This window comes from Massilia eburnea (assembly GCF_009720745.1).
GTDB lineage: Bacteria > Pseudomonadota > Gammaproteobacteria > Burkholderiales > Burkholderiaceae_D > Rugamonas > Rugamonas eburnea.
Genome location: NZ_WNKX01000018.1, coordinates 1 through 55,434 on the forward strand (window position 1 = coordinate 1; position 55,434 = coordinate 55,434).

General features: G+C 61.5%; 58 protein-coding genes (1 of these 58 only partly in view). 22 read left to right on the forward strand and 36 right to left on the reverse strand.

Annotated elements, in window-relative coordinates:
• From GM658_RS20410 to rpsP, 10 genes are all read right to left on the reverse strand, one after another.
• The coding region (locus GM658_RS20410; RefSeq protein ID WP_155455910.1) for a helix-turn-helix domain-containing protein at positions 1-517 on the reverse strand (517 nt) is incomplete at its 3' end.
• Between the two features lie 73 nt (positions 518-590).
• Complete coding sequence (locus GM658_RS20415; protein ID WP_170298898.1) at positions 591-1,145, reverse strand: GNAT family N-acetyltransferase; 555 nt, start codon at positions 1,143-1,145, stop codon at positions 591-593.
• 36 nt (positions 1,146-1,181) lie between these two features.
• Complete coding sequence (locus tag GM658_RS20420; protein WP_155455912.1) at positions 1,182-3,875, reverse strand: M16 family metallopeptidase; 2,694 nt, start codon at positions 3,873-3,875, stop codon at positions 1,182-1,184.
• A 40-nt stretch (positions 3,876-3,915) separates the two neighbouring features.
• Complete coding sequence (locus GM658_RS20425) at positions 3,916-4,221, reverse strand: DUF3579 domain-containing protein (RefSeq protein WP_155455913.1); 306 nt, start codon at positions 4,219-4,221, stop codon at positions 3,916-3,918.
• Between the two features lie 82 nt (positions 4,222-4,303).
• The gene (locus GM658_RS20430; protein ID WP_155455914.1) at positions 4,304-5,263 is read right to left on the reverse strand and encodes a CobD/CbiB family protein; all 960 of its coding nucleotides are present in this window, start codon (positions 5,261-5,263) and stop codon (positions 4,304-4,306) included.
• Positions 5,264-5,307: 44 nt separating this feature from the next.
• Positions 5,308-5,970 (reverse strand): CoA pyrophosphatase, encoded by a 663-nt coding sequence (locus GM658_RS20435; RefSeq protein ID WP_155455915.1) that lies wholly within the window; start codon positions 5,968-5,970, stop codon positions 5,308-5,310.
• 74 nt (positions 5,971-6,044) lie between these two features.
• Positions 6,045-6,422, reverse strand: coding sequence for a 50S ribosomal protein L19 (rplS, locus tag GM658_RS20440; protein ID WP_155455916.1), 378 nt, complete (start codon positions 6,420-6,422; stop codon positions 6,045-6,047).
• A 103-nt stretch (positions 6,423-6,525) separates the two neighbouring features.
• Positions 6,526-7,272, reverse strand: a complete 747-nt coding sequence (gene trmD / locus GM658_RS20445) for a tRNA (guanosine(37)-N1)-methyltransferase TrmD (RefSeq protein ID WP_155455917.1) — start codon at positions 7,270-7,272, stop codon at positions 6,526-6,528.
• A 14-nt stretch (positions 7,273-7,286) separates the two neighbouring features.
• Positions 7,287-7,829 (reverse strand): ribosome maturation factor RimM, encoded by a 543-nt coding sequence (gene rimM / locus GM658_RS20450; RefSeq protein WP_155455918.1) that lies wholly within the window; start codon positions 7,827-7,829, stop codon positions 7,287-7,289.
• Positions 7,830-7,844: 15 nt separating this feature from the next.
• On the reverse strand, positions 7,845-8,090 hold the full coding sequence (gene rpsP / locus GM658_RS20455) for a 30S ribosomal protein S16 (protein WP_057261569.1): 246 nt from the start codon (positions 8,088-8,090) through the stop codon (positions 7,845-7,847).
• A gap of 186 nt (positions 8,091-8,276) precedes the next feature.
• Here rpsP and GM658_RS20460 point away from each other — a divergent pair, with 186 nt between their 5' ends.
• Positions 8,277-8,693, forward strand: coding sequence for an NINE protein (locus GM658_RS20460; RefSeq protein ID WP_155455919.1), 417 nt, complete (start codon positions 8,277-8,279; stop codon positions 8,691-8,693).
• Here GM658_RS20460 and GM658_RS20465 read toward each other — a convergent pair.
• Genes GM658_RS20465 through GM658_RS20475 form a run of 3 tightly spaced genes read right to left on the reverse strand, consistent with a single transcriptional unit; the run spans position 8,690 to position 11,797 of the window.
• Positions 8,690-10,483, reverse strand: a complete 1,794-nt coding sequence (locus GM658_RS20465) for an ArnT family glycosyltransferase (protein ID WP_155455920.1) — start codon at positions 10,481-10,483, stop codon at positions 8,690-8,692. The genes GM658_RS20460 and GM658_RS20465 overlap by 4 nt on opposite strands.
• Positions 10,480-10,857, reverse strand: a complete 378-nt coding sequence (locus GM658_RS20470; protein ID WP_155455921.1) for a GtrA family protein — start codon at positions 10,855-10,857, stop codon at positions 10,480-10,482. Before GM658_RS20470 ends, GM658_RS20465 begins: the two co-directional genes overlap by 4 nt.
• Positions 10,858-10,861: 4 nt before the next feature.
• On the reverse strand, positions 10,862-11,797 hold the full coding sequence (locus tag GM658_RS20475) for a glycosyltransferase (RefSeq protein ID WP_155455922.1): 936 nt from the start codon (positions 11,795-11,797) through the stop codon (positions 10,862-10,864).
• A 152-nt stretch (positions 11,798-11,949) separates the two neighbouring features.
• Here GM658_RS20475 and GM658_RS20480 point away from each other — a divergent pair, with 152 nt between their 5' ends.
• Positions 11,950-12,363: a glycine zipper 2TM domain-containing protein gene (locus GM658_RS20480; RefSeq protein ID WP_229416991.1), complete on the forward strand. Its 414-nt coding sequence runs from the start codon at positions 11,950-11,952 to the stop codon at positions 12,361-12,363.
• On the opposite strand, the gene GM658_RS20485 is transcribed toward GM658_RS20480, so the two are convergent.
• On the reverse strand, positions 12,360-12,983 hold the full coding sequence (locus GM658_RS20485; RefSeq protein ID WP_155455924.1) for a LysE family translocator: 624 nt from the start codon (positions 12,981-12,983) through the stop codon (positions 12,360-12,362). The two genes, GM658_RS20480 and GM658_RS20485, sit on opposite strands and share 4 nt — an antisense overlap.
• 61 nt (positions 12,984-13,044) lie before the next feature.
• On the opposite strand from GM658_RS20485, the gene GM658_RS20490 reads away from it, so the two are divergent.
• On the forward strand, positions 13,045-14,034 hold the full coding sequence (locus GM658_RS20490) for a proline dehydrogenase family protein (RefSeq protein ID WP_371865195.1): 990 nt from the start codon (positions 13,045-13,047) through the stop codon (positions 14,032-14,034).
• Complete coding sequence (locus GM658_RS20495) at positions 14,031-14,954, forward strand: polysaccharide deacetylase family protein (RefSeq protein WP_155455925.1); 924 nt, start codon at positions 14,031-14,033, stop codon at positions 14,952-14,954. The genes GM658_RS20490 and GM658_RS20495 overlap by 4 nt, the downstream gene beginning before the upstream one ends.
• 129 nt (positions 14,955-15,083) lie before the next feature.
• Here GM658_RS20495 and GM658_RS20500 read toward each other — a convergent pair whose 3' ends face one another.
• The 6 genes from GM658_RS20500 to ugpQ form a co-directional block, all read right to left on the reverse strand.
• On the reverse strand, positions 15,084-16,874 hold the full coding sequence (locus GM658_RS20500) for an acyl-CoA dehydrogenase (protein WP_155455926.1): 1,791 nt from the start codon (positions 16,872-16,874) through the stop codon (positions 15,084-15,086).
• A gap of 74 nt (positions 16,875-16,948) precedes the next feature.
• Positions 16,949-17,878, reverse strand: a complete 930-nt coding sequence (locus GM658_RS20505) for an electron transfer flavoprotein subunit alpha/FixB family protein (RefSeq protein ID WP_155455927.1) — start codon at positions 17,876-17,878, stop codon at positions 16,949-16,951.
• 27 nt (positions 17,879-17,905) lie between these two features.
• A complete protein-coding gene (locus GM658_RS20510; RefSeq protein ID WP_155455928.1) occupies positions 17,906-18,655 on the reverse strand; it encodes an electron transfer flavoprotein subunit beta/FixA family protein in 750 nt (249 codons plus the stop codon).
• Positions 18,656-18,803: 148 nt separating this feature from the next.
• On the reverse strand, positions 18,804-19,031 hold the full coding sequence (locus GM658_RS20515; RefSeq protein WP_055936746.1) for a sulfurtransferase TusA family protein: 228 nt from the start codon (positions 19,029-19,031) through the stop codon (positions 18,804-18,806).
• Positions 19,032-19,219: 188 nt separating this feature from the next.
• Complete coding sequence (gene alaS, locus GM658_RS20520) at positions 19,220-21,832, reverse strand: alanine--tRNA ligase (RefSeq protein WP_155455929.1); 2,613 nt, start codon at positions 21,830-21,832, stop codon at positions 19,220-19,222.
• Positions 21,833-21,920: 88 nt separating this feature from the next.
• Positions 21,921-22,673, reverse strand: coding sequence for a glycerophosphodiester phosphodiesterase (gene ugpQ, locus GM658_RS20525; protein WP_155455930.1), 753 nt, complete (start codon positions 22,671-22,673; stop codon positions 21,921-21,923).
• A gap of 69 nt (positions 22,674-22,742) precedes the next feature.
• Here ugpQ and GM658_RS20530 point away from each other — a divergent pair, with 69 nt between their 5' ends.
• On the forward strand, positions 22,743-23,969 hold the full coding sequence (locus tag GM658_RS20530) for a CaiB/BaiF CoA transferase family protein (RefSeq protein WP_155455931.1): 1,227 nt from the start codon (positions 22,743-22,745) through the stop codon (positions 23,967-23,969).
• Positions 23,970-24,105: 136 nt separating this feature from the next.
• On the opposite strand, the gene GM658_RS20535 is transcribed toward GM658_RS20530, so the two are convergent.
• Together GM658_RS20535 and GM658_RS20540 are read right to left on the reverse strand one after the other, a co-directional pair.
• Entirely contained in the window at positions 24,106-24,435 is a 330-nt protein-coding gene (locus GM658_RS20535; protein WP_155455932.1) for a hypothetical protein, read from the reverse strand.
• Positions 24,436-24,508: 73 nt separating this feature from the next.
• Entirely contained in the window at positions 24,509-25,708 is a 1,200-nt protein-coding gene (locus tag GM658_RS20540) for an MFS transporter (RefSeq protein WP_155455933.1), read from the reverse strand.
• Between the two features lie 76 nt (positions 25,709-25,784).
• Between GM658_RS20540 and GM658_RS20545 the strand changes: the two genes are divergently transcribed.
• Positions 25,785-26,675: a LysR family transcriptional regulator gene (locus GM658_RS20545; protein ID WP_155455934.1), complete on the forward strand. Its 891-nt coding sequence runs from the start codon at positions 25,785-25,787 to the stop codon at positions 26,673-26,675.
• 82 nt (positions 26,676-26,757) lie between these two features.
• Here GM658_RS20545 and GM658_RS20550 read toward each other — a convergent pair whose 3' ends face one another.
• From GM658_RS20550 to GM658_RS20565, 4 genes are read right to left on the reverse strand one after another with little or no spacing between them, the layout of a single operon-like run.
• Complete coding sequence (locus tag GM658_RS20550) at positions 26,758-27,630, reverse strand: hypothetical protein (RefSeq protein WP_155455935.1); 873 nt, start codon at positions 27,628-27,630, stop codon at positions 26,758-26,760.
• Positions 27,630-28,406, reverse strand: coding sequence for a hypothetical protein (locus tag GM658_RS20555; protein WP_155455936.1), 777 nt, complete (start codon positions 28,404-28,406; stop codon positions 27,630-27,632). The genes GM658_RS20550 and GM658_RS20555 overlap by 1 nt, the downstream gene beginning before the upstream one ends.
• A gap of 2 nt (positions 28,407-28,408) precedes the next feature.
• A complete protein-coding gene (locus tag GM658_RS20560; RefSeq protein ID WP_155455937.1) occupies positions 28,409-28,909 on the reverse strand; it encodes a hypothetical protein in 501 nt (166 codons plus the stop codon).
• A 21-nt stretch (positions 28,910-28,930) separates the two neighbouring features.
• Positions 28,931-29,224: a DnaJ domain-containing protein gene (locus tag GM658_RS20565; protein ID WP_055936718.1), complete on the reverse strand. Its 294-nt coding sequence runs from the start codon at positions 29,222-29,224 to the stop codon at positions 28,931-28,933.
• 179 nt (positions 29,225-29,403) lie between these two features.
• Between GM658_RS20565 and GM658_RS20570 the strand changes: the two genes are divergently transcribed.
• From GM658_RS20570 to GM658_RS29385, 3 genes are all read left to right on the forward strand, one after another.
• The gene (locus GM658_RS20570) at positions 29,404-31,155 is read left to right on the forward strand and encodes a glutamine--tRNA ligase/YqeY domain fusion protein (RefSeq protein ID WP_155455938.1); all 1,752 of its coding nucleotides are present in this window, start codon (positions 29,404-29,406) and stop codon (positions 31,153-31,155) included.
• Between the two features lie 121 nt (positions 31,156-31,276).
• Complete coding sequence (locus GM658_RS20575) at positions 31,277-33,061, forward strand: CHASE domain-containing protein (protein ID WP_155455939.1); 1,785 nt, start codon at positions 31,277-31,279, stop codon at positions 33,059-33,061.
• A gap of 335 nt (positions 33,062-33,396) precedes the next feature.
• Positions 33,397-34,545 (forward strand): glycine-rich domain-containing protein, encoded by a 1,149-nt coding sequence (locus GM658_RS29385; RefSeq protein WP_229416992.1) that lies wholly within the window; start codon positions 33,397-33,399, stop codon positions 34,543-34,545.
• A gap of 76 nt (positions 34,546-34,621) precedes the next feature.
• On the opposite strand, the gene GM658_RS20585 is transcribed toward GM658_RS29385, so the two are convergent.
• A complete protein-coding gene (locus GM658_RS20585) occupies positions 34,622-34,864 on the reverse strand; it encodes a hypothetical protein (RefSeq protein WP_028100598.1) in 243 nt (80 codons plus the stop codon).
• A 493-nt stretch (positions 34,865-35,357) separates the two neighbouring features.
• The gene (locus GM658_RS20590) at positions 35,358-36,242 is read right to left on the reverse strand and encodes an SDR family oxidoreductase (RefSeq protein WP_155455940.1); all 885 of its coding nucleotides are present in this window, start codon (positions 36,240-36,242) and stop codon (positions 35,358-35,360) included.
• 12 nt (positions 36,243-36,254) lie between these two features.
• On the opposite strand from GM658_RS20590, the gene GM658_RS20595 reads away from it, so the two are divergent.
• Genes GM658_RS20595 through GM658_RS20610 form a run of 4 tightly spaced genes read left to right on the forward strand, consistent with a single transcriptional unit; the run spans position 36,255 to position 39,630 of the window.
• Positions 36,255-37,280, forward strand: coding sequence for a CDP-6-deoxy-delta-3,4-glucoseen reductase (locus GM658_RS20595; protein ID WP_155455941.1), 1,026 nt, complete (start codon positions 36,255-36,257; stop codon positions 37,278-37,280).
• 58 nt (positions 37,281-37,338) lie between these two features.
• The gene (locus tag GM658_RS20600) at positions 37,339-38,559 is read left to right on the forward strand and encodes an MFS transporter (protein ID WP_155455942.1); all 1,221 of its coding nucleotides are present in this window, start codon (positions 37,339-37,341) and stop codon (positions 38,557-38,559) included.
• 15 nt (positions 38,560-38,574) lie between these two features.
• On the forward strand, positions 38,575-39,219 hold the full coding sequence (locus GM658_RS20605) for a DUF1345 domain-containing protein (protein ID WP_155455943.1): 645 nt from the start codon (positions 38,575-38,577) through the stop codon (positions 39,217-39,219).
• 54 nt (positions 39,220-39,273) lie between these two features.
• On the forward strand, positions 39,274-39,630 hold the full coding sequence (locus GM658_RS20610; RefSeq protein WP_155455944.1) for an HPF/RaiA family ribosome-associated protein: 357 nt from the start codon (positions 39,274-39,276) through the stop codon (positions 39,628-39,630).
• A gap of 3 nt (positions 39,631-39,633) precedes the next feature.
• Here the strand turns inward: GM658_RS20610 and GM658_RS20615 are convergent, their stop codons facing one another.
• Positions 39,634-40,407, reverse strand: a complete 774-nt coding sequence (locus GM658_RS20615; RefSeq protein WP_155455945.1) for a helical backbone metal receptor — start codon at positions 40,405-40,407, stop codon at positions 39,634-39,636.
• 66 nt (positions 40,408-40,473) lie between these two features.
• Here GM658_RS20615 and GM658_RS20620 point away from each other — a divergent pair, with 66 nt between their 5' ends.
• Positions 40,474-41,448 carry a GGDEF domain-containing protein gene (locus GM658_RS20620; RefSeq protein WP_155455946.1) on the forward strand — a complete coding sequence of 325 codons (975 nt, stop codon included), beginning with the start codon at positions 40,474-40,476 and terminating at the stop codon, positions 41,446-41,448.
• 57 nt (positions 41,449-41,505) lie between these two features.
• Here GM658_RS20620 and GM658_RS20625 read toward each other — a convergent pair whose 3' ends face one another.
• Positions 41,506-42,069, reverse strand: coding sequence for a DUF5610 domain-containing protein (locus tag GM658_RS20625; protein WP_371865197.1), 564 nt, complete (start codon positions 42,067-42,069; stop codon positions 41,506-41,508).
• A 50-nt stretch (positions 42,070-42,119) separates the two neighbouring features.
• On the opposite strand from GM658_RS20625, the gene sbcB reads away from it, so the two are divergent.
• Positions 42,120-43,565, forward strand: a complete 1,446-nt coding sequence (gene sbcB, locus GM658_RS20630; protein WP_155455947.1) for an exodeoxyribonuclease I — start codon at positions 42,120-42,122, stop codon at positions 43,563-43,565.
• 115 nt (positions 43,566-43,680) lie between these two features.
• Here the strand turns inward: sbcB and pyrF are convergent, their stop codons facing one another.
• On the reverse strand, positions 43,681-44,502 hold the full coding sequence (gene pyrF, locus GM658_RS20635) for an orotidine-5'-phosphate decarboxylase (protein ID WP_170298899.1): 822 nt from the start codon (positions 44,500-44,502) through the stop codon (positions 43,681-43,683).
• A gap of 114 nt (positions 44,503-44,616) precedes the next feature.
• Here pyrF and GM658_RS20640 point away from each other — a divergent pair, with 114 nt between their 5' ends.
• The 7 genes from GM658_RS20640 (at position 44,617) to GM658_RS20675 (ending at position 50,814) form a co-directional block, all read left to right on the forward strand.
• Positions 44,617-45,207, forward strand: a complete 591-nt coding sequence (locus GM658_RS20640) for a LemA family protein (RefSeq protein WP_155455948.1) — start codon at positions 44,617-44,619, stop codon at positions 45,205-45,207.
• A gap of 9 nt (positions 45,208-45,216) precedes the next feature.
• A complete protein-coding gene (locus GM658_RS29805) occupies positions 45,217-46,476 on the forward strand; it encodes a TPM domain-containing protein (RefSeq protein WP_371865198.1) in 1,260 nt (419 codons plus the stop codon).
• Positions 46,476-47,000, forward strand: a complete 525-nt coding sequence (locus tag GM658_RS20655; protein WP_155455949.1) for a TPM domain-containing protein — start codon at positions 46,476-46,478, stop codon at positions 46,998-47,000. Before GM658_RS29805 ends, GM658_RS20655 begins: the two co-directional genes overlap by 1 nt.
• 32 nt (positions 47,001-47,032) lie before the next feature.
• Positions 47,033-47,797: an SDR family NAD(P)-dependent oxidoreductase gene (locus tag GM658_RS20660; RefSeq protein ID WP_155455950.1), complete on the forward strand. Its 765-nt coding sequence runs from the start codon at positions 47,033-47,035 to the stop codon at positions 47,795-47,797.
• Between the two features lie 179 nt (positions 47,798-47,976).
• Entirely contained in the window at positions 47,977-49,860 is a 1,884-nt protein-coding gene (locus GM658_RS20665) for a methyl-accepting chemotaxis protein (protein WP_170298900.1), read from the forward strand.
• 143 nt (positions 49,861-50,003) lie between these two features.
• The gene (locus GM658_RS20670) at positions 50,004-50,402 is read left to right on the forward strand and encodes a VanZ family protein (RefSeq protein WP_155455952.1); all 399 of its coding nucleotides are present in this window, start codon (positions 50,004-50,006) and stop codon (positions 50,400-50,402) included.
• Positions 50,403-50,478: 76 nt separating this feature from the next.
• Complete coding sequence (locus GM658_RS20675) at positions 50,479-50,814, forward strand: hypothetical protein (RefSeq protein WP_155455953.1); 336 nt, start codon at positions 50,479-50,481, stop codon at positions 50,812-50,814.
• On the opposite strand, the gene GM658_RS20680 is transcribed toward GM658_RS20675, so the two are convergent.
• The 5 genes from GM658_RS20680 to GM658_RS20700 all read right to left on the reverse strand — a co-directional run.
• Positions 50,811-51,752 (reverse strand): TraB/GumN family protein, encoded by a 942-nt coding sequence (locus GM658_RS20680; protein ID WP_229416993.1) that lies wholly within the window; start codon positions 51,750-51,752, stop codon positions 50,811-50,813. The genes GM658_RS20675 and GM658_RS20680 overlap by 4 nt on opposite strands.
• A 141-nt stretch (positions 51,753-51,893) precedes the next feature.
• Complete coding sequence (locus GM658_RS20685; protein WP_155455954.1) at positions 51,894-53,390, reverse strand: dipeptidase; 1,497 nt, start codon at positions 53,388-53,390, stop codon at positions 51,894-51,896.
• 5 nt (positions 53,391-53,395) lie between these two features.
• Complete coding sequence (locus GM658_RS20690) at positions 53,396-54,070, reverse strand: substrate-binding periplasmic protein (protein ID WP_170298901.1); 675 nt, start codon at positions 54,068-54,070, stop codon at positions 53,396-53,398.
• Positions 54,071-54,131: 61 nt separating this feature from the next.
• Positions 54,132-54,845 carry a substrate-binding periplasmic protein gene (locus GM658_RS20695; protein WP_155455956.1) on the reverse strand — a complete coding sequence of 238 codons (714 nt, stop codon included), beginning with the start codon at positions 54,843-54,845 and terminating at the stop codon, positions 54,132-54,134.
• Positions 54,846-54,917: 72 nt separating this feature from the next.
• Positions 54,918-55,434: the final stretch of an RNA-guided endonuclease InsQ/TnpB family protein gene (locus GM658_RS20700; protein WP_155455957.1), read on the reverse strand. 530 nt of this gene lie beyond the right edge of the window; only the last 517 of its 1,047 coding nucleotides appear in the window; its start codon lies beyond the right edge, outside the window; it ends in the stop codon at positions 54,918-54,920.

Here is a 55,434-nt window from a genome sequence, read left to right on the forward strand (position 1 = left end):
TGGTCTCGTGTGACACTTGCTGGTCCTTGACGCCTGGATAGGTGTGCTTGAGCCACCCAGCAATCTGTTCAGGTGCCCATTCCAATCGCAGCTTGTCCGCCACGATACTGGCCAGCGCTGGGTTCTCTACCAGTTTACAGCGCTTAGGGCGGCGGGCCCGATCCCATGCATGCTTGTCGGCTTGAGTGGCCCGATAGGATGTCCGGCCACCGTTACGTTTGATTTCTCGGCTGATCGTTGACGGAGCTCGGCCGAGAGAAACTGCGATCGCGCGAAGCGATGCCCCGGCGACCAAAGAGCGCGAGATTTCTTCGCGCTCAGATATGGTGAGCGCCAGCCTTGAACGACAGCGCGGCGCTGGACTTATCCCACCAGTCCGAATGAGGATTCCTTGAATCGCCCCGTGACTTCGACCGAACAGTTGAGCAATATGCTGTAGGGACTCGCCTTTTCGCCAACGCTCCCACATCAGTGCCTTTTGCTCATCCGTATAATAGATTCGTGGCTTGCGTTTCATAGCAACACTCCTCCTGCCTTAGCAGTTTAGTGTGTTGCGTCGACCGGTTGAATCCGCAGCCGAAAGAAGCCATTTATCTACACTCACAGATGTAACTATTGACTGCTTTGCCGTAGAGCTCTGTCTCCATTTCGTAGCTCATGCCAACGCGCTCGGCAACGCGACGAGATGATTCATTTCGAGGAGGGATGAATGCACGAACTTTCGGTTCGCGCCGAACGTCGAACGCATAATTCAATACTGCTGCTGCCGCCTCGCTTGCAATTCCCCTCCCCCAGGAGGCGCGATATGTATTCCATCCCAACTCCATCACGGTTGATTGCTCACGAAAGAAGGCGCCAACATTACCGACGAGCTGACCAGTCTGCTTCTCCTCCAGAGCCCACCAACCAGCTCCTTGCAGGAGCCATAATCCTGCATGGGAGCTGAAGATTCGCCACGCTGTTTGACGGTCAGCTGGGCCCAAATGAGCTGAGCTTTCGGGATTCGCCAAATGATCCGCAAATAAGTCGAAGTCGTCGCGCCGATATTCTCGAAGCGTAAGTCGTTCTGTCTGAAGGCGCGGTACGGAAATGGAGAACGCAGAATTCATCAGCAGTTTATCCTTTGGATTATTAGTGGTGATCATCCGTCCGGTGTCGGCCATTTTCGTAACGCCGACACCTTAGCGCTTTGCCTTGGAAGCATCACTGGCAATCACTACCGACAGCTTGGCCGGATCGATGTGCTTGCGGAATGCAGCACTCACCTGCTCCGGCGTGAGCGCCATCAGCTTTACCTCATACTCTTTGCTCCACATGAAGGTTCGGTCCAGGTAGCGGAAGTGCGACCAGGCGCCGGCGACCACGTCGTCCTTGGAGCGGTTCTGCACGCGTTGCTGCATCAGGCCCGATTTCGCGCCCGCCACCTCGGCAGCGGTAAAGCCATTCTTCACGGCGCGCTCCAGCTCCTGGCGCACAGCCGCTTCGAGTTTTACCATATTCTGCGGAGCCGCGATGGCCTCGATGGTGAAGCCGCCCGCATCATCGCGATCGCCGGCATCGAGCGACGAACCGCCGCCGTATGACAAGCCATCCTTCTGGCGGATGCGATCCATCAGGCGCGATTTCAGGCCGCCGTTACCGAAGATGTAGTTAGCCAGTTCCAGCGCCGGATAATCGGCATCGTCGGTACGCAACGGCATCGCGATACGCGCGGCGAACATGCCGTTTTCCTTGTCCGGCGTGTCCAGGGTAATGCGTGTGGCGGCTTTTTCAGCATGCTTGTCCAGGATCGGCGCATACGCAGCCTTGCTGTGCCAGCCAGCGAGCTCCTCGCCAACCACCTTCACCAGCTCCGCCTTGTCGAAGTCTCCGACCACCGACAGCTCGCCATGGCCGGCGCCGTAGAACTCGGCGTGATAGGCCTTCACATCTTCCAGCTTCATCGCCTTGATTGCGTCGATCTGTTCATCGAGCGTCATCACGCTGCGCGGATCACCCTTCGGCCAATGATTGAAGTATTCGGCCAAAGCGCGTCCCGCCATCGCCTGCGGGTCGTTACGCGCGGCTTCCAGGCCAACAATCCACTGCTGGCGCATCTGCTCGAACTCCGCTTGCGGGAACGATGCATCCTTCAGCACATGCGCCACCAGGCGAACTGCATCGGGCAAATACTCGCGCGTGGTCTCGAAGTGATACAGGCTGCCCGACATCTTCAGCTTCGACATGGCATCGGCAAGTTGGGCGCGCGAATATTTGCTGGTGCCGCGCGCCAGCATCTGGTCGGCGGCTGCGGCCAGCATCTGCTTGCCGAACTCATTTTTCTCCTCGCCCCAGTGCAGGCGCATGTCCAGCGCCACCGTCTCGCCGCGGTTCTTCTTCGGCAGCAGCGCCAGTTTCAGGCCGCCGACTTCCTTCAGCTCCGTGCGCGCCATGATGTTGTCCTGGCTCGGATCGAAGTTCTCCGATGTCAGCACATTGGCCTTGCCCTTGTAGTCTTTCAGCAGTTCGGCCGCCGTCGGCGCCGTGCCGATTTCGGCACGCTGCGGCGCATCGTCCGGAATAAAGGTGCCAACAGTGCGGTTGTCGCGCTTCATATAGCGCCCCCCCGCTTCGGCCACCTGTTTGGAAGTGATCGCGGCCAGGCCGTCGCGGCCCTGGAACAGCAGCCGCCAGTCGCCCAGCGCAATATCTTCGCTCAGCGCCACGCCCACTTGCTGCGGATTGTTCAGCGACTTCTCGATCGCGTTGCTGTAATCGCGGCGCGTACGCTCCATCTCTTCGTCCGTCGGCGGCGTTTTGGCAAAATTCTCCACCGCCGCGATCAATTCGTCGCGCACCGGTTCCACCGGCTGTCCCATCTTCACCACTGCGCCAAACACCTGCAGGCTTGGCGCGATGCCCGGCTGGCTGACGGAAAACACCTGCGCGGCCTTGCCGGTTTCGACCAGCTGCTTGTGCAAGCGGCCATTCGGCGTGTCGGTCAGCACCTGGCCCATGAAGGCCAGCGGGTCCGCGTCCGGGTGCAGGGCCGATGGAACCTTATACCCTACCAGCACGATCTGTACGTCGCCCTTGCGGCGCACGGCATACTGGCGCTCGCCATCCTGGGTTGGCTCCACGGTCCAGAATTGCGGCAGCTTGCGTTTCGGTTTTGGAATGGCGCCGAAAGACTTGCTGATCCAGGCCAGGGTTTGCGACGGGTCGAACTTGCCCGCCACCAGCAGCACGGCGTTATCCGGCTGGTAGTAGGTGTGGTAGAAGGCTTGCAGGTTCTCGATCTTGACGTTTTCGATGTCGCTGCGGTTGCCGATGGTGGAACGGCCGTAGCTGTGCCAGTCGTAGGCAATGCTCTCCATGCGCTTGAACAGCACTTCGAACGGGCTGTTTTCTCCGCTCTCGTACTCGTTGCGCACCACGGTCATTTCCGAGTCCAGGTCCTTCTTCGCGATGAAGGACCTGGTCATGCGGTCGGCCTCCATGTCCAGCGCCCACTTCAGGTTTTCCGGGCTGGCCTGGAACACCTCGTAGTAATTGGTGCGGTCCATCGCCGTGGTGCCGTTGAATTCCATGCCGCGCTCGGAGAACTGCTGCGTGATATTGCGATGGTTCGGAGCGCCCTTGAACATCATGTGTTCCAGCAGGTGCGCCATGCCGGTCTCACCGTAATTCTCATGGCGCGAGCCGACCAGGTAGGTGACGTTGACCGTCACCGTCGGTTTCGACGCATCGGGGAACAAGAGGACCTTGAGCCCATTGGGCAGGCGGTATTCGGTGATGCCTTCGACCGAAGGACCTTTGGCGACACCGGCGGGAAGGGTTTGCGCGAACGCAGGAGAGATTGCCAGCAGCAGCGCTGCGGCGTAGCGGATTTGCATAGTGTTCTGCTCTTGTTGGCAAAACCCTATGCTACGCCAATCAGGACTTTTCGTCAGGTAGCAGACAGGCCTCGACAACCTGCAGCTTGTTATCCTTCGCGAATTCCTTAACGAAGTTATAAGCCATCGGCTGGATTTCGCGCAGGCCTTCGTTGACCACGACGGCCTTGACGCCATTGACGACGGTGGGGGTGACATAGGGCGAGAACTGCAAGTGGGCGTGGCGGCCACCGGAGCCTTCCGGGCGGAAGCACGCGAGCACACCGGCCAGTCGTTCCGCCCAGTCGCTTGGACGGAATTGTTTGCCGTCGGTCGTAAGCCCAAGAATGAAGAACTCGCTGGCCATATACCTGATACCCGGTTGCTGTGAGGAACCCCAGTATTATATCTTATAGAAGACTTGAACGGGGTCCCGGGATCAGGTCATTTTAGCCGAGCCACACCGCTCCGGACAGCAACAGCAGCAACATCATCCACAGCAGCAACGCCCGCCATACCAGGCCGACCGTGCTTTGCAGGGCGCGCACGCCCGGCTCGTCGCCCGGCAGCTGGTCCACTTCCATATCGCTGATATCGACGGTGGCCGCGTCCGAAGGGATGATCTTCGCCGCATTCTCATTCGGGGTTCCCAGGCGCACGCCCATGGCGCCGCCGCCGGCCGACAGGATGATGCCGATCGCCTCATCCTTCCAGCGGTGGGCGAAGTTACGCCAGGCGTAGATCGCGTCCTCGAAGTTGCCGACCACGGCGAAGGCCACGGCGGTCAAGCGCGCGGGAATCCAGTCGATCCAGTAGAAAGCCTTGGCGGCGAATTCGCCGAACGCTTCCTGGCGCATGTGTTCCGGCTCGTTCCAGGCACGGGCCAGGTATTCGGATACGCGGTACAGGATGGCGCCGCAAGGGCCCAGCGGCATCAGGAACCAGAAGAACACGCCGAACACATTGCGGTGGGTGGTAACCAGCGCCTTCTCCACGGCGATACGGGAAATCTCGGTGACTTCCATGCCCACAGTGTCGATCTTGCACCATTCCGCGAGCAGCGCGCGGGCCTGGCTTTCGTCGCCGGCGTTGAGCGCCAGCTGGATCGAGGTGAAGAAATGGCTGTAGTGGCGGAAGCCCAGCGTCAGGTAGACGATCAGCACGTTCCAGGCAAAGTGCGCCAGCAAGAAGTTATAGCGGTACAGCAGCCAGGACACCAGGCCGGCCGGCAGCGTCAGCGCGCCGACCAGCAGGAACCAACCCATGCGTCCATGGCTCGCGTGCCCGGCGTTGAACCACTGCTCCATGCGCACCGCCAGGCGCTTGAACTCCGCCCAGATCGGATTGTCGGCGCGCAGGGGCTTCAGTTGCTCAAACAGCAAGGCGACGAGAATGGAGAGAAAAGTCATCTAAATCCTTTGATTAGCAGTACCACAATGCCCGCTACGATAGCTTATGCGCGCAAGAAATGAAACAGGTTGCGCAGCATCCCAGCCGTTGCACCCCAGATAAAATAGTTTTGATATGGCATTGCGTAGAAAGTGCGCCGGCCATTCGGCAATTCGGCCGCCAGGCGCTGGTGATTGGCGCCATCCATCAGGAATTGGAACGGCACTTCGAAGATTTCCGCCACCTCGCCCGGATCGCCCTTCAATTCGAACGGCGGCGTGACCAGGCCCACCACCGGCGTGACCGCATAGCCGGTTCCGGTGTAATACAGGGGCAGCGTGCCGATCACGTCGATGTGGCGGCGATCGAGGCCGATCTCCTCCTCCGTTTCCCGCAGCGCGGTGTCGACGGCATCGGCATCGGTCGGCTCGGCGCGGCCGCCGGGGAAAGCCACCTGCCCCGCGTGATCGTTCAAATGCGCGGTGCGCATGGTCAGCAGCAGGTAGATGCCATCTTCGCGCAGTACCAGCGGCACCAGCACGGAAGCCGGCGTCGGTTCACCGCGGTGCAAGCCAAGCGGCGGTTCGGATGGTTCGGGCGTCCATTCGGGCGGTTCGGCGAAGCGCTGGCGCAGCCAGTCCGGCGCAAGGTGTTCCAGCAGCACCGCAGCTTCGCCGGCGATCGCCTCGATCGGAAGCTGGGTCGGGTCAAAAGGAGTTTTCGGCATAGGCGGCATTGTACCAAGCCGAAAAAAAAGGACGCCCGAAGGCGTCCTTTCCGAATCCAATACCGGGGTATGGATTACTCGGCAGCTGCAACCTTGCGGTTTGGCAGCTTTTCCTTGATACGTGCGGATTTGCCCGAACGCTCACGCAGGTAGTACAGCTTAGCGCGGCGAACGTCACCACGACGCTTCACTTCGATCGAAGCGATCAGTGGGGAGTACAGCTGGAAGGTACGCTCAACGCCTTCGCCGGACGAGATCTTACGAACGATGAAGTTCGAGTTCAGGCCACGGTTACGGCGAGCGATCACAACGCCTTCGTAAGCCTGGGCGCGCTTACGGGTGCCTTCGACTACGTTCACGTTGACGACCACGGTGTCACCAGGGGCGAACTCAGGGATGTTCTTGCCCAGGCGAGCGATTTCTTCTTGTTCCAGTTGCTGGATCAGGTTCATTTTAAAACTCCTATTACCATCTTGCCGGCGCCAAAAAGATGCCCGGTAGAGGATGGGGTTGAAACACGGCAGGCGACATGCCTGCCACGGTACTACAACGGGTTTACAAACCCGCCAAAAACTTTTCGTCCTTCTTCGAAAGCAGGCCGGCTTCGCGGGCCTTCACCAGCAGGTCGGGACGCTTGCGCGCCGTCGCTTCCAGCATGCGCTCACGGCGCCACTTCTCGATCTCGGCGTGGTTGCCGCCCAAAAGCACGGGTGGCACAGCCTCGCCTTCATAAATCTCTGGCCGCGTATAGTGCGGCGAATCCAGCAAGCCGTTGACGAAAGAGTCTTCGACCGCCGAAGCATCGGTATTCAGCACGCCTGGCAGCTGGCGCACCACGGCATCCATCAAGGCCATGGCAGGCAGCTCGCCGCCGGACAGCACAAAATCGCCGAGGCTGATTTCTTCATCGACGCAGCGGTCCAGCAAACGCTGGTCCACCGCTTCGTAACGGCCGCACAGGATCACGAGGCCGGGTTCCTGCTTCAGCTGCATCACGCGTTCGTGCGTCAGCTGCTTGCCTTGCGGCGACATGTACACCACGCGCGGCGCCGGCAGGCCGGAAACCACCTGGCGCTGTTTCGCGGCCGCGATGGTCTGTTCCAGCGGTTTGGCCAGCATCACCATTCCCGGGCCGCCGCCGTAGGGGCGGTCATCCACGGTGCGGTGGTTGTCGGTGGTGAAATCGCGCGGATTCCACAGCGACAGGCCCCAGCGCTTCTGCTCGAACGCGCGGCGGGTAACGCCGGACTGCGTCAAGGCAGCGAACATCTCAGGGAACAGGGTAATGACGTCGAATTGCATTGTGCGGTTCCGGATCAGTAATCCAGGCCCCAGTCCACGATGATCTGCTTCGCGTCCTTGTCCACCTTGATGACAAACTGGCTTACAAACGGAATCAGGCGCTCCTGCGCCTTTCCATCAGCCTCGTATTCGACGCGCAGGATGGACTGGGGTCCATTGCTCATCATGTCCGCGACTGTTCCAAGGCTTTCGCCCTGCTGGTTCTCAACTGCCAGGCCGAGCAAGTCGCCCCAGTAGTATTCATCTTCTTCCAGCTGCGGGAAGTCGGCGCGCGCCACGAATACGGATGCGCCTTTCAGCGCCTCTGCTTCGTTGCGGTCCGTCATGCCGACGATGGTAGTGACGACGTCGCCACCATGCAGCTTAGCCCGCTTGACTTCGACGTCACGCAGGCTTGGCTTATCGAGCCACCAGGTGGTGGCATGCAGCAGCGCATCTGCTTCGGTGGAGAAGGGCCGGACACGGACCCCGCCGGTGATGCCGTAGGCACCAGAAACAAAGCCAACCTGAACCAGGTCAGCCGGGGCTTGCGCCCCAGATGCGGTCTTGCTGCTCAAAACTTGAAGCTACTATTAAGCAGCCTTCTGGCCAGCAACCAGCTTGGCAACAGCTGGGGACAGCTGAGCGCCAACGCCTTGCCAGTAAGCAAGACGGTCAGCAGCAACGCGGAAGGTTTCTGCTTGGCCGGTAGCCATTGGGTTGAAGAAGCCGATACGCTCTACGAAACGGCCGTCACGACGATTGCGGGAATCGGTTGCAACGATGTTGTAGAAAGGACGCTTCTTGGCGCCACCACGAGCTAAACGAATAACGACCATAATATTTCCAAAAAAGAGTGCTGAGTCGGATAAAGCCGCAAATTATAGCGCGCTTTCAATCCGACCTGCAAGATTAATCAAATTGGTGGGGACTTGGACAATCCGAAATTATCCCCTGAACTAGCCTCGTCGGCAACAGCTTTGTTGTGCCATACTGCCGGTTTTTCGGACTTTTCGGCTGCAATCATGTCTGTTTTACACAAGAACAAAAGTTTCGCCGCCCTGCTCGCCGTCGTGACCGGAGGCATTGGCCTGCACCGCTTCTATCTGCGCGGCCTGGCCGACAAATGGGGCTGGCTGCATGCCGCCAGCCTGCTGGGTGTCGCAGCCGTGTTCGCCGTCTGGCCGAAAGCCGATCCCTACTTCCTGCTGCTGCCTTTGATCCTGTCGATCCTGGTCGGCACGCTTGAAGCCTTGGTGCTGGGGCTGATGCCGGACGAAAAGTGGGACGCCCGCTTCAACGCCGGCAGCGGCAAGCAGTCGCACTCAAGCTGGCCGCTCGCTTTCGTCCTGGTCGCCGGGCTGATGTTTGGCGCTTTCGGCCTGATCGCCACCATCGCCCGCCTGTTCGACCTGCTCTACACCGGCGGCATCTACGGTTAATTGGGCTGCGCGGCGGCCGGCGCAGTGTCCGCAACCTGGTACAGCGACACTGGGCCGTCACGGTGTACCAGCGTAAAGAATTGCGCGAATCCCGGCTTGGTCTCGATTCCCGGCCAACGCACGGTATGGATCAACAGGCTGGTGTAACCCAAGTGACGCAAGGCCTTGGCCAAATCAGCCGGAGCCAGGCCGGCGAGATCCCGATAGCGGCCTGGGCCAAAATGGTCCCCACCGGTCCCTGGTGGAGAGTAATACAGTGCGTCCTCCAGGCCAAACTGATAGGTGCGGCCCATCGGGTGGTCGCGTAGATAGGCCAGCATCGCATAACCAGTAATTTTCCGCTGCAACACCGCCTCGCGGGCATCCACAGTGGGCGCCACCAGTTTCCAGTTCTTGTATTCCTTTGTCAGCGCAAACGGCACGACCACCAGCAACAGCAAGGAAACACAGCTCACCGCCGCTTTCTTTTCCAAGCCATCTCCCTGGCCGCGGGCAAACCTGCTGCATGCAGTCACGAAAGCCCAGTGCCAGACCGCCGCCGCCAACAGCGCCAGTACCGGATAAAACGGCATGAGGTAGCGCGGGTAACGCGAGGTCAGCAACCAGACCGCAAGCCCCGCGCCAGCAAGAATCATCGCCGCTCGGGCGCCCGGAAGGCGGCGCACCTTGGCGATAAATGGCGCCAGCAATGCTGGCCAGATAATCCAGTGCGGCGCACCGGCGTGAAGCTTGAGGTCCGCCATCTGCCATTGGTAATCCGCCAGGTTCCAATCTGTGAACCCAAACAGCTTGCCCCCGATCGGATTAAACGGATCCCCTGTCAGCATATAGTTCCTGACGTACCAGAACGCGCAAGGCAGCAGCAGTCCGACGATCGCAATGAGCCAGTCACGCGGAGCGCGCGTCCTGGCCAGCAAGGCGATCGCTAGCAGCGGCAGCAACTGGAGAGCCTGGTATTTGGCGCCCACGGCCACGCCGAGCAGGAAAGCCGACACGGCCAGCAATACAAGCCGTTCAGGCTGCTGTTGCCACAGGTAGAAAGCGAGGCAGCCGGCGAAAATAAAGAGCATAACGCTCACATCGACCATCGCAAGGTCGAATTCGTCCCGCATCAACACCATGAAAACGACGGCAGCGATAAAGGCCAAACTCTTGCCGAAATAGCGCTTGCCGGCGTGATAAACCAGGAAGGCAGTCAGCCAGGCCGCCAAGGCATTGAGCAGATGCGGCATCACGTCGTCGTACGTCAGCAGGGCCGCACTGAACAGCAGGTCCACATTGTAGGGGAACCAGGGGTAGCGCAGCCACTCATTGACGCTCAGTCGGCCATTCAGCGCCCATTGTTTGGCGTGCGGCAGGTGGTACATCACTTCATCCCAGGCCAGCGGCGGGCACAGCGGGGCGATCAGGGTCGGCAGAATCATGAACGCAATCAACAGCAAAGCGCCGCGCTCAGCCCAGTTTGCCGAACGCCAGCGTTGAGCCATGGTCGGCTCGCCCCGCGCCGGCAGCGCGCGCCACTCAAGCGCCCCAAGGCAGAGGCCAAACACCAAAGCAAGCAACAATGGCAGGAATCGGAATTGTCCGGCAATTGCCAGCCATTGAATAGCGCAGACGTACGCGCCCATGCCGAGTGCCGTGGCAATGCCGTGCCACAACGGCTTCTCTTCAGGGCCAGGCGCGGACGGCGCCAGGCGCCGCAACACGGTTTGGCCAACACCCCAGCAGGCACACAGGAAAACCAATAAGGCGAGGTAATGCGAAAGGGCGTAGATGATCTTATTAATCATGATTTGCGGAAGACGAAATATTTCGCCGAGATGAAATTGAAGGCCATGCCAGCCAGCGAACCTGCCGCCACACCTATGGCAGGCGCCCAATCAGTTTCGGGCAAGACCTGCAACAGCCCCATATAAGCGCCGAGGTTGATCACCCCTCCGCCCATCGTGACCGTCAAGTAGCGCCACCATTCGCGCCAGGCCGAAGGCGTGGCCTGGAATGTAAATCGCCGGTTCAGGCGCCAGGTGACCCAGACTGCGGACAGGAAGGACAGGAGTCGTCCAAAGTAGTATCCGGAACCGAGTGCCATCGCCAGGTAAAGGACCCCCATGTCGGCCGCCAGGCCAACTAGTCCGCTAATGCCAAAGCGTACGAACTGGCGCATGCCTCTAGCTGTTATGCGCGGGAAAAGCCAGGTAAGCAAAGCGCTTCTGTTCGATGCGCGCTTTGGTGACCGCATCCACAATAATGCCGCAGGCCAGCAGCACTACACCTAACAGCATGATGGCCGAGCACAGCACGGCAGTAGGCTGGCGCGGCACCAGCCCGGTTTCCAGATAGACGCTCAACAGGGGAACGGCCAAACCAACCGACAACAGGAAGCAAGCCAGGAAACCGATGCCGAAAAAGGCCATCGGCCGTTCCGACTTGAAAAGGCGCAAGATGGTCATCAGAATGCGCCATCCGTCGCGGTAAGTATTCAGTTTGCTGAATGAACCTTCCGGCCGCGCCTTGTACACGGTTTCCACTTCCGCCACCGGCATGCGCAGTTCCAGCGCATGCACGGTCAGCTCGGTCTCGATTTCGAAACCCGTGGAGTGGGCGGCAAACGATTTGACGTAGCGGCGGGAAAACACACGATAGCCGGACAGGATGTCGGTGAATGTGCGTCCGAACAGCATCGATACACAGCCCGTCAGCAGGTTATTGCCAAAGCGGTGGCCGAGGCGGTAGGCAGCCTGCTCTTCGGTAACGCGGTTGCCAACGACCATGTCCAGGCCTTCGTCGAACAGCTTGGCGACCAATTGCGGCGCGACCGCGGCGTCATAAGTATCGTCGCCGTCGACCATGATGTACGCGTCGGCCTCGATATCGGCGAACATGCGTCGCACGACACTGCCCTTGCCCTGGTGCGGCACAAGGCGGACATTGGCGCCCGCGGCGCGCGCTATCTCAGCCGTACCATCGGTCGAATTGTTATCGAATACATAGACTGTCGCCTGCGGCAGGCTGGCGCGAAAATCACGCACGATGGCTTCGATCGTCAGCGCCTCGTTATAACAGGGCACAAGAATTGCAATGCGCGAGGATGACTGGTCGCTCATGAAAAAATATCAATAAAGAGGCAATGACAATTTGCAATTATAGCGTTTTCGCTATATCCGCAGCTGCAACGCCTTGTCACAAATTAGCATTCCAAAAGGAAACTATTGACCTATACTTCACTACTACCACAACCGTTTTTTGGAGAACCCATATGAAAGTAATTAAATTCCTCTTGCCAGCCATCCTGGCCGTAACGGTTAGCGGCGCGTACGCGCAACCGAAGCGCGCAGTCTGCGCCGAATGCGGCACCGTGACCGCAGTGAAAGTCATCGAGAAAGATGGCGAAGGCGGTGCAGCCGGCATGGTCGCCGGCGGCGTAGCTGGCGCCCTGCTTGGCCACCAGGTCGGCGGCGGCACCGGTAAGACCCTCGCCACCGTCGCCGGTGCAGCGGGCGGCGCTTACGCCGGCAAGAAGATCGAAGGCAAGATGAACAAGGTCAAGGAGTGGCACGTGACCGTCAGGTACGAAACCGGCAACACCGGCACCGTCGTCCTGAAAAACGATCCTAACCTGCGTAATGGCGACCACGTCCGCCGCGAGAACGGTGGCCTGAACCGCATCTAAGTCCTGCGCGACAGCAGTAAACCCATCCCCGCGCCGGCCAGCAGGCCGGCGCAACTGCGGTTGAAAATCCTCTTCCCGCGCGGTTGCGCGAACCACTTCTGCATGCGTGCGCCGATCCAGGCGTAGGCCGCCAGCGCCACCATTTCCAGCAGCAGGAAAAACATCCCCAGCACCAAAAATTGGGCACCCACCGTGTCGGCAGGGTCGACGAACTGCGGCAGGAATGCCGTAAATATCAGGATCGCCTTCGGATTGCCCGCCGCGACAAAGAACTCTTGCCGTGCCAATTGCCACCAGCCCGCTGCCGGCAGTTCGCCTCGCAGCGCATCGGTCGCCGGCTGCGCGCGCCACAGCTGCCACGCCAGGTAGAACAGATAGATTGCGCCTGCGGTCTTAATCGCGAAGAACACAAGCTCGGAGGTATGCAGCACGGCAGCCAGGCCGACCGAAGCGAGCGCAATCATCCCCGCGAAAGCCACCAGCCGCCCTGCCCCGGCCAGGCAGGAACGGCGGAAGCCGTAGCGCGTGGCATTGCTGACGGAGAGCAGGTTGTTCGGTCCCGGCGCCATATTCAGCGCGAAGCAGGCTGGCACGAACAAAGTAAGGGTCGACGCGTCCATGGCCGGCTCCATCTTGAAATTTTAGTTAATATACAACGTGCCAATCCAACAAGGAGACACCGTGACAGACAATACCACGCCCCGCTTTCCGCCTCAGTGGCAAGCCCTGGTCGACCGCGCCGCCGGCGCCCTGCGCGAACTCGCAGTCAACGAAGACGCCAAGGCCCGCTTCCTGGAAGATCCGATGCTGCGCCCTTTCATGGAACGCGTCTCGCAGCGCTACGTCGCCGGCAGTACTGTGGCGGATGCGGTGGTGCGCGCTGCCATGATCAACCAGAACGGGCACCGCGCTTCTGCCGAGTACATGGGCGAGAGTGTGCGCGACGAAGGCTTTGCGAACGCGGAAACGGGCGTTTTCATGCAGCTGGTGCAGGCCATCGGCGAGCAGAGGCTCGATTGTTCAATCTCCTTCGACCTGTCGCACGTCGGCTCGCTGGTCGATCCCGAACTGGGCTACCGGAACGCGCGCCGGATCGCCCGCGCTGCCAACGAGATCGGACAAGAAGTCATGATTTCGATGGAGGCATCGGACCGCACCTCCGGCATCTACGAAACTTACGCTCGCCTTCATGAGCAGGACGGCCTGTCGAACGTCGGCATCACCGTCCCGGCCAAGCTGCACCGCACGGCGGCGGACCTGCCAGCGCTGATGCGCCTTCCCGGCCGCATTCGCCTGGTCAAAGGAGCCATGTTCGAGCCGCCGGAAGTCGCTTATGCTCGCAACAGCGCCGAGCTGGCATCGGCCTATCGCCGCTACGCCGCCCTTTTGCTGCGCAGCGGCCACAAATGCTCGATTGCCACCCACGACCGTTCAATCCAGGACGAACTGGCAGCGATGATCCGGGCGGAAGGGATCGCAGCTGGCCCCTTTGAATTCGAATCATTGATCGGGTTGGGCGAACAGAATATCGCCGACCTGCGCGACGCGGGCTTTGCGACGCGCGAATATGCCGTTTTTGGAAAGGAATATTTTTTGTACGTATTGAACCGCATTTCAGAAGAACCAGTCCGCGTCTACCAGGCGGTCATTGACGCGCTGGGTGCTGCATGATCCGACGTCTTCTCGCAGTATCCACGCTGGCAGCCGCGGCGTTCACCGCGACCGGCGCCGCACATGCGCAAACCGTTGCAATTACCATGGATGACGGCCCAAACGCGGAAAGCACGCCGCGCATGACGGTCGTTGAGCGCAACCAGGCCATCCTCAGCGCGCTCGCCAAGCACCACGTACAAGCCGCACTATTCGTGACTTCGGGCTACGGAGCCAGCACGCCGCAAGGACTTCCACTGCTGCAGGCATGGAGCAAAGCCGGCCACGCTATAGGCAACCACACCGTGACGCATCCGGACCTTGAGAAGGTTTCCCTGGCCGAGTACCAGCGCCAGGTGATGGAATGCGACCGATTGATCAGCACACTGCCCGGCTACCAGAAGTGGCTGCGCTTTACCTATCTGCGCGAAGGCAACACGCCGGAAAAGATTGAAGGCATGCGCAACTTCCTGCTTGAGCATGGATATCGCAACGCCTATGTCAGCGCCGACACGAGCGATTGGCGCCTCAACGAGAAACTGGTGGAGGTGCTGAAGAAGAATCCCAACGCCGATCTAAGTCCGATCCGCACTGCCTACCTCGCTCACATCAAGCAGCGCTTGCTGGCGTATCGCGAACTGTCGCAGCAACTGCAGGGGCGCGATATCGCGCAAGTGCTGCTGATGCACCATAACCTGCTCAATGCACTGTGGCTCGATGACGTCTTGAGCGAAATCGAGGAGATGGGGTGGAAGATCATTTCGCCGGCGGAGGCGTTTGCCGATCCGGTCTACAAGCTGGAGCCGGTGCGCAAGGCTGCGGGGCAGAGTTTGCTGCTTTCGCTCGGGCGAATTCTGGGGCTTGGACTGATGCCAGGCGGCGAGCGGCTGGTCGATGATGGCGATTACGAGATTGCCGAATTGGCGAAGAAAGGACTTTGAACATCCAAACCGGTAAACCGGTGCCTGCCCCCCAGGGTCAGGCACCTGGCCTGCGACGGCCGAGGACCGGTGTCAGACCCTGGGGGTCTGACGGGGCGGCCATCCGACCGGGTTACCGGTTTATCGGGTTTAGAACTGCTCGACGCCCAGGCCCAGAACACCAGCGCTGCCATCAACGATAGCCGCGCGCATGCCGGTAGAACCGGACAGGATGTGATCCGCGAAGAAGCGCGCAGTCACGATCTTGGCATGATAGAACGACGCATCGCCCTCGCCAGCCGACAGTTTGGACTGCGCCACCAGCGCAGCACGGCCCATCTGCCAGCCGCCGAACACGATACCGGCCAGCTTCAGGTACAGCACGGAACCCGAGAACACACCCTTGATGTCCGACTTGATATGGTTGACGATGAAGTCCACCACGGCTTCCAGGTCGTCCGCGCCCTGCACCAGGTGCTTGCGCATCGCCGCGAAGTCCGGCGAGTTCACGCCGCCCAGTTCCTCGGCAGTCGCACGCACTTGCGCAATGATCGACTTGGCCAGCGCACCGCCATCACGCACGGTCTTGCGGCCGATCAGGTCATTGGCCTGGATCGCGGTCGTACCTTCGTAAATGGTCAGGATCTTGGCATCGCGATAGTGCTGGGCAGCGCCGGTCTCCTCGATGAAGCCCATGCCGCCGTGCACTTGCACGCCGTCGCGGGTCACGTTCTCGGACATCTCGGTCGACCAGCCCTTCACGATCGGCACCAGGTATTCGTACACAGCCTGGTTGGCAGCGCGCACTTCCGCATCCGCGTGGTGGTGTGCCACGTCGTGGATACCTGCTGCCACGTATGCCAGCGCACGCGCTGCTTCGGTCTGGGCACGCATCGACATCAGCATGCGGCGCACGTCCGGATGGTTGATGATCGCCACACCGGCTGGCGAGCCGTTCAGGTCGCGCGACTGCACGCGGTCCTTGGCGAAGGTGACAGCCTGCTGGTAAGCGCGTTCCGCCAGGCCTACACCCTGCATGCCGACGCCGAAGCGGGCTGCGTTCATCATGATGAACATGTATTCCAGGCCGCGGTTCTCTTCGCCCACCAGGTAGCCAACGGCGCCGCCGTTGTCGCCGAACTGCAGGACGGCGGTCGGGGATGCCTTGATACCCAGCTTGTGCTCGATCGACACGCAATGCGCGTCGTTGCGGTCGCCCAGCGAACCGTCGGCGTTGACCATGAACTTCGGCACGATGAACAGCGAGATGCCCTTCACGCCGGCAGGGGCATCCGGAGTACGCGCCAGCACCAGGTGAATGATGTTCTCGGCCATGTCGTGCTCACCGTAGGTGATGAAGATCTTGGTGCCGAATACTTTGTAAGTGCCGTCGCCTTGCGGCACTGCGCGGGTGCGCACGGCTGCCAGGTCGGAGCCTGCCTGAGGCTCGGTCAGGTTCATGGTGCCGGTCCACTTGCCGGTCACCAGAGGCTCCAGGTAGGTCGCCTTCTGTTCATCGGAACCAGCGGTCAGCAGCGCTTCGATCGCCCCATCGGACAGCAGTGCCACCAGCGCGAACGACAGGTTCGAACCGTGCAGCATTTCCACGCATGGGGTGCCGATCAGCTTCGGCAGGCCCTGGCCGCCGAATTCGGTCGGGTGCTGCAGGCCTTGCCAGCCAGCTTCCGCGAACTGCTTGAAGGCTTCCTTGAAGCCTTTGGAAGTGGTTACCTTGCCATCGGCCCAGGAGCTCGGCTCCTTGTCGGCAGCGTGGTTCAGGGGAGCGATCACACCGCTCACGAACTTCGCGTTTTCTTCGAGTACGGCTTCCGCGGTTTCCGCGTTGGCATCTTCACAGCCTGGCAGCGCGGACACGCCTTCCAGGTTCGCCAGTTCGTTCATCACGAACAGCATGTCTTTCATTGGTGCTTGATAACTCATGAAATCTCTCCAAGGTAGTAAAAGGGCCACTTGCGTGGCCCCGGTACTCAGTCCTTTTGCAGGACTCTATTTAATTAACCCAGTTCCTTGACCAGCTGAGGAACAACCTCGAACAGGTCGCCCACGATGCCGTAGTCGGCAACGGAGAAGATAGGCGCTTCAGGGTCTTTGTTCACAGCGACGATAACCTTGGAATCCTTCATGCCAGCCAAGTGCTGGATCGCGCCGGAGATACCGACGGCGATGTAGAGGGACGGAGCAACGATCTTGCCGGTCTGGCCAACCTGCCAGTCGTTCGGCACGAAGCCTGCGTCCACTGCCGCGCGCGATGCGCCCATGGCGGCATTCAGCTTGTCGGCCAGCGGTTCCAGGATCTTGAAGGCGTCAGCGGAGCCCATGCCGCGGCCGCCGGAAACGATGATCTTGGCAGCGGTCAGTTCTGGACGGTCCGACTTGGCCACTTCGCGGCCAACAAAAGCGGACTTGCCGAAATCGCCAACGGCAGCCACGGTTTCGACGGCAGCGGAACCGCCTTCAGCGGCAGCGTCGAAACCGGTGGTACGTACGGTGATCACTTTGACCTTGTCCGACGATTGCACGTAGGCGATCGCGTTACCGGCGTAGATCGGGCGCTCGAAGGTGTCCGGCGTGTCAACCTTGGTGATTTCGGAGATCTGTGCCACGTCCAGCTTAGCAGCGACGCGTGGCAGGATGTTCTTGCCGTAAGCGGTAGCAGGAGCCAGGATGTGCGAGTAGGCACCAGCGATCGCCAGGACCTGCTCGGAGACGTTTTCCGCCAGGCCGTCGGCGAAGTGGGCTGCATCAGCGTGCAGCACTTTGGTGACGCCGGCGATTTTCGCGGCAGCAGCAGCGGCGGCGCCGGCATTGGAGCCGGCAACCAGCACGTGGACTTCGCCTGCGCACTTGGCGGCGGCGGTAACGGTGTGGAGGGTGCTGCCCTTCAGGGATGCGTTGTCGTGTTCTGCGATGACGAGTGCGACCATGATTGAGTTCCTAGAGTATTCGGTGAATTAGATGACTTTAGCTTCGGTGCGCAGCTTGGACACCAGGGTCGCTACGTCAGGCACTTTGATACCAGCGGAACGCTTGGCAGGTTCGGCCACTTTCAGGGTTTTCAGGCGTGGAGTCACGTCGACGCCCAGGTCTTCCGGCTTGACGGTCTCCAGCGGCTTCTTCTTCGCCTTCATGATGTTAGGCAGGGTCACGTAGCGTGGCTCGTTCAGGCGCAGGTCGGTGGTCACGATCGCTGGCAGTTGCAGCGCCAGGGTTTCCAGGCCGCCGTCCACTTCGCGGGTCACGGTGACTTTGCCGTCGCCCAGTTCAACCTTCGAAGCGAAGGTCGCCTGCGGCCAGCCCAGCAGCGCAGCCAGCATCTGGCCAACCTGGTTGGAGTCGTCGTCGATCGCCTGCTTGCCCAGGATGATCAGCTGCGGTTGCTCTTTGTCGGCAACGGCCTTCAGCAGCTTGGCCACGGCCAGCGGCTCCAGCTCAACGCCGGTTTCGATCAGGATGCCGCGGTCGGCGCCGATCGCCATGCCGGTACGCAGGGTTTCCTGGCACTGCGCCACGCCAGCGGACACCGCAACCACTTCGGTTACTTTGCCAGCTTCTTTCAGGCGGGTCGCTTCTTCCAGTGCGATTTCGTCGAACGGGTTCATCGACATTTTGACGTTGGCGATATCTACGCCAGTGCCGTCGGATTTGACGCGCACTTTCACGTTGAAGTCGACGACGCGCTTGACAGGTACCAGGACTTTCATAGGTGTGCCTTTGAAAAAGTGATAAGTAAAATGAATGGGCTAGATTATATTGGAATTCGGTATCACTTACCGAATAAAAGCACGGTCGTGCGTTTTTTTGATACAATCCGGCGCCGAAAATCAGCAACCGGTAGCATACCGCAAAAACTTATTTGCGGCGCATCAAAAAGGTAAATTCAGTTCCCTGCTGGATGTGGGACAACAATGCGTTGCCAGTCTGCTTGGCAAAGGCCTGGAAGTCGCGCACCGAACCTGGATCGGTTGCCACGATACGCAATACCTGGCCGCTTTCCAGTTCCGCCAAGGCCTTCTTGGCTTTCAGGATAGGCAGCGGGCAATTCAAGCCACGCGCATCGAGGTCCTTATGAAATTCCATGGTTTCGGACTCGAGAGTAAGAGTTTCGCTCATCAATATCTCGCTTCTGTACTACTGGTTCCGACATACTACTCCAATTTCGGGCCTGTGACGCACTGCACCAAAATAGTTAATGTTGCGTTGCAAAATTCCAACGACATTGCAGTATGGGAAAGACCCGCCCTAGCAAGCGCGGGCCTTAGCAGCTCTTAGATACGCGACTCCACCCATGCTGCAACGCCACCGAGCGCACCAGGCAATGCGTCCGGATTGGTACCGCCGGCCTGCGCCATATCAGGGCGGCCACCACCCTTGCCGCCCACTTGCTGTGCAACGAAGTTGACCAGCTCGCCTGCCTTGACCTTGCCGATGGAGTCCGCGGTCACGCCGGCGATCAGGCTCACCTTGCCGTCGTTGACGGAGGCCAGCACGATGGCGGCGGACTTCAGCTTGTCCTTCAGCTTGTCCATGGTTTCGCGCAGTGCGGTCACGTCGGCGCCTTCCATGGTCGCCGCCAGGACCTTCAGGCCCTTGACGTCGACAGCCTTGTTCACCAGCTCATCGCCCTGGCCGGAAGCCAGCTTGGACTTCAACGCCGCCAGTTCTTTTTCCAGCGACTTCACCTGGTCCTGCACGGCAGTAATCTTGGAGGTCAGTTCTTCAGGGTTGGACTTCAGCACGGCAGCGGCTTCGTTCAGCTTGCGGGCCATGCCTTGCACCAGCGCCAGCGCGCCTTCGCCGGTCACCGCTTCCACGCGGCGGATGCCGGCAGCAACGCCGCCTTCCGACACGATCTTGAACAGGCCGATGTCGCCGGTACGGTGCACGTGCACGCCGCCGCACAGCTCTTTCGAGGAACCGATGTCCATGACGCGCACTTCGTCGCCGTACTTCTCGCCGAACAGCGCCATCGCGCCGTGCTTCACGGCGTCGTCGAAGGACATATTGTGCGACTGGGTCGCAACGTTGGCCAGGATCTCGGCGTTGACGATGGCCTCCACCTTGGCGATTTCCTCGGCGGTCATCGGCTGCGTATGGGAGAAGTCGAAACGCGCCTTGTCCGGGTCAACCAGCGAGCCCTTCTGCGCCACGTGGGAACCCAGCACTTCGCGCAGGGCTTTGTGCATCAGGTGGGTCGCCGAGTGATTACGGATGGTGCGGCCGCGCGAATGCTGGTCCACTTCCGCGCCGACAGCATCGCCCACTTTCAGCGAGCCCTGCTCCACTACGCCGTGGTGGCCGAAGACGTCCGCCTGGATCTTCAGCGTGTCTTCCACGGTGAAGCGGCCGGTCGCGCCGGTGATCAGGCCCTGGTCGCCCACCTGGCCGCCGGATTCGGCGTAGAACGGGGTGGTATCCAGGACGACGATGCCCTGCTCGCCCGCTTTCAGTTCCTGCACCGGTGCGCCGTTGGCGTACAGGGCGATCACTTTCGAGTTGTGCAGCAGCTGGTCGTAGCCGACGAATTTGTTCTTCTCGCCGGAGTATTCAACGTTGGCCGCCATCTTCTTGAACTTGCCGCCTTCGCGCGCCTTCTGCTTCTGCGCTTCCATGGCGACGTTGAAACCAGCTTCGTCCAGCGTGACTTCGCGTTCGCGGCAGATGTCGGCGGTCAGGTCCAGCGGGAAGCCATAGGTGTCGTACAGGGTGAACGCGGTCGCGCCGTCCAGGTTCTTCGGATCCTTGGCCAGCTGCGCTTCCAGGATCTTCATGCCGTTTTCCAGCGTCTCGCCGAAGCGCTCTTCTTCCGCCTTCAGCACTTGCGCCACGCGGTCCTTGGCTTCCGCCAGCTCAGGGTAGGCGGCGCCCATTTCCTTGTTCAGGTCTTCCACCAGCTTGTAGAAGAAGGCTTTCGACTGTCCCAGCTTGTGGCCGTGGCGCAGCGCGCGGCGGATGATGCGGCGCAGGACGTAGCCGTGGCCTTCAGGGCCAGGGATGATGCCGTCGACGATCATGAACGCAGCGGCGCGGATGTGGTCAGCGATGACGCGCAGGGACTTCGATTCCAGGTCGGTCGCGCCGGTTTCGCGCGCAGCAGCCTTGATCAGGGCCTGGAAGGAATCGATCTCGTAGTTCGAGTGCACGTGCTGCAGGACAGCGGCCAGGCGCTCCATGCCCATGCCGGTATCGACGCAAGGCTTCGGCAGCTTGTGCATCACGCCTGCTTCGTCGCGATTGAACTGCATGAACACCAGGTTCCAGATTTCGATGAAGCGGTCGCCGTCTTCCTCGGCCGAGCCTGGAGGGCCGCCCCAGATGTCGGCGCCGTGGTCGTAGAAGATCTCGGTGCAAGGACCGCAAGGGCCGGTGTCGGCCATCTGCCAGAAGTTGTCCGACGCGTAGCGCGAACCCTTGTTGTCGCCGATGCGGATGATGCGCTCTTTCGGCACGCCGATTTCATTGGCCCAGATGTCGTAGGCTTCGTCGTCTTCGATGTAGACGGTAACGGTCAGCTTTTCGGCCGGCAGGCCATAGACCTTGGTCAGCAGCTCCCACGCGTACTGGATCGCATCGCGCTTGAAATAGTCGCCGAAGCTGAAATTGCCCAGCATCTCGAAGAAGGTGTGGTGACGCGCGGTGTAGCCGACGTTTTCCAGGTCGTTGTGCTTGCCGCCGGCGCGCACGCAGCGCTGCACGGTGGTGGCACGGGTGTATGGGCGGGTATCCTGGCCCAGGAACACGTCCTTGAACTGCACCATGCCGGAGTTGGTCAACAGCAGGGTTGGGTCGTTGCCTGGCACCAGCGGGCTGGAACGGACAATCGTGTGACCCTTGGATTCGAAGAATTTCAGGAACTTTTCGCGAATTTCAGCAGATTTCATGTCGTAAAAGGTAGGTTGCAGGCTGGTGCAAAGGGTTGATTATACGTGAACAGCCCGCCGTTGCGGTGGGCTGGGGCCTCTAAGGCCTCTATATGAAGTCGGGGCCGATCAGGTCGATGCGGTCGGTGCAGAAGCCGTCCACGCCCAGGGCGAGGATCTCGCGCGCGCGTTCCGGCGTATTGACGGTGTAGCAAAACAGTCCCAGGCCCGCCGACTTGACGGCCTTTGCCTGCTCCGGCGTGAGGTATTTGTGGTTGGTGTGGATCGCCACGGCGCCCAGTTCGCGCGCTGTTTCCAGCCAGTTGACAGGAATTTTATCGAAAAGACAAGCCCGCGGAAGGTCGCGCGCCGCATCGCGCGCCGCTGCCAAAGCCGTCATGCTGAAGGACGACAGCAAAGGCAACTGCGCCGGCTCTCCCGCCGCCACTTCCGCAGCAAAGCGCGCACGCGCGGTGTGCGCCACCCAGCGTCCGGTCGCCTCGTCATGCCCCTCGGCCGGCTTGATCTCGATATTCATCCAGATCTTGTGCTCTTTGCAGTAATCGACCCATTCCAGGAACAGCGGCACTGGCTCGCCGCGGAACTCGGGGCCGAACCAGCGGCCCGCATCCATCTTCGCCAATTCAGCCGCCGTGAAATTGGGCACATAACCATCCCCATAAACGGTGCGCCCGAAATGCGGATCATGCATCACCACGCCGATGCCATCGGAGGACAGCATGACGTCGAATTCCACCGCACGGAAACCATAGGCCAGGCCAGCACGCAAGCCGGCGATGGTGTTCTCCGGAGCGAGCGTGCCGCCTCCGCGATGCGCAACGATTTTAGGGTATGGCCACATGGATTGAGACACTAACACGGTTGGATGCGTTAAGCTAACGCTCCCTGAAAACAGTAGGAAGAAGACAACATGACCCCGAAGGCCCTTGGACACATCCGAGTACTGGACTTAAGCCGCGTACTGGCCGGCCCCTGGTGCTCGCAGAACCTCGCCGACCTGGGCGCGGACGTGATCAAGATCGAGCGTCCTGGCAGCGGCGACGACACCCGCGCCTGGGGTCCTCCCTACGCCAAGGACGAAAACGGCGCCGACACGACCGAAGCGGCCTACTACTTGTCCGCCAACCGCGGCAAACGCTCGGTTACCTGCGATATTTCCAAGCCAGAGGGCCAGGCCCTGATCCGCGAACTGGCCAGGCACGCCGACGTGGTACTGGAGAACTACAAAGTCGGCCAGCTGAAAAAATATGGCCTGGACTACGAATCGCTGAAAGCCGTGAAGCCCGACCTGGTCTACTGCTCCGTGACCGGCTTCGGCCAGGATGGCCCCTACGCCCACCGCGCCGGCTACGACTTCCTGATCCAGGGCATGGGCGGCTTGATGTCCGTGACCGGCGAGCGCGACGACCTGCCTGGCGGCGGCCCGCAAAAAGCCGGCGTAGCGCTGACCGACCTGATGACCGGCATGTACTCCACCATCGCCATCCTCGCCGCGCTGACCCACCGCGACCGCACCGGCGAAGGCCAATACATCGACATGGCGCTGCTGGACGTGCAGGTAGCGATGCTGGCCAATATGGGCTCCAACTACCTGAATAGCGGCAAAGCGCCCAAGCGCTGGGGCAATGCGCACGCCAACATCGTCCCCTACCAGACCTTTGCCTGCGCCGACGGCTACATCATCGTCGCCACCGGCAACGACGGCCAATACCAGAAATTCGTCGAAGTGGGAGGCCGCCCCGATCTCGCCACGCACGAGCGCTACGCCACCAACCCCCTGCGCGTGAAGAACCGCGACGAGCTGGTGCCGATCCTCGCCGAGATGGTGAAGCAGAAACCGCGCGACTGGTGGATCGAAGAACTGGAAGCAGTCGGCGTACCCTGCGGCCCGATCAACGACCTGCACGACGTATTCAAGAATCCACAAGTACAAGCGCGCGGCATGATGATCGAAACGCCGCACCCGACCGCCGGCAAGGTAAAACTGGTTCGCAACCCGATGCGCCTGAGCGCCAGCCCCGCCGAAACCGACATGGCCCCGCCCCTGCTCGGCCAGCACACCGACGAAGTACTGCGCGAAGTGCTCGGCCACAGCGACGCCGAGATCGCCGCCCTCCGCGCCAAAGGCATCCTCTAAGCCAATACGGCCGAGCCCGTGTCCCACCTTGGGGTCACACCCGTTTTGAGACACGGGCTCTTCCGTAGCACAGTAGAGTTCGTGTCCCATTTCGGGTGTGACCCCAGGGTGGGACACGGGCTCGTGTGGTGCTGGTTTAGTGCAGGTGTTGCTTGAACTCCATTAGCTCGCGGTGCATGTGGTTGACGACTGCTTTCATTTCGGGGGTCACTTGCATGCGCTCGCTGGCGCAGACGCGGCGGGCGCGGGCGCCGAGCACTTCCATGTCGTCAACGAGTTGGGGAACGTTGGCGTAGTCTTCGCTCGCCAGCATTTCGCTGATGTCGTCGGAGCGGCGATCGAGCTTCTGGATGGTTTCGCGCAACTCGCCTGTCAGGTGGCGCTCGGCGGATAAGGCTTGCGCTGCCTGGCTGACTGCAATTTGAATATTGCTGAGCCTGATACGGATTTCCCTGTCGTGCAGCATGATGTTCTCCTAGCTCTAAACGGCACCCAATGTGCCGGTCGGACTTGGAGAAGCGTTGCGCCCGGCGGTTCAATCACCCTGCCTCGGCTTTGATCTGGCTCAACGTTGGTGCGATTGGCGTCAACTTCCGCAGGTGCAGTGCAATGGCAACCGCTCCCAGCAGACAGCTTCCCAGCAGCATCACTACGCCTGCCCAGCCCGCCCGGCCCCACAGGATGCCGGCGGCCCAGCCAATCACGCTCGATCCAAGGTAGTAGAAGAACAGGTACAGCGCGGAAGCGAGCGCCGCACCGCGCGCACGGCGGCCAACCCAGCTGCTTGTCATCGAGTGTGAGGCGAAAAAGGCGAAGGTGAACAAGGCGAGGCCGGCAATGACCAGGGGCAGCCAGCTGGACAGCGTGAGCGCGATGCCGCCAAGCATCAGGCTCAGCACCAGGTACAGCACGCCCTTGCGGCCGTATCGGTCGGCCAGCTTGCCGGCCCATACCGAGCTGAAAATCCCCAGCAAGTAAAGGAAGGAAATGCCGCCGACCACGCTTTGCCGCAACTGGAACGGCGACGCCAGCAGGCGATAGCTGATGTAATTGTAGGCGCTGACCATGCAGCCCATCAGGAGGAAGGCGAGCGCAAACAGCCATGGCAGGCCGTCATCGGACAAATGCTTGCGCGCATTCTGCGGCAGCGCGCGCCAGCCGCCAGCCGAGGCGCGGAAGCGGCGCGATTCCGGCAGGCTGCGCCAGAATTCGGCGGCAGCCAGCACGCCGGCCACGCCCATCGCCACCAGGGCCACGCGCCAGGAGAAGAAGTCGCTCAGTACGGACGTCACCATGCGTCCCACCATGCCGCCGAAGGCGCTGCCGCTGATATATAAACCCATCGACAAGCCCAGCGATTCGGCTTCGATCTCCTCGGCCAGGTAAGCCATGGCCACGGCTGGCATGCCGCCGAGGGCTACACCGAGCAGGACGCGCGCGGCCAGCAGCTGCCCGTAGCTGTCGGCCAAGGCGCACAGCAAGGTCATGACGGCGGAAATGGCCAGCGCTGCCACCATCAGTGGCTTGCGGCCGTAGCGGTCCGAGATGGCGCTCGATGCCACCAGCGACACCGCCATCGCGGCAGTCGCCAAGGAAAGCGAGAGGCTGCTCTTCGCCGGTGTCAGCGCGAATTCGTGGGAGAACAGCGGCATCAATGGCTGCACGCAGTACAACAGTGCGAAGCAGGAGAAGCCGCCAAAGAACATGGCGCGATTGGTGGGGTGGTAGAGGGCTTTCATCGTGAATTCATCTTAGGATTGCCCTGTATTACTGTCCAATATATATTTGAAGCGTTATTAATCGCTTTTAAATATTATGGAATTACGTCACCTGCGCTACTTCGTGGCCGTCGCTGAGGAGCTGAGCTTCACCCGCGCGGCGGAACGGCTGCATATCGGCCAGCCTCCCCTCTCCCAGCAAATCCAGGCGCTGGAGGCTGAAGTGGGGGCGCGCCTGTTCGACCGCAGCAAGCGCTGGGTGCGGCTGACTGAAGCGGGCAAATTGTTTCTGGAGGATGCGCGGTCGATCCTGGCGCAGTCGGACCGCGCGGCGGAACGGGCAAGGCGCGCGCAGCGTGGCGAGGCGGGCGAGCTGCGGGTGGGCTTTACTTTTTCGACGCCGTTTACGCCGCTATTCGCGCGCACCATCCGCCGCTATCGGCAGCTTTATCCGCACGTGGCGCTCACGCTGCATGAAATGACGACGCTGCATCAGCTGGATGCGATCGAGGCGCGCAAGCTGGATCTGGGTTTCGTGCGGCCGCCGGAAGTGGCATTGCCGGAGCAACTGACGCTGACCACCTTGCGGCGTGATGCTTTGCTGCTGGTGCTGGCGAGCGATTCGCCGCTGGCGCGCAAGCGCAAGGTGAAGGTCGCGGATTTGGCGGAGCTGCCGTGGGTGATGTATCCGAAGGAGTCGGGTGTGGGCATTAACCATGCGATCCTTGGCATGTGCCGCGCGGCGGGCTTTGTGCCAGAAGTGGCGATGGAGGCGGGGGAAGCGGCGACCATCATCGGACTGGTTGCGGCGGGGATCGGGGTGTCCGTGCTGCCGTCGCCTTTCCAGGCGATGCACCTTGAAGGAGTGGTGTTTCGGCCGCTGGATGATGCCGGGGCGGTGACGTCTTTGCAACTGGCGCAGCGGCGGGCTGGTGGCGGGGCGCTGGTGGAGGCGTTTGTAAAGGTGGCGCTGGAGGAAAACCGGTAAACCGATGTCTGACCCGCAGGGTCGGACATCTTCTGTGCACCGGCCGCAGGCATCGACGGCCATCCGGTTGGTTTACCGGTTTTCAGTCGTAATCGGCATCGAGCTCGGAGCCAGCGTAGTTTTCAAGCTCCGTCCACAACGTCTTCATCGCAAACCGCCCAGGCAGCTTCTGCAGCACCGTGCACGACTTGCGGTACAAGTCGATCCGGTTCAGCAGCACCGGGCGGTGCTGCTCCGGCACAGCAGCCACCAGCGCTTCAAACCCCGCCTCATAATCCGGCTTGGCCTTGCGCACAGCCTTCACGAAACGTTCGAACTCTTTCTGCCCGGTGCGTGCAACGATACGTCCGCCGCCTTCCACCGCGAAGATGATCGCCAGGGCGATCACGCCTTCCGCATTCAGGTCGGGGTCCTTGATCGCGCCTTCCGCGTTATGGCGGCGCAGCCAGTTCGCCAGCCGCACCACGGCCTGCACTTCCTGCCGCTGCTTCAACTGGGTCTGGTATTTGGCAGGACCATCCCAGTTCGCCCCGGGCTCGGTGAAGCAGATATCGAAGAACAAATCCCGCAAGCGGCGCTGCGCGTACATCGGGTCGCTGTCGTACTCACCGATCAGCGTATCTTCCGGCATCGCCGCCAGCTCCTTCAGCTGGCGGAAGCCCGCCTGGAAGGCCAGCTCCGCGCCCTGCTCCACCAGGAAGTCCAGCGCCAGCTCGTCGGAATCGACGGTCAGCACCTGCTCCAGGCCGAGCGACACGCCGCCAACGGTCAGGTTGACCGCTTTCTGGATGCCTTCCGCCGTGCGGTTGTTGGTGAACTTGTCCGCGACCATGGCCGTGATGCCGCTCAATTCTTCCGCCAGGATGACGGCCGCATCTTCGCGGTCATCGCCCGGCAGCAGCTTGATGGCGCGGGTCAGTCGTGGCAGGCTTTCTTTGACGAGTGCGGGCAGCATCAGCCGAAGATCCCCGTACCGATCGAGCGGCGTGCGCGTTCGCGGCCGGTGCCACTGCGGGTGGTCGGCACTTGCTTGCGCAGGCGGTACAGCAGCTCCTTGGTGGAGCGCTGCAGATGCTCTGGCTCTTCGTCCGGATCGTCGCTGAATTCCGCGTCGGCCAGGTCGGCGCTGTGGCGGAATTCAGGGAACAGTTCGAACAGCGCGCGGTCCCAGCCATCCTCGTTGGCCTGCGCCAGCGCGACCGCAACCGGCACGATGTCGTTGTCCGACGCGGTCTGGCCGGTCAGGTAGGCGCCCTTGGAGATCACCTCGCCCGCCACTTCCAGCACTTCTTTCGGCGCCAGCGAGAACAGGATTGCGAAGGCGGTGCAGCCCCAGTCGGTGGCCGATGCTTCCTTCAGCAGTTCGGCACGGCGCTCTTCGTCTTCGGTGCCGAAGACGACGCCGTGGATGTGCGCGAACAGCGATTCGGCAATACGCTCAGGATCGTCCTCGATCATGTCGTCGGGCCAGGTTGCGGCCAGGTAGGCCAGGCTTTCGGCCCACTGCTTTGGCGGCACGAGCAGCGTCGCCAGCGACATCTTGCCGCCGTCGAAGCCGGACATGTGCAGCGCGGTCACGTGCGGCGGCAGCTCCTGCAGCACTTCCACCACAGCCAGGTCGCCGTGTTGATCAGCCGCTTCGGCAAAGGCGCGCTCGGCATGCTCCAGGGAGCCTGCCAGAACGAGTTCGGTGACCTGCTTGCGAATGGCTGGCAGATTCTTGTCGGTCATGCTCAATCCTCCTGCTGGTCAAAGATGCCGGTGAAGTCGTCGGTTGCGACATCATCCGCGTAATCGTCTTCATCATCGCCCTCGTCGCCTTCGGCCAGGCGGTCGAGCGAAGTGTCCTCGTCGTCCCACATGCGCGGATGCTTGTGCAGCAGCGCCGTGATGATGGCCTGGCGCGCCAGGTCGGGGTGGTTCTCTTCCAGCGCTTCCAGCAAGCCTTCCGCTTTCGGGCAGGTGGCGGCGCCGAACACGCGGGCCGGGTCGCCGTACTCGAAGTCTTCAGCGTCGGCGAAAGCGGCCTTCGGGTCGTGGAATTCGATCACGTCCACGAGGGCGAAAGCCATCATGTTCAAATCGTCGATGCCGCCGCCGTTCACGTATTCGGTACGCAAGGCTTCAACCATCTTCTTGTAGTTCTTGTGGTCAGGCGGATCGCCGAGGATGCCCTCGATCTGCCCTTCCAGTTCGCGCGCCTGGTAGGCGAACTCTGGGTGTACTTTTCTCATTTGCTGCTACTTTCTGTTATTTCAGGCGGCGGGGATCGTCACGCCGTTGACGCTGAAGACGGAACGCCACTGCTGGTAGGCTTCCGCTTCCGGGTCGATGATGATGCGGTGGTGCACACTCTGGTTGTATTCCTCCCGCTTTTCGGGATCGGACAACACTTCGTAAGCTTTGACGATGGCCTTGAAGCGGGCGTCGGCGCCCGGTTCCTGGTTGCGGTCCGGATGGAAACGCATGGCCAGGGAACGGTAGACCTTCTTGATTTCCTCGTCAGAGGCATTGGGCGCGACACCGAGCACATTATATAAATTTTCCATATTGCAACTCCGGGCCGGTTTTTAAACGCGTAATTATGAATTATCCTATAAAATGCCCTGTTTACGCTGAATATCACCCTAAAACCGGTAAACCGGTGTCTGACCCGCAGGGTCGGACACCTCCAGGATCGACCGATAGCGGTTGCGCGGAATTACCGGTTTTAAAGACTAAAACATACATGAGCAACGAAAAAACCCACGCCCCAGCGCCTAATTTCCTGCGCAATATCGTTGAAGCCGACCTGGCCTCCGGCGCGCACACCCGCCAAGGCCTGCCACCAGTCATCACCCGCTTCCCGCCGGAGCCAAACGGCTACCTGCACGTCGGCCACGCCAAGTCCATCTACACCAACTTTGGCCTGGCGCGCGATTTCGGCGGCCGCTGCCACCTGCGTTTCGACGACACCAATCCTGAAAAAGAAGAACAGGAATACGTCGACTCGATCATGGACAGCGTCCGCTGGCTCGGTTTCGATTGGGACTACAAAGGCCCGGTCGGCGCCGGCAACCATTTGTACTTTGCGTCGGACTACTTCGACAAGCTGTATGAGATGGCCGAATACCTGATCAAGGTTGGCAAAGCCTACGTGGACAGCCAGAGCGCTGCCGACATGGCCGCCAACCGCGGCAACTTCACCACCCCTGGCACCAACTCGCCTTTCCGCAACCGCTCGGTCGAAGAAAACCTGCAGCTGTTCCGCGACATGAAGGCCGGCAAATACAAGGACGGTGAGCACATCCTGCGCGCCAAGATCAGCGAAGACGCCATGTCCTCGCCGAACATGAATATGCGCGACCCGGCCATCTACCGCATCCGCCATGCGCATCACCACCGCACGGGCGACAACTGGTGCATCTACCCGATGTACGACTACACGCACCCGATCTCGGATGCGCTGGAAAACATCACCCATTCGATCTGCACCCTGGAATTCCAGGACCACCGCCCATTCTACGATTGGCTGCTGGAAGTGCTTTCAGAAGGCGGCTTCTTCGCCAAGCCGGTACCGCACCAGTACGAATTCGCGCGCCTGAACCTGACCTATATCGTCACTTCCAAGCGCAAGCTGCGCCAGATGGTGGAAGAAGGCATCGTGGACGGCTGGGACGACCCGCGCCTGCCAACCATGGCCGGCATGCGCCGCCGCGGCTTCACCCCGGAAGGCATCCAGCTGATGTGCGAGCGCACCGGCGTGACCAAATCCGACGGCTGGATCGACTACAGCGTGCTGGAAGGCGCCGTACGTGAAGACCTGGATCCAAAGGCCCCGCGCGCCATCGCGGTGCTGCGTCCGCTGAAGCTGATCGTCGAAAACTTCCCGGAAGGCCAGTCGGTTGAATGCACCTCGCCGGTCCACCCGCACCATCCTGAGCTCGGCCACCGCACCTTCCCGTTCACCCGTGAACTGTGGATCGAAGAAGAAGACTTCATGGAAGTGCCGACCAAAGGCTACTTCCGCTTCACGCCGCCGGTGGGCGACCAGCCGGGCGCCCGGGTGCGCCTGAAGTACGGTTTCGTCGCTGAATGCACGGGCTACGACAAGGACGAAAACGGCAAAGTCACCGCCGTGCGCGTGAAGTATTTCGAAGACTCCAAGTCCGGCACACCGGGCGCCGATACCTACAAGGTCAAAGGCAACATCACCTGGGTCAGCGCCGAAGCCGCACTGGAAGCGGAAGTGCGCCTGTACGACCGCTTGTTCACCGAAGAAAAGCCGGACGCCGGCGGCAAGGACTTCAAGGAATTCCTGAACCCGAAAGCGCTGGAAATCGTCAAAGCCTACCTGGAGCCCGGCCTGAAGAATGCCTTGCCTGAACAGCGCTTCCAGTTCGAGCGGCACGGCTACTTCGTCGCCGACCGCGTGCTGTCGCAGCCAGGCAAGCCTGTCTTCAACCGCATCGTCACGCTGAAAGACAGCTGGGCCAAATAAACCAGCCTTTTGTGGACAAAAAGCCGCCTGCGGGGCGGCTTTTTTCATGTTGGTTTGATTTCAATCAAAGTGGTATTTTCACAACTTGACCTTGAATAGGGGAAATTCTTATAGTCAGGCAATGACCCGCCTTCAGTTCAGCTTGCACTCCTCCGCCAAGCCCGTGTGGTGGCTGGGTGTTGCGCTCTCGCTGGGCGTGGGCGCCACCCTCTATATGGTGGCAACCCGCTCGGTGGAGAGCGAGGCGCGCCAGCGTTTCCACAACCAGGCCCGCAATACCCAGTACAACATCAACACCAGCATCAAGGCCTACACCGACGTCTTGCGCGCCGCAGCGAGCTACTTCCAGGCCGGCGGCGACGTTACCCGGGAGAGTTTTCACCGCTACGTGCGCGGCCTGGACCTCGAGCACAACTACCCGGCCATCGACAACATCAACTTCGCCGAATATTACACGGAAGCGCAGCGGCCAGCCGCGGAGGCGCGCCAACACCAGTTGAACGACAAGCTGTATCCCGGCTACCGCCTGCACCCCGCCGGGCAGCGCCAGGAATATGCCGTACTGACCCTGATCGAGCCGCTGGAAGGATTCGCCGATCGCTATGGCCTCGATATCGCGGCCCGCCCCGGCGTGGCGGATGCACTGTTCACCGCGCGCGACCAGGGCACCATGAGCAGTTCCGGACAGCCTATTCCACTGCGCGGTGCGCCGAGCCACATCGGCATGGCGATGCGCATTCCCATCTACCGCAACAATATGCCAATGGCCACCGTCGGCCAACGGCGCGCGGCTTGTATCGGTTCGGTGGGCCTGGGCTTCAGCGTACCGCGCCTGGTCGAATCAGCTTTAGGGGAGATGCCGGTGCGTACGGTGCGCGTGACCTTGCGTGACGTTGTCTATGACGGCAGGCCGGGAGCATGGCTGTTCGACAGCCAGCCCGGCGCGGCCAGCGTGGACAGCGAGCATTTCGTCACCGAGCTGCCGGTGCAATTCCATGGCCGCACCTGGCAAGCGCAATTCAGCGTGCCGAAGCGCGAGCTGTATTCCCGCTTCGACCAGTTCCTGCCCACGCTGGCGGGCAGCATGGGCTTTGGCGCCAGCATGCTGATCTATGCGCTGTTCGTTACCCTTGCCTCTTCGCGCCGCCGCGCGGTGAAGATGGCGCGCGCCATGACACGCGAGCTGCGCGACAGCCAGGCGCGCCTGCAGCTGTCGCACCACCGCCTGCGCCGCCTGGCCGCGCACGCGGACCATATCAAGGAAGAGGAACGCAAGCGCATCGCGCGCGAGATCCACGACGACCTGGGACAGAACCTGCTTGCCCTGCGCATCGAGGCCGACATCCTCGCCACCCGCACCGAGAAAACCCATCCCCGCCTGCACGCGAGGGCGCGCGCTACGCTGCACCAGATCGACAACACGATTCGCAGCGTGCGCCAGATCATCAACGACCTGCGGCCGAATGTGCTGGACCTGGGCCTGTCGGCGGCCGTGGAATGGCAGATCGCGCAATTCCGCCAGCGCTCCGGCATCAAATGCGAATTCGTGGAAGACGCAGTGGCCGACCATGGCGTGGACGACCATTGCGCTACGGCCTTCTTCCGCGTGCTGCAGGAATCGCTCAGCAATATCCACCAGCATGCCGGCGCCAGCATCGTGCATGTTGAGCTGCACCAGTCGCACGGCATGCTGCGCATGACGATCAGCGACAACGGCATCGGCATCAATACCGCCAGCCGGCATAAGGCTGGCTCGTTCGGCCTGGTCGGCATCGAAGAACGCATCAGCCTGCTTGGCGGCAATTGCTCGATCAACAGCCTGACCCATGGCGGCACCACCGTCAGCATTGCCGTTCCCATCGGCTACCGCGTTGCCGCCGCCGAAGACATGCGTCTCAGCGCTTAGGTTTTTTCCCACGCGGTAGGAAAAGACCGCGCACTTGTTGATCCACATCAAACTCCCTTTCCTCTGCTCAGCAAAAATGCATTTGTAACATTTAACGGCGCGACAAGCTATTGATTTAAAAGGAGCTTCCACTGTGTTGTTTATGCCGCGCACGCTTGAATTGTTACTTGCATTAGCGGGGGCGAAGTCTATACTTGAGCTAGTTGATCTACATCAACATGTGTGTTCCCAACTCCGAGCACCTCAGATGCCTGGCACTACAACACCAGCCCCCTAGAACGGCGTCTTTTTCTCTCTCCGATCGTAAATTCGTTCTCTATAAAGGGATGTCACTCATGATTTCTGCTGAAAGCTTCAAGGCTATTGCCGACCTCGACCTCGAACCTATCAAGGTGAAACTGATGCACGTGGAATCTGGCGAAGGCTGGTCGCTGGAAAAGGTCAATGCTGTTGAATTCGAATACCGCCGCTTCCTGTATCTGATGAAAACCTTCCCCAACGAGCAGACTGCGCCATTGATGGATGTGGATATTTTCTGGCACTACCACATCCTCGATACGATGAAGTACTTCATTGATTGCGAGAATGTGTTCGGCTACTACCTGCACCACTTCCCATACATCGGCCTGCGCGGCGAAGATGATGAAGAAGCCCATGAGCGTGTCGGGAATCGCATGAAGGAGTTGTACGAAGAGACCTTCGGCGAGGACTATTTCCGTAGTGCGGTTGCCTATTCGGGCCGCGTCGCAGCACCTGCCGATGAAGCGCAAGTGGCCTACTCCGGCCGCCTCGCAGCGGAGGCAGGCGAGAAAGTCGCTTACTCGGGCCGTGTCGCCGCGGAAGCAGGCCCACAGGTAGCCTACTCCGGCCGCGTCGCCGCTGAAGCGGGCCCGCAAGTCGCGTACTCCGGACGCGTCGCCGTCGAGGCTGCGCCGCAAGTCGCTTACTCGGGACGCGTGGCAGCGGAAGCCGCACCAAAAGTGGCCTACTCGGGCCGCGTCGCCGCCGAGGCTTCGCCACAAGTGGCCTACTCCGGCCGTGTCGCTGCGGAGGCTGCACCGAAGGTCGCATACTCTGGCCGCGTCGCTGCCGAAGCTGCGCCACAAGTGGCCTACTCCGGCCGTGTCGCTGCGGAGGCCTCGCCGAAAGTCGCTTATTCCGGCCGTGTCGCTGTTGCCTACTCTGGCCGCGTAGCTGCGGAAGCCGCACCGAAAGTCGCCTACTCCGGCCGCGTGGCAGCCGAAGCGCAGACTGCCTACTCGGGCCGCGTGACGATGGAAGCGAAAACTGCCTACTCCGGCCGCGTAGCCGCCGAAGCGCAAACTGCGTACTCGGGCCGCGTGGCAGCTGAAGCGCAAACCGCGTACTCGGGCCGCGTAGCCGCCGAAGCCAAAACCGCCTACTCCGGCCGCGTGAGCGCCGAAGCCCAGGCAGCATCGCAAAACTTGTTCTACTCCGCCCGCCCACGCCTGGCAGCTGCCTGATCCAAACTCGGCGAGCAAATAAAAACGGCCGCCACCTGCTAGCAGGTGCGGCCGTTTTCTGCGTCTGGATGGATGCTTAGTGCGCCATCAGTTCACGCAGTTCGCGGATGCTGAAATCGCTGATTTCGTGCATGCGGATCAGGATGGTCGCGCCGATAGGCAAGGTGTTATGGCGGATCTTCGAGATCACAGGTGGCGCAACTTCCAGTGCACGGGACAGGGCGGCATCATTTTTCAGCTGCAGCTTTTCAATGATGGCATCCAGCACGCGGTTCGGATTGTAAGACGACGATGCAGTAATTTCTTTCAGAGAGCTCATGACTAGTACTTTTTCAATATGTTGCGTGGTCGCAACAAAATTATTGGCGGAATTTTCGACAAAGAGCGCCAGAAAAAGCCGTTATTGACGCAATTTTCGGCACACGGACGTAATCATACACCGATTTATTGCCGTTCGCTTAATGCGGGGCAACTGTCGTGAGATTTTGATAGATTCTAGCGCCAATAGCTGTGCTAGGAATTAAGGTAGTTTAACAAAAAGGCTACTTTTGGTCGTTTCTTGCCAAAGTAAAAGGCAAGCAGAGCCACGCAAATGTGACCCAGACCAGGGCTGGAGGGAGATACATCAAGGCTGCCGGCATGGGAGTGTACTCCGGCCGCCAGTCAAGGCGGCGCCTGATTTCCTCCGGCGAAGGTGGCGGCAGATGGGCATGGCCGCGCTGGGATAGGTAAACCCTGACTTGCTCCTTGGTGGGATGGCTGTACATGGCGCCCTCCTTGGCAGACTTTGGCACAAGATAGCGCCTGCAGCCTCACAAGCGCTTGATGCATCTCAAGGCAGCTGCAACATCCGGATACTGCAGCCGAACCTGTAACTCCTCCTTCAGGCGCCGATTCGTCAGCCTGCGCGATTCCGACATGAAGGACAACAGCGTCGGCGCCACCGCTTGCGCCAATGCGGCACGATCCAGTCGCGGTGGGCGCGGCAAGCCGAAATGATCGGCCACCATGTCGAAATAGTCCCCCATTTTGAGCTCCGTGTCATCTACCGCGTGATAGATGCGGTTGGCCGCGCCGCGCCTTAAGGCAGCCAGCACCACGCGCGCCAGGTCATCGGCATGGATATGGTTGGTGTAGACGTCATCTTCGGGGCACAAGGCCGGCGTGCCTTGCGCCAGCCGCTTGAGCGGCAGGCGGCCGGCGCCATAGATGCCTGGCACGCGCAGGATAGACAGCCGGCCCTGGGCCCGGCTCGCCCAGGCCCGCAGCACACGCTCCGCATCGACCCGCCGCAGCGCCCTGGCATTACGCGGCGCCACAGGCTGGGTTTCATCGACCATGCGCCCGCCCAGGTCGCCATACACCCCTGTGGTGCTCACATAAACCACTTGCGCCCGGTCAGGTAAAATGGCGGTCACATTGCGGGTGCGCCGGTCTTGAACGCCCTCGCCCGGCGGCGGCGCCAGGTGCACGATATGTTGCGCCAGCCCGGCCAGGCGGCGCAGCGATGCAGGCTGGTCCAGGTCGGCCAGCAGCGGCACGGCGCCCGCCGCACGCAATTCGGCAAAGCGCTCGCGCTGGCTGGTAAGGGCAAATACGCGGTATTGTTCGCGCACCAAAGGCAGCAAACGCATGCCCACATCGCCGCAACCGATGACCAGCAGGCGCGGCTTGTTGAATTTTTTACTGATTTCCATTTTTAAGATTGTATGTCTTTCCAAATTACTGTTCAGCCTAGCGGCCACCAATTCAGCTGCGAAGAAGACGAAACCGTCCTGGCCGCGGCCATGCGCGCCGGCGTCGGCCTGCCATACGGCTGCAAGAATGGCGCATGCAGCTCATGCAAAGGCAAGGTCGTGTCGGGCTCCGTCAGCCACAAGGCGCACCAGCGTCGCGCCCTGAGCGAGGAGGAGGAAGCGGCCGGCATGTCCCTGTTCTGCTGCGCCATCCCGCACTCGGACCTGGTGCTGCAAGCGCGCGAAGTGGTGGGCAGCGGCGAATTCCCGATCAAGAAGATGCCGACCCGCGTCAACGCGCTGGAAAAGATGGCGCCGGACGTGATGGTGCTGACGCTGCAGCTGCCGGCCAACGAAACCTTCCAGTACAAGGCCGGCCAGTACCTCGAATTCCTGCTGCGCGACGGCAAGCGCCGCGCCTACTCGATCGCCACCGCGCCGGAAGGCGGCGCGATCACCCTGCATATCCGCCACATGCCGGGCGGCCTGTTCACCGACCAGGTGTTCAGCACCATGAAGGAGCGCGACATCCTGCGCTTCGAAGGTCCGCTGGGCACCTTCTTCGTGCGCGACGATTCCGACAAACCGATGGTGCTGCTGGCATCGGGCACCGGCTTTGCGCCGATCAAGGCGATTGTTGAACATGAACGCGCCAGCGGCTCCAAGCGCCCGATGACGCTGTACTGGGGCGGCCGCCGTCCGCAGGACTTGTACATGGACGCGCTGTGCCGCCAGTGGGCCGCCGAAATCCCGCACTTCAGCTACGTGCCCGTGGTTTCCGACGCGCTGCCGGAGGAAGGCTGGACCGGCCGCACCGGCTTCGTGCACCAGGCGGTGATCGACGACCTGCCGGACATGTCGGGCTACCAGGTCTACGCCTGCGGCGCCCCGATCGTCGTCGAATCGGCCAAGCGCGATTTCGTCAAGGATTGCAAGCTGCCGGAAGAAGAGTTTTACGCCGACGCGTTTACTTCCGAAGCTGACCTTCAACAACCTTAAGTTCCACCCATGCGCTGCGCGCCATGGGGTGCGCAGCGCCCCATAGCACGCCAAACGTATGCCATCAAACGGTTTCGCAGTCCTCCGCCACCGCAACTTCGCCTTCTACCTGTCAGCTCGCCTGCTCGGCACCATCGCCGTGCAAATGCAGAACGTCGCCATCGGCTGGCAAGTCTACGCACAGACCAAGAATCTTTACTACCTCGGCATGATCGGCCTGGCGCAATTCGCGCCCTTCCTGCTGCTGATCCTGTACGCAGGCCACGCCGCCGACCGCTACAACCGCCGCAACATCATCGCCGCCTGCCTTGGCGCGCAGCTGGTATGCGGGCTGGCGCTGCTTGGCTACACGCACAGCGGCTTTGGTGCGGTATGGCCGATCTTCGCCGTGCTGGCGCTGTATGGCAGCGCGCGGGCCTTCATGATGCCGGCCACCCAGGCGGTGGTGGTGAACATGGTGCCGCCTGAAGAATTCAGCCGCGCTGTGGCGCTCGCGAGTTCCACCTTCCAGGTCGCCGTGATCCTTGGCCCGACACTGGGCGGCTTGCTGTACATCTCCGGCCCCGCCACCGTGTACACCGTCACCTCCACCATGCTGCTGCTGGCCGTGCTGCTGATGATGCTTACCCGGCCCGCTCCGCAAGCCACACGCAAGGAACCGGCGACCTGGCACAGTGTATTCGAAGGCCTGCGCTTCGTCTGGTCGCGTCCGATCATGCTGGGCGCTATTTCGCTCGACCTGTTTGCAGTGCTGTTTGGCGGCGTCACCGCCCTGCTGCCCGCGCTGGCGCATGACCTGCTGCACGTTGGCCCCAGCGGGCTTGGCCTGCTGCGCACCGCGCCAGGCGCCGGGGCCGCACTGTGCTCGATCGCCCTCGCCTTCTGGCCGATCACGCGCCGCGTCGGCGCATGGATGTTCGGCGGCGTTGCCGTCTTCGGCATCTGCACCGTGATCCTGGGCTTTACCACCAGCTTTACCGTCGCACTCGCCTGCCTGCTGCTGCTCGGCACCGGCGACATGATCAGCGTCTACGTTCGCCACCTGCTGGTGCAGTTCGAAACGCCGGACGAAATCCGCGGCCGCGTGAGCGCCGTCAACGCCGTGTTTATCGGCGCCTCCAATGAGCTGGGCGAATTCGAGTCCGGCATTACCGCCGGCTGGCTGGGCCTGACTCGCGCCGTGATCTTTGGCGGCTGCGCCACGCTGGCCGTGACCGGCATCTGGGCCTGGCGCTTCCCGATCCTGTCGCGCATGGACCGCTTCCCAAGCCACAAGTAGTACCATAGGAATGACATGGCCTACCACATGATCCGCAGCCGTCCGCATTTGAGCGCCGCCATTGCGATAGGCGCCGTGGCGGGCATACTCCTGCCCTCTTCCCTGAAGCCGCTGGTGCGCGCCCTGTCGGCGTGGGATATCGCGGTCTGGACCTACCTGGTCTCCATGGCCTGGATGATGATGCGCGCCGACCACCACGAAGTGCGGCGCACGGCCGCTCGCCAGGACGAAAAAGGTTCCGTCATCCTGGCCAGCCTGGTGGTTGCGACCGTCATGAGCATGGCAGCCCTCAGCACCGAACTGGCCAGCCTGCGCGACGTCGCAGTCAGCCAGCGTGGACCGCATTACGCCTTTGTGGTGCTGACGCTGGTGGGCTCATGGCTGATGGTCGGCACCTTGTTCTGCTTCCACTACGCCCACCTTTACTACAATGCGCGCGGCCACCAGCGCCCACTGGCCTTCCCCGGTGGCGAAACCCAGCCGGACTACTGGGATTTCCTCTATTTCTCCTTCACCATCGCAGTCGCCGCCCAGACTTCGGACGTATCGGTGCCCTCGGCCGCCATGCGCAGGCTGGTGCTGGGCCAGTCCGTGCTGAGCTTCTTCTTCAATCTTCTTATCCTGGGTTTATTTGTGAATATGGCGGCTTCGCTGATGTAGGCGTATGATGAAATCGCGTGGCAACACGTTTTGGTTAACAAACGGGAGCAGCATATGCAAATCAGTGTGAACACCGACAAAACCATCGAACGTACTGCAGGCCTGGACGACCATGTGAAAGAAGTGGTCAAGACTGCACTCCACCGGTTCGGCGAGCACATCGGACGCGTCGACGTCCACCTCAGCGAAGGCAATGCACAGAAGTCCTCTGACGGAGATATCCGCTGCATGATCGAGGCGCGCGTCAACGGCTACCAGCCGATTGCCGTGACCGACCACGAGGCAACCCTGCATCAATCCATCCACGGCGCAGCAGACAAGCTGCAACGGGCCATCGACAGCGCCTTGGGCCGCTTGAACGATGGCAAGCGCCACACTTCCCAGCCCAACTTTGAAGAGGCTGAGGAATAATCCTTAGCTTCCGGCAGCCAGCCCTTTCAGGTAGCGGATACCTTGCAGGGCACGGCTGCCGTACCAGGACATCATCTCCCCATCCACCAGTTGCACCGGCTTGCCGATCTGGCATTCCAGCGCATCCACGTGTTCTTCCGTGAAGCGGTAAGGCTCGGATGACAGCAGCACCTGGTCGATATCGCGCAGCAGCGCCTCATCCCATGTGAATGATGGGTAACGCTTGTCGCCCAATTCGGGAACCGACCAGCCGATCAGCGCCAGCATGCGGGCGATATAGGTATCGCGCGACACCGTCATCCAAGGATCTTTCCAGATGCAGTACAGGACACGCTGCGGGCTGCCCGGCTGCACCAGCGCCAGCTCGCGCTCAAATTCTGCGCACCAGGCATCCGCACGCTCCTGCGCGCAGAACACGCCGCCCATCAACTGCACCAGCGCCAGGTTATCGCGCGGATCGATAGGGTGCGTGACCACGATATTCGGCACGAACTCAGCCAGCTTGTCGACGGTGGGCTTTTCGTTCTCGTCGATGTTCACCACCAGGTGGGTCGGCGCCAGCTTGCGTATCTTCTCGATGTTGACATCCTTGGTGCCGCCCACTTTCGGGATGGCGCGTACGGTGTCTGCGGGGTGAATGCAAAAACCCGTGCGCCCAACCAGCTGCGGCGCCAATCCCAGATCGCAAAGAAGCTCGGTAATCGAAGGCACCAGCGACACGATGCGCGCGTTTGGAGCGGCCGCGTGTTGCGTGCCGAGGATATCGGTGTATTTCATGGGCGCTATTGAACCACACTTGGGCTATCATTAACACCTGTTGATACCGTAGTAAGAAAGTTCATCTTGAAACCGATTGGCGCCTTTGGCGCATCCGCATACCAGATCCAGTCCCTGCAACTTTTCCGCGGCGCCGACAGCCTGCGCATCGCACCGCTGCTGCAGGACTGCCCGATCGTGCAGGTCGAACAAGGCGAGGTGGTGACCGATCCTCAGCGCGCCCGCCTCTACATCGTCCTGCGCGGCGCGCTATCGGTTGCAGCCGATACCAGCACCGGCATGTCCGACGGCACCACGATCAGCAAAATCCTGCCCGGCGAAAGCGTCGGCGAACAGGCGGTGCTCGATGATGAAGCCAACCAGGCAAGCATCACCGCGCTCGAGCAAAGCGAATTGCTCGTCATCGAATCCGAACTGGCATGGCAGTTGATCGACGCAGCAAACGGCGTCGCCCGCAATCTGCTGCGCCTGCTGTCCTTCCGCATCCGCGCCGCCAATGCGCAGCTGCGGCGGCGCCAGAAGCTCGGCGAATTCTATCGCCAGCTGTCGATGGTGGACGGCCTGACCGGCCTGTATAACCGCGCCTGGCTGAACGACTTCCTGCCGCAGCTGGTCGCCAGCGCCCAGGCCACCGGCCAGCCGCTGTCGCTGATCATGCTCGACATCGACCACTTCAAGAAATTCAACGACAGCCACGGCCACTTGCAAGGCGACCAGGCCCTGCGCACCGCCGCGCAAGTCTTGACCGGCGCCCTGCGCCCAACGGATTTCGCCGTGCGCTACGGCGGCGAAGAAATGATGGTGGTGCTGCCTGACACGAACGTGCAGGTGGCAGAAGCAGTCGCCGTCCGCCTGTGCCAGCGCATGCGCGACGCCATCGTCTTCAGCGACATGCGCCAGCCGCTGCCGCACATCACCAGCTCCTTCGGCGTCGCCGCCCTCGCCCCGTCGCAAGACGAAACCTCCCTCATCGCCGCCGCCGACGCCGCCCTCTACCGCGCCAAGGAAAGCGGCCGCAACTGCGTCGAAGTCTCAAGATAAAAGTCGGGGGCAAAGCGAAAAAGGGGACGTACCCCTTTTTCGCTTTGCCCCCGACTTCTACGCGACCTTGCTGCCGGTCTGGGATTCGTCGGTGGAGGTGGACTGCCTTTGATTTGAAACAAAGGAATCCAGGCCCTTTTGCACCAGGTCGTAAGTCTTGTCGATGTTGGAGGCAATGTCGCCGTCCAGCACTTTCAGGCCTTTCAGGATGTCACGCGCTTCCTTAAAGCCTTTTTCAATGCCGCCCTTGATCGTATCCATGAAACTGTTCAGTGCGTCATCGCCCTTCAAATCAGTGTGCTGCTGCTGGAATGCGCTGAAGAAGGCGGTGGAGAGCGATACAATGCGCCCCGCCGTGCCTTCCGGCGTATTGTCCTGGCTCGCGGCGTTCTGGATCGCATCCGGCCCGAAGTCGGCCTGCAACTGCTCATTGATCGAGGTAATGGCCGATTTGTAGACCAGCGCCAGCGGGTCGTTCTCGGATTTCAGCGAAACTGAGGCCGATTCTTGCAGGATCGAAACGTTCAGCTGCATCTTGGCGCGGTTGGACGCCGAAATTGCCGTGTCATTGCTCGCTGTAGCGGGGGTGGCACGGGTGTTGACGGAAATGGGATTTGACACAACAGTCCTCCTTGCCTCAGCATTCGATAACGAGAACCAACATTTGCACCATGAGTAACCATACCTTTTTGTGGCATGACTACGAAACCTTCGGCGCCGTGCCACGCCGTGATCGCCCAGCCCAGTTTGCCGCCATCCGTACCGACGCAGAGCTGAACGAAATCGGCGAGCCGATCATGCTGTTCTGCCAGCCAGCCAACGACTACCTTCCCGACCCGGTCGCCTGCCTGATCACCGGCATTACTCCACAGCAAGCCTTGCAGCAGGGTGTGCCGGAACACAAGTTCGCGGCGACGGTCGAGAAAGCCTTTTCGGAGCCTGGCACCATAGGCGTAGGCTACAACACTATCCGATTCGACGATGAAGTGACGCGCTTCTTGTTTTGGCGCAACTTAATCGACCCGTATGCGCGCGAATGGCAGAACCAGTGCGGACGCTGGGATTTGCTGGATGTGGTGCGGATGACCTATGCGCTGCGCCCCGAAGGTATTGAGTGGCCTCTTAATGATAGCGGTAAACCGAGCTTCAAGCTTGAGCATTTGACCAGGGCCAATGGCCTGGTGCACGAGGCGGCGCACGATGCCTTGTCCGACGTGCGCGCCACCATTGCGCTGGCCCGTCTGATCCGCCAGAAGCACCCGAAGCTGTTCGATTTCTGCCTGGCCTTGCACAAGAAGGATCGCGTGGCGGAGGAGATCGGCCTGCACCTGGCGGCAAACCTGCGCCAGCCTTTCCTGCACGTGTCGGGCATGTTCCCGGCGGAGCGCGGCTGCCTGGCGCTGGTGTGGCCATTGGCGCCGCATCCGTCGAACAAGAATGAGCTGCTGGTGTGGGATTGTTCGTATGATCCGCAGGAATTGTTTGCGCTGGATGCCGATACCATCCGCATCCGCATGTTCACCCGCTCCGATGCCATGCCGGAGGGGATGTCGCGCTTGCCGATCAAGAGCATCCACTTGAATAAGTCGCCGATGCTGGTGTCGAACCTGAAAACGCTGCGGCCGGAATTGGCCGAGCGCTGGGGACTGGACCTGGAGGCGGCGCGGGCCCATGCGGCGCGTGCGGCTGCCGGCCCCGATATGACGGCGATCTGGGAGCAGGTGTTCTGGCGCCCGGCTGCCGAGCCGGCGGATGTGGATGAAGATTTGTACGGTGGCTTTGTGGGCAATGGCGATAAGCGCTTGCTGGAATCTCTGCGGCGCGAACATCCGGCCAAGCTGGCGTCGGCATCGCCGCATTTCCAGGATGAGCGGCTGGGGGAGCTGCTGTTCCGCTATCGCGCGCGTAATTTCCCGCAGACTTTGTCCGAGGAGGAGTTTGAACATTGGGAGCAGCATCGCGCGGCGCGCCTGTTTGAAGGCGCTGGCGGGGCGCGCACGGTCGATGAGCTGTTCTCGGAACTGGACCGCCTTGGCGCGGAGACCGATGAGCGGGGGCAGGAAGTGCTGGCTGCCTTGTACGACTACGTGGAGATGATTGCGCCGGAGCGCTATTAAAACCGGTAACCCGGTCGGATGGCCGCCCCGTCTGACCCGCGGGGCTCAGACACCCTGCCCGCGACCGCCGCGGATTGGTGTCAGACCCTGCGGGTCTGGCACTGGTTTACCGGTTTTAGGCGCGGTGAGCGTTAATCGCGTCGCGCGTCTCTTGCGCCACGCGGCGTGCAGCAGCAGCGAAGTCCTCACCACCCTGCTGCGTCGCGTACAAGATCGCCCGCGAAGAGTTGATCATCATGCCCGTGCCGTTATAGGTACGGCCGGCCCTCACCGTCGCCTCAATATCCCCGCCCTGCGCGCCAATCCCCGGCACCAGCAGCGGCATATCGCCCACAATCCCGCGCACCTGCGCCAGCTCTTCCGGGAAGGTCGCGCCCACCACCAGCGCGCACTGGCCGTTGGCATTCCACTTCTCCGCCACCAGTTTGGCAACGTGCTGGTACAACGGCTTGCCGTCCACCTTCAGGAACTGCAGGTCCGAGCCGCCCGCATTGGATGTGCGGCACAAGATGATCACACCACGGTCGCTCCACTCCATGTACGGCTCAACAGTGTCCGACCCCATATAGGGATTCACAGTCACGGCATCCGCGCCATAGCGGTCGAAGGCCTCGCGCGCATACTGCTTGGCGGTGGCGCCGATGTCGCCGCGCTTGGCGTCCAGGATCATCGGGATATGCGGGTAGTTTTCTTTTGCGTAGGCGCAGATCTTTTCCAGCTGGTCTTCCGCCCCAAGCGCCGCGAAATAGGCGATCTGCGGCTTGAAGGAGCACGCCAGGTCGGCGGTAGCGTCGATGATCTCGGTGCAGAACTGATAAATGCCTTGCGGGTTATTCTGGAATTGCGCAGGCAGGCGCGCCATGTCCGGGTCCAGGCCAACGCACAGCAGGGAATCGTTGGCTGCCCAGGCAGCGGAAAGTTTATCGATAAATGTCACGGCGGACCTCTTTTTTCTTTTCGTTGCAAACCCACCATTATAACGGGCGGCGATGTGCGCCTTGCGCCAAGCAATTGCGTGTATATTTCGATAATACGTTCCAGGGAGCGAATAATGCGAAAAATTCTGGCAGTGAGTGTGCTGGCTTGCGTTTTCCTGTCCGGCTGCGGCTACAACGAGTTCCAGGCGAAGGACGAAGCGGTCAAGGCCCAATGGGGCGAGGTGGTCAACCAGTACCAGCGGCGGGCCGATTTGATCCCGAACCTGGTCAATACGGTGAAGGGCTATGCCTCGCACGAGCGCGAGACGCTGGAGGCGGTCACCAGGGCGCGCGCTTCGGCCACCAGCGTGCAGGTGACGCCGGACGTGCTGAATAACCCCGGCGCCTTGCAAAAGTTCCAGCAGGCGCAGGGTGAGCTGACCAACGCCCTGTCGCGCCTCATGGTGGTGGCGGAAAAATATCCCGACCTGAAGGCGGATGCCAGTTTCCGCGACCTGCAGTCGCAGCTCGAGGGTACGGAAAACCGCATCACCGTGGCGCGCCAGCGCTATATCGCTTCTGTACAGGACTTCAACGTCCTGGCGCGGCGCTTCCCGACCAACCTGACCGCCAAAATGTTCGGCTATGACGTGAAGCCCAGCTTTACGGTCGAGAATGAGAAATCCATATCAACCGCGCCAACTGTGGACTTCAACAAGAAGTAAGGAGCTTCCATGGCCAGTCCTCCCCGGCAAACACGCGGTGGCGGCAAAGGTTCCAGCCGCGACGAAGATCGATTGAGCGATCCTTTGCTCGATCGCGATCTTGCGCGGCGCACGGGCGGGCTGACGGAACATGCAAGGCGCTGGTCAATTTTGCCTGGGTCGCCTTGGCTTCGCGTGGTGATCGGGCTGGCGGTACTGGCGCTGCTGGTGCTCGTAGTGAGCGGCGCCCGGACGGCCGACGGTTTCGTGGCCGTGCCGCCGCACGCTGCACGCGTGACCGACCAGGTTGGAATGCTGACGTCGGAGCAGCGCTCGGCGCTTGATGCTGCGCTGGCCAATTATGAACGCAGGACCGGCAGCCAGATCGCCGTGCTGCTCATACCTTCCACCGCACCCGAAGCAATCGAGCAATACAGCATTCGCGTGGCGGATGCCTGGAAGCTGGGGCGCAAGGGCGTTGATGACGGCGTGCTGCTGGTGGTGGCGAAGGATAACCCTTCCTCACTGCGCCGCCTGCGGATCGAGGCGGGCCGCGGCGTGCAAGGCTCGCTGACGGATGCGCAGTCGAAGCGGGTTTTACAGGATGTGATTGCGCCACGTTTTCGGCAAGGGGATTTTTACGGTGGCCTCACGGCGGGCGTGAACGCGATAGAGTCGATCATCGGCAAGGAGCGCTTGCCTGCTCCGTCCGGCGGATCGCCAGGAGGTCCCACGACGGCCGGCAGTACGGCGCCGGCAGGCGCGGCGGCGAGCGGCGCAGGATCGGGGGACGCGGCATCGGCCGGTGTGGCGGGCATGGCGGCGGCAGCCGGCGCCGGGGCGATTCCCGGCACTGGCGCGGACGAAGGCGCGCGCGCAGGCACTGGCGGAAATGCTGGCGCTGGCCAGGACCAAAGCGGGAATGCCGCGGGCCGCGGCAGCGCGAACGATGATGGCGGCGTGCGAGGCGGCGCGCAGCGCGGCGATCGCGACAGGAATGGCAACGGCCACTCGTCAGGCTGGCTGTGGCCACTGCTGCTATTTGGCGTCTTCGTGATCCTGCCTCTGGTGCGGGGCTCGCGGCGCGGGCTGCGGAGCGGGGGCTGGGGCTCGAATGCCTCGGGCGTCTTGATTGGCGCAGCGCTGGGCAACGCTTTGAATGCTGCGGCACACCGTGGCGGCGGCAGCTTTGGCGGCGGTGGTTTCGGTGGCGGGGATTTCGGCGGCGGTGGCGGCTTCAGTGGCGGCGGCGGAACCTTCGACGGCGGCGGCGCCTCGGGAGACTGGTGATGGCAAACCTACCTGCAACCTTCTTTGGCCGCTGCAAGCGCGCGCTGCATCACATGCGGCACGGCACCGCCCATGGCAAACAGCTCTTCCCAACCGCCACGCTGCAAGCAATCGAACAAGCCATCACGCAAGGCGAGCAACGCCACCGCGCCGAAGTGCGCGTGATCGTGGAGCCGGGGCTGGACGCCCGCTCAGCCTTCAACAACACCAGCAACCGCCAGCGCGCCCGCGCCCTGTTCGCCCAATACGGCGTATGGGATACCGAAGAAAACTGCGGGGTCCTCATCTACATCAACCTCGCCGCACGCGAAGTCGACATCGTGGCCGACCGCCATGTCGGGCGCCTGGTCTCCGAAGCCGAATGGCAAACGATCTGCCGCACCATGACCAGCGGCTTCGCCCAGGGCGATTACCACGCCAGCACCTTGTCCGCACTGGAGCAGCTGAACACCCTGCTGGCCCGCCACTACCCCTCCGACGGCAAGCGCCCCAACCAACTGCCCAACGACGCGGTCATCCTCTAAAATAAGCTTCCTAACCGACAAGCGGAAGCGATATGAAATTAACGAATAAAGTAGCCATCGTCACCGGCGCCACCCAGGGTATCGGCCTGGCTTGCGCCCAGCGCCTCATTACCGAAGGGGCCAAGGTCATGCTGGTGGACATCAAGCCGGAAGGCGCCCAGGCTGCGGAAGCGCTGGGCGACCAGGCCCGCTTCTTCGCCGCCGACGTCAGCCAGAAGTCCGACGTGGACGCGATGGTGGCCGCCACCCTGGCAGCCTTCGGCCGCGTCGACATTCTGGTCAACAACGCCGGCGTGACGCATAAGTGCAGCTTCCTCGACCTGGCGGAAGCCGATTTCGACCGCGTACTGGGCATCAACCTGAAATCCATGTTCCTCTGCAGCCAGGCCGTGGCGCGAGAAATGGTCAAGCAGCAGAGCGGCTGCATTATCAATATGTCAAGTGTGAACTCGGAACTGGCGATTCCGGACCAGGTGCCCTACGTCGTGTCGAAAGGCGGCGTCAACCAGTTGACCAAGGTCATGTCGCTCAACCTGGCCCCGTATGGCATCCGTGTCAACGGCATTGGACCCGGCACCATCCTGACCGAACTGGCGAAACAGGCGGTCCTGGCCAGCCCGGAAGCCAAACGCACCATTTTGTCGCGCACTCCTTTGGGGCGTTGCGGCGAGCCGGAAGAGGTCGCCTCCATCTGCGCTTTCCTTGCCAGCGAGGATGCCAGCTACATGACCGGACAGACGCTATTCGTTGATGGTGGCCGCATGGCGCTGAATTACGTGGTACCGGTGAAAGAATAGTTATACGTTTTTTGAATAACGCATATCGAAATTCGAAATTGGACTAATATGTGGCAGCGCACCATAATTGCACATGTCTCCACTATTCTCCTCCAAGAAAATAGTTTAAGCCCGCTTTAACCAGCGGGCTTTTTTTTTGGCTTTTTTGATTACAATCGGGAAAGCGAGGAGGGGCTGCGGTGGAGAGACTGTTGAACCGGCTGAAGCTTTGGCAGCGTTTTGCGTTGCTCGGACTCATGGGTGTCCTGCTGGTCGCCCCTCCCTTCTACCTGTTCCTGTCCGAAAATAGCCGTAACCTGCATTTCTCTGCCGCCGAACAGGCAGGCCTGAAACCCGGCGCCCAGGCGCTCGATCTCCTGCAAAGCCTGCAGCAGCACCGCGGCCTGTCCGCGGCCTTCGTCGGTGCGGGGCAACTGGCCAGCGAACGCAGCGCCAAGGAAGCCGAAGTCAACGGCCTGCTGCTGGGTATGTCAGCCCTGCTGGCTGCGGGCGACGGACAGGACCGCAAGATGTTTGCCCGTATCCGCGATGAGTGGACCGCGCTGGCGCGCGACGTCAGCACCCGCAGCCTGTCCACGGTCGACAGCTACGAGCGCCACACGGCCCTGTGCGAATTCACCCTGCTGTTCATCGAACAGCTGGCCGACCAGTCCGGCCTGTCGCTCGATCCCGACGCCGATTGCTATTACCTGATGCGCGCCACCTATTTCGACTTGCCGCGCGTGGCGGAAGACCTGGGACAGATGCGCGCGCGCGGCGCCGGCTTCCTCGCCACCCGCAAGATCGATATCGAAGGCCGGGCCATCATGTACAGCCTGCTCAGCAAGGCGCGCCATGCCAGCGCCAGCATGCTGCGCACCATCGCCAAGGCTGCTGCCGCCAATCCCACGCTCAAGCCGAAGCTCGATCCGCCGGTCGCAGCGGCCAGCACAGCCGCCGCCGAAGTGACCGAGCTGGCGCGTACCCGCATCGTCATGGCCGGTACGCTGGACTATGCCGCCCCCGATTACATCGCCGCCGCCACGCGCGCAATCGACCAGCAGTTCAGCGCCGCCGACGCGGCTTATGCCCTGCTTTCCGCCCATATCGCGCAGCGCTTGAAACAGCAGGAAGAAACGCGCGCGCTGCTGGCCGGAGGCGTGCTCGCCATCTCCCTGCTGGCGATCCTGGTCGGCTATGCCATCAGCCACCATCTGGTGTGGCAAATCGGCGGCGAGCCCTCCGCGGTCTGCACCGTACTGCAACAAGTAGCGCAAGGCGACCTGACGCAACGCATGCAGCTGCACAAGGATGACCGCAGCAGCCTGGCCTTCATGGTGCAGGACATGGCGCAGCGCCTGCACGCCACCGTCACCAGTGTGCGCCAGTCGGCCGATGCGCTGGCCAATGCGGCGGCCCAGGCCAGCGCCACCGCGCAGGCGCTCAGCACCAGCTCCACCGAGCAAGCGGCCAGCGTGGAGCAAACCAGCGCTTCCATCGAAGAGATGAGCGCATCGATTTTCCAGAACCACGAGAATTCGCGCGTCACCGACGCCATGGCTGCGCGCGTGGCCGGCTATGCGGTGGAAGGCGGCGACGCCGTCGCGCGTACCGTCACGGCAATGCAGCAGATCACCAGGGAAATCGCCATCATCGACGATATCGCCTACCAGACCAACCTGCTGGCGCTGAATGCCGCCATTGAAGCGGCGCGCGCCGGCGAACATGGCCGGGGCTTCGCCGTGGTAGCGGCGGAAGTGCGCAAGCTGGCCGAACGCAGCCAGGCCGCCGCGCAGGAAATCAGCGGCGTGGCGCAGGACAGCGTGGCCGTGGCCAACCTGGCCGGCAAGCTGCTCAAGGAAATCGTGCCGGGCATCCGCAAGACTTCCGAGCTGGTGCAGGAAATCAATGCAGCGTCGCGTGAACAGAGCAGCGGCGCCAGCCAGATCAGCGTGGCGATCAACCAGCTGAGCGAAACCACCCAGCGCAACGCAGCGGCCGCCGAACAGCTGGCGGCAACCGCGGAAGAACTGGCCGGGCAAGCCGACACCCTGCTCGATGCCGTCGCGTTCTTCAAAGTGTGAACAAAGCTTGATTTATGTCATGGCGCCGTCACACGCAATCCCTATAATGGACACATCTGAGACACACGCAATCGATATGCGTGGTCGCAGAAGGTGCGCCGGCCTTGTGCCGGCGCAACCGCTTCTGTGGTACCTTCCCGTCCATGCAAAATTTCCTGACCCGGCTGTTCCTCAGCGACGACCATGCGCGCCTGCGCTTCTGGGGCGCCATCACGCTCTTCGTTCTCAACTGCATCATCGGCTCGATTCCCGGCGCACGCGCTGAAGCTGCCGAGTACGCCAGCGGCGTGGTCCTGCATAGCTGCGGCTACTCCGGGCTTGCTTTCCTGCTGTTCACCGGCTGCCAGGGTGTGCCGGCGCAGCGCGCACTGAAGGCCGTGTTTGGCGTCGCCATCATGGGCGCCATCGATGAGTTCATCCAGACTTTCTTCCCCTACCGCCACGGCTCGGTCGATGACTGGCTGGTCGACATGGCAGCCGCGATCATTGCCTCGACGCTGATGTGGGCCTTGTGGAGCCTGCGCAAACGCCCGGCCGCTTGACGTGCGTCGGCGGTTTGCATAAGGGCGTACACTTCCCCGGCGCGCGGACCTTATCGCTAACTTTTGGGGAGGATGTATGAAACTTTCCGTAATTGTGCTGGTGAGCCTGGCCCTGGCGGGTTGCGCCCATGACAGCAGCAACAAAACCGCCAGCATGAATGAAGGCAGTACCGCCAACCAGACCGCAGCCAACTGGGACGGCGTGGTGGAATCCATCGACCCGGCCGGTTCCATGTCGGCCGGCGGCGCAGTGGGCGCGGCGGCGGCCGGCGCCGGCAGCGGCTACCGTGTCGTCGTGAAGAAAGCGGACGGCTCGACCGAAACCATCAATGTGGACAGCATGCCCAGCTATCGCGTGGGCGACAACGTCCGCTATTCGAATGGCGCGCTGAACGCCAGCCCGAAATATTAATAAACCTTCTCAACCTGGTAGCCGTGCTGGCGCAGCAAGGCCGGCACGCCTTTATCACCCACCAGGTGCAGCAGGCCGATGCCGATGAAGGCGTCGCCCTTGCGCATGATGGCTTCGATGCTGGCGGCCATCTCGGGATTGCGCTTGCCCAGCAAGGTAGCGTCCATGAAGCGGGCTGAGACGGTGTCGCCCGTGGTCAGCTCACGCGTGAGCGCTGCGATGCGGCTGGCGTCGGCCTTGCCCCAGGCTTCGACCAGGCCGGCCGATTTGCGCAGCGCCGCGCCGCTTTCGATATCGGCGATATTCTCCAGCAGGTAGGCTTCCTGCTGCGCGTCATCCATCGCACCGAACAGGCTCAGCTGGTAATCGGCGGTTTCCAGTTCCTGCAGGGGCTTCTTCTGCTGCGCGGCGTTGCTCAGCAAATAGCTTTCCACGCCCAAACCGCGGTTGAAGCCGCTCTTCTCGATCTCCTGCCCCACCAGGATATTCGCCACCACCCAGGGGCGGTAGTGCTCGACGCTCGTCAGCGGCAGCTTGACCTTGTCCAGCGCCAGCTGCAGCTTGGCCAGCGCGGCAGGCGACAGGTGTTCACTGATGGTGTGGCCGGCCGGATACTGGCCGTGGCGCTCCAGCGCACGGTAGTAAGGGCCGCTGGCGCGCACGTCGAGTTCCAGCACCAGTGAACTGGATTTCGCCAGCGCTTCGGTGACTTGCGGCTCCAGTGGGAAAAAGTCCTGCTTGCCCACGTGGATGGTGCCGAACAGGTAAGAAGTTTTGCCCTCGTGGTGCACGCGATACAGCGCGCCGCGGCGCGGCACATCGTTGAGCTGGATCGCATCCGCGGGCGCGGCGGCAGGCGCCGGCGGGATACTCATATCCATACTGTGTGCCGACAGGGAAAAGGTCAATGCAGTCAGGAAGGCAAGCTTGCGGAACATGGCATCTTTTCAAGGATGCCTGTGTCGCAGCCAGGCATGGGCTGAAGGCTTCCGCTGCGAAAGCCTTGTTGCCCATGGTACGGTTAATTGCTGCCGTAAGGCAATACTCGTTTCGTCAAGAAATGCCCACTTTTGCGCAAACTATTGCGCCAATTCCACAAGGACGGCCGTATACATTTCCAGGTTGAGCATTAGTTGTTTTTCCGTTATGAACTCGTGCTCGGAATGGCCGGTGTAGACTTTGCCCGGCATGGCAGGACCAAAGCTGACCGCACGCGGGAACAGGCGCGAATTGGTGCCGCCGCCGATGGAAATCGGCTTCGCATCCTGGATGCCGGTGTAGTGCGAGAACACCTTCATCAGCGTCGGCAGTTGCGGTGCGTTGTCCTGCACCCATGGTTCGCCAATCTGCGCGGCCAGCGTGGCGCGCGGCTGGTTCTTTTCCTTCCAGGCCTCGAAAGCGGCATTGATTTCCGACGTCAGTGCGGCGGTCGTTTTTCCGCGCGGGCGGCGCAGGTTGATGCCCAGGGTCAGGCCCTTGTCCGTTTGCTTGAGCGTAGTCGGCGACACCGTCATCGGGCCCATGAATTCATCGGCGTAGGCGATCTTGCCGAATTTTTCGCCGGTCAGGCTGGTGCCGATCATGTCGTTGACGAAATCGACCATCATGCCGGCCTGGCTGCCGCCCCAGTGCTGCACGTTCAGCGCGTCGGCCAGCATGGCGATGGCGTTCACGCCGTCTTCCGGCTTGGACGAGTGCGCGGACAGGCCCTTGGCGCTAATCGCCAGGCGCTTGCCTTGCCATGCGTATTGATACTGCATGCCTTTCTGCTGCGCGGCGCGGGCGCGGATGGCCTCTTCCAGCTGGGCATCGGCGTTGTCGATTGCGGCGCGCGCGTCTTCCGGAATCTGGCTATCGAAGAAGCCGCCGGTGAAGCTGGCGACCAGCGGTGTGCTGCCCGGCGCGGACGGCATGTCAGGCAAGGTCACGCGCACGGCGCCCCAGCCCTTCTCCGCCGTCACGGCCGGATATTCGGCATCGATGGTGATATTCGTTTGCGGCGGCGTGTGCTCCTTGAGGAAGGCTTCCAGCGGGCCCCAGTTCGATTCTTCGGCCATGTAGATATACAGCTCGATGCGTTTTTTCAGCGGCACCTTGCGGTCCTTGATCGCCTTCATCGCGTACATGGCCGTGGCGATCGGGCCCTTGTCGTCCTCGGTGCCGCGCCCCAGCAGCAGCCCAGGTTCGCTGGTGCGATCGAGCTTGAACGGCGACTGCTTCCATTTGCTGGGGTCGACCGGCTGCACGTCGCCGTGCGTGATCACGCCGACACGTTCCTTGCTCTCGCCCAGGCCCACCACCATCACATAGCCGTAATCGTTAAAGTCCAGCCCCAGGTCCTTCGCTTCCTGCCTGATGAAGCGCTTGAAGCCGATGGTTTGCGGGTTTTTCTCGAACGGTACCTTCTCGTCCGCGACGGTGTTGAAGCTGACCATGGTGGCCAGGCTGCCGATCACCTTTTCGCCGTAAGCCTGGCGGGCGTGGCGCGCGGCGGCGGTGGCGGCGGGGCTGACCGGGGTGGCGGCTTGGGCGGTGGCGCAGGCCAGCAATGCGGATAGTGCGAGTCTCTTGATCATTGTGTTTATCGGTAGTTGGACAGGATGTGGTTGATGGCGCCCTCGCGCAGCAATTCGGTAATGGCCGCTTCGACTTCCGCCAGCGGCACGCTGCTTCGGACGGAAAGCGCGCAGCGCGTCAGTTGCTGCTTGAGCACCAGCGGCGGATGGGCAGCGAATTTCGCGCCCTGCTGTAACTGATAGTCATAAAACGCCTTGTCGACAATCATGTGATGGACACGGCCAAGCTGGAACTTCCACAAATTGGCCTGCGCCGAAGGGGCATCGGAGCGAATGAAATCGCTGCCCAGCGCATGCTCCATTTCAGGGTAGGCGAAACCAAGCACGGTGCCCACCGGCTGGCCGCGCACGTCGGCCGGCGCATGGGGCCGGGGCAAGGACGCTGCCGAAACCAGCAATTCCGATTGCGGGAAAAACGCCTGCGTCCATTGGTGACGCCCATCCAGCCACTCGGGCTGGTAAGTGCACAGGATGTCGGCGCGGCCAGATTCCATAGCTTGTGCAAGCCGCTTGCGGGGCAGGACTTCGGTCACCAGCTCGCGGTGCAGCTTGAGCGCCAGTGCTTTGCCCAGGTCAAGGTGGACACCGCCAACCAGCTTGCCGTCGCGGATATCGGCCATGGGCATGTCGACGCTGGTCGCGACCAGGACTTTCAGTTGGCCCGCTTGTGCCAATCCCATGGCCAGGCAGCAAAATAGCAATGTGCAAATCACCTTCATGCAGGGATATTAACCGATCCAATTATTGATAGTTGGACAGGATTCTGGCGATGGCTCCCTCATCGACCAATTCGGCGATCGCATTATTGACCTCTTCCAGCGTGACGCTGCTGTTATGCGACAAGGCGCAACGCGTCAGGTACTGCCGGATCGCCAGCGGCGGATGCACGCTCAGCTTATCCCCCTGCCGCAGGCGGTAGTCGTAGAAAATCTTGATGGTGGCCACATGCGCGATGCGGCCGGCCGCCAGCTTGCGCAGGTTGATGGCGTTGGAGCTCACGTCGGCGCGCCGGAAATGCATGCCCAGCGCCACCTCCAGCTCGGGATAGCTGTAGCCGAGCACCGTGCCGATCGGCCGGTCGGCCAGGTCCAGCAGGTCTTGCGGCGCCGGCGCGTTGAGCGCGCTCACCAGCAATTCGGTTTGCGGGAAGAAGGGCTGCGTCCACTGGTAGTGGCCCGGCAGCCATTGCGGCAGGTACAGGCAAAGCAGATCGCCCTGGCCCGAATCCAGCGCCATCGCAATGCGCTTGCGCGGCAGGACCTGGGTGACCAGGTCGCGGTTCAATTTGCGCGCCAGCGCCTTGGCCAGGTCGAAATGGATGCCGCCGCGCAGGCGGGCGCCATCGATATCGGCCAGGGGCATTTCGGTACTGGTGTCGACCAGCACGACCAGTTCGGCGGCGGGCGCCGACGCAGTGGCCAGGAGTGCTGCGAACAGTACGGAATTGGCTTTCATGGGGAAATATTACCCCACCAGCAGGCTTTTGGTTTCGGTGCTATCCTGCTCCGCCTTGACGTCCTCTCCGCCCTAAAGGACGGAGATTCCTGCAACCAGCGTCGCACGTCCGCGACGGAGAATGTTTTTCGCAGCGTTGAAATCACGATCATGTGCCGCACCGCAATCACTGCACATCCACTCTCTTATTCCAAGGCCTGCGATACCTCTCGGCCTCGAATCGGGCAGTGCGCCACAGTTCGAGCAGGTCTGGGTGGTGAAGCGTTCGTCGACTTCGATATACCGCGCGCCATGCCTAACGGCCTTGTACGCCAGCATTTTTCGGAAAGACGACCAGCCTGCATCAAGCACGGACTTCGCCAGGCTGGTTTGGGCGAGTCCACTGGCATTGATATTGCCGACAGCAATGTGATCGAAAGCTTTGGCGATCTCCACTGCTCGATTATGCAAGAAGTCCATTCTGCGGCGAGCAGTGCGCGCGTGGATAGCCTTAATACGCCGTCGTTTATGCGCTCGCTGCGCCACCGCCAGCGCCGCCTCGGCCTCTCGGTAAAGTCCAAGAGCCGGAACCTTTTTGCCATTCGACAGT

What these genes read in the sequence shown, in the direction of transcription:
- ugpQ (WP_155455930.1), bottom strand. Translation starts at nt 22,673, where the DNA reads ATGTGGCCATACCCTAAAATCGTTGCGCATCGCGGAGGCGGCACGCTC.
- GM658_RS20575 (WP_155455939.1), top strand. Translation starts at nt 31,277, where the DNA reads ATGACCCGCCTTCAGTTCAGCTTGCACTCCTCCGCCAAGCCCGTGTGG.
- GM658_RS20655 (WP_155455949.1), top strand. Translation starts at nt 46,476, where the DNA reads ATGGCAAACCTACCTGCAACCTTCTTTGGCCGCTGCAAGCGCGCGCTG.
- GM658_RS20640 (WP_155455948.1), top strand. Translation starts at nt 44,617, where the DNA reads ATGCGAAAAATTCTGGCAGTGAGTGTGCTGGCTTGCGTTTTCCTGTCC.
- GM658_RS20460 (WP_155455919.1), top strand. Translation starts at nt 8,277, where the DNA reads ATGTCTGTTTTACACAAGAACAAAAGTTTCGCCGCCCTGCTCGCCGTC.
- GM658_RS20600 (WP_155455942.1), top strand. Translation starts at nt 37,339, where the DNA reads ATGCCATCAAACGGTTTCGCAGTCCTCCGCCACCGCAACTTCGCCTTC.
- GM658_RS20605 (WP_155455943.1), top strand. Translation starts at nt 38,575, where the DNA reads ATGGCCTACCACATGATCCGCAGCCGTCCGCATTTGAGCGCCGCCATT.
- GM658_RS20545 (WP_155455934.1), top strand. Translation starts at nt 25,785, where the DNA reads ATGGAATTACGTCACCTGCGCTACTTCGTGGCCGTCGCTGAGGAGCTG.
- GM658_RS20660 (WP_155455950.1), top strand. Translation starts at nt 47,033, where the DNA reads ATGAAATTAACGAATAAAGTAGCCATCGTCACCGGCGCCACCCAGGGT.
- GM658_RS20595 (WP_155455941.1), top strand. Translation starts at nt 36,255, where the DNA reads ATGTCTTTCCAAATTACTGTTCAGCCTAGCGGCCACCAATTCAGCTGC.
- GM658_RS29805 (WP_371865198.1), top strand. Translation starts at nt 45,217, where the DNA reads ATGGCCAGTCCTCCCCGGCAAACACGCGGTGGCGGCAAAGGTTCCAGC.
- GM658_RS20420 (WP_155455912.1), bottom strand. Translation starts at nt 3,875, where the DNA reads ATGCAAATCCGCTACGCCGCAGCGCTGCTGCTGGCAATCTCTCCTGCG.
- GM658_RS20540 (WP_155455933.1), bottom strand. Translation starts at nt 25,708, where the DNA reads ATGAAAGCCCTCTACCACCCCACCAATCGCGCCATGTTCTTTGGCGGC.
- GM658_RS29385 (WP_229416992.1), top strand. Translation starts at nt 33,397, where the DNA reads ATGATTTCTGCTGAAAGCTTCAAGGCTATTGCCGACCTCGACCTCGAA.
- GM658_RS20570 (WP_155455938.1), top strand. Translation starts at nt 29,404, where the DNA reads ATGAGCAACGAAAAAACCCACGCCCCAGCGCCTAATTTCCTGCGCAAT.
- GM658_RS20415 (WP_170298898.1), bottom strand. Translation starts at nt 1,145, where the DNA reads ATGATCACCACTAATAATCCAAAGGATAAACTGCTGATGAATTCTGCG.
- GM658_RS20695 (WP_155455956.1), bottom strand. Translation starts at nt 54,845, where the DNA reads ATGAAAGCCAATTCCGTACTGTTCGCAGCACTCCTGGCCACTGCGTCG.
- GM658_RS20485 (WP_155455924.1), bottom strand. Translation starts at nt 12,983, where the DNA reads ATGGACGCGTCGACCCTTACTTTGTTCGTGCCAGCCTGCTTCGCGCTG.
- rpsP (WP_057261569.1), bottom strand. Translation starts at nt 8,090, where the DNA reads ATGGTCGTTATTCGTTTAGCTCGTGGTGGCGCCAAGAAGCGTCCTTTC.
- GM658_RS20585 (WP_028100598.1), bottom strand. Translation starts at nt 34,864, where the DNA reads ATGAGCTCTCTGAAAGAAATTACTGCATCGTCGTCTTACAATCCGAAC.
- trmD (WP_155455917.1), bottom strand. Translation starts at nt 7,272, where the DNA reads ATGCAATTCGACGTCATTACCCTGTTCCCTGAGATGTTCGCTGCCTTG.
- GM658_RS20505 (WP_155455927.1), bottom strand. Translation starts at nt 17,878, where the DNA reads ATGGTCGCACTCGTCATCGCAGAACACGACAACGCATCCCTGAAGGGC.
- GM658_RS20550 (WP_155455935.1), bottom strand. Translation starts at nt 27,630, where the DNA reads ATGCTGCCCGCACTCGTCAAAGAAAGCCTGCCACGACTGACCCGCGCC.
- GM658_RS20480 (WP_229416991.1), top strand. Translation starts at nt 11,950, where the DNA reads ATGAAAGTAATTAAATTCCTCTTGCCAGCCATCCTGGCCGTAACGGTT.
- GM658_RS20475 (WP_155455922.1), bottom strand. Translation starts at nt 11,797, where the DNA reads ATGAGCGACCAGTCATCCTCGCGCATTGCAATTCTTGTGCCCTGTTAT.
- GM658_RS20515 (WP_055936746.1), bottom strand. Translation starts at nt 19,031, where the DNA reads ATGGAATTTCATAAGGACCTCGATGCGCGTGGCTTGAATTGCCCGCTG.
- GM658_RS20470 (WP_155455921.1), bottom strand. Translation starts at nt 10,857, where the DNA reads ATGCGCCAGTTCGTACGCTTTGGCATTAGCGGACTAGTTGGCCTGGCG.
- GM658_RS20685 (WP_155455954.1), bottom strand. Translation starts at nt 53,390, where the DNA reads ATGATCAAGAGACTCGCACTATCCGCATTGCTGGCCTGCGCCACCGCC.
- GM658_RS20680 (WP_229416993.1), bottom strand. Translation starts at nt 51,752, where the DNA reads ATGTTCCGCAAGCTTGCCTTCCTGACTGCATTGACCTTTTCCCTGTCG.
- GM658_RS20495 (WP_155455925.1), top strand. Translation starts at nt 14,031, where the DNA reads ATGATCCGACGTCTTCTCGCAGTATCCACGCTGGCAGCCGCGGCGTTC.
- GM658_RS20590 (WP_155455940.1), bottom strand. Translation starts at nt 36,242, where the DNA reads ATGGAAATCAGTAAAAAATTCAACAAGCCGCGCCTGCTGGTCATCGGT.
- GM658_RS20530 (WP_155455931.1), top strand. Translation starts at nt 22,743, where the DNA reads ATGACCCCGAAGGCCCTTGGACACATCCGAGTACTGGACTTAAGCCGC.
- GM658_RS20465 (WP_155455920.1), bottom strand. Translation starts at nt 10,483, where the DNA reads ATGATTAATAAGATCATCTACGCCCTTTCGCATTACCTCGCCTTATTG.
- GM658_RS20670 (WP_155455952.1), top strand. Translation starts at nt 50,004, where the DNA reads ATGCAAAATTTCCTGACCCGGCTGTTCCTCAGCGACGACCATGCGCGC.
- GM658_RS20510 (WP_155455928.1), bottom strand. Translation starts at nt 18,655, where the DNA reads ATGAAAGTCCTGGTACCTGTCAAGCGCGTCGTCGACTTCAACGTGAAA.
- GM658_RS20690 (WP_170298901.1), bottom strand. Translation starts at nt 54,070, where the DNA reads ATGGGATTGGCACAAGCGGGCCAACTGAAAGTCCTGGTCGCGACCAGC.
- GM658_RS20555 (WP_155455936.1), bottom strand. Translation starts at nt 28,406, where the DNA reads ATGACCGACAAGAATCTGCCAGCCATTCGCAAGCAGGTCACCGAACTC.
- GM658_RS20500 (WP_155455926.1), bottom strand. Translation starts at nt 16,874, where the DNA reads ATGAGTTATCAAGCACCAATGAAAGACATGCTGTTCGTGATGAACGAA.
- rplS (WP_155455916.1), bottom strand. Translation starts at nt 6,422, where the DNA reads ATGAACCTGATCCAGCAACTGGAACAAGAAGAAATCGCTCGCCTGGGC.
- GM658_RS20675 (WP_155455953.1), top strand. Translation starts at nt 50,479, where the DNA reads ATGAAACTTTCCGTAATTGTGCTGGTGAGCCTGGCCCTGGCGGGTTGC.
- sbcB (WP_155455947.1), top strand. Translation starts at nt 42,120, where the DNA reads ATGAGTAACCATACCTTTTTGTGGCATGACTACGAAACCTTCGGCGCC.
- GM658_RS20430 (WP_155455914.1), bottom strand. Translation starts at nt 5,263, where the DNA reads ATGACTTTTCTCTCCATTCTCGTCGCCTTGCTGTTTGAGCAACTGAAG.
- GM658_RS20610 (WP_155455944.1), top strand. Translation starts at nt 39,274, where the DNA reads ATGCAAATCAGTGTGAACACCGACAAAACCATCGAACGTACTGCAGGC.
- GM658_RS20615 (WP_155455945.1), bottom strand. Translation starts at nt 40,407, where the DNA reads ATGAAATACACCGATATCCTCGGCACGCAACACGCGGCCGCTCCAAAC.
- GM658_RS20560 (WP_155455937.1), bottom strand. Translation starts at nt 28,909, where the DNA reads ATGAGAAAAGTACACCCAGAGTTCGCCTACCAGGCGCGCGAACTGGAA.
- GM658_RS20435 (WP_155455915.1), bottom strand. Translation starts at nt 5,970, where the DNA reads ATGCCGAAAACTCCTTTTGACCCGACCCAGCTTCCGATCGAGGCGATC.
- GM658_RS20565 (WP_055936718.1), bottom strand. Translation starts at nt 29,224, where the DNA reads ATGGAAAATTTATATAATGTGCTCGGTGTCGCGCCCAATGCCTCTGAC.
- alaS (WP_155455929.1), bottom strand. Translation starts at nt 21,832, where the DNA reads ATGAAATCTGCTGAAATTCGCGAAAAGTTCCTGAAATTCTTCGAATCC.
- GM658_RS20535 (WP_155455932.1), bottom strand. Translation starts at nt 24,435, where the DNA reads ATGCTGCACGACAGGGAAATCCGTATCAGGCTCAGCAATATTCAAATT.
- GM658_RS20425 (WP_155455913.1), bottom strand. Translation starts at nt 4,221, where the DNA reads ATGGCCAGCGAGTTCTTCATTCTTGGGCTTACGACCGACGGCAAACAA.